We start from the raw sequence: 56,573 nt of genomic DNA, 5'->3' as shown, positions 1-56,573 counted from the left end.
TTCAGCGCTGCGTCGCGGGCGGAGTCCTGGTCGGACAGCACCACAACAGCAGCGGATCCGATGAAAGTGCCATGCGGCTGCAGCGTGTCGAAGTCGAGCGGAATGTCATTCATCGACGCAGGCAGCAGGCCGGAGGACGGGCCGCCCGGCTGATACGCTTTGAACGCGTGACCATCCAGCATGCCGCCGCAGGCTTCGATGATGTCGGTGATGGTGGAACCGGCGGGCAGCAGATGCACGCCCGGGTTCTTCACCCGGCCCGACACCGAGTAGCTGCGCAGGCCCTTGCGGCCGTTCTTCTCAACCGAGTTCAGGCATTCCGGGCCTTCACGGCAGATCTTGGCGACCCAGTACAGGGTCTCGACATTATGGACCAAAGTCGGACGACCGAAGACACCCACCTGCGCCACAAACGGCGGACGGTGGCGCGGCTCGCCGCGCTTGCCCTCGATCGACTCGATCATCGCGCTTTCTTCACCGCAGATATAGGCCCCTGCCCCGCGGCGCAGGTCGATGTAGCCTTCCTCGACGATGCCGGCGATTTCCAGCGCCTTGATCTCGCGGCGGAGGATCTCAAGCACTGCCGGGTATTCATCGCGCATGTAGATAAAGGCTTTCTCGGCCTCGACCGCCCAAGCGGCGATCAGCATGCCTTCGAGGAAGACGTGCGGGGTGCGCTCCAGATAGTAGCGGTCTTTGAAGGTGCCGGGCTCGCCTTCGTCGCCGTTGACGGCGAGGTAGCGCGGGCCTTCGTTGGCGCGCACAAAGCCCCATTTGGTGCCGGAGGGAAAACCAGCGCCGCCAAGGCCGCGCAGGCCGGCTTCTTTGACTTTCGCTTGAACCGCTTCCCAATCGCCACCCCCACGCAGGTCTTTCAGCGAGGCATAGCCGCCTTCTGCTTCATAAGAGGCGAAGGTCTCATACTCGGGGATATGGGCGTGGGTATCATCTGCCGCAATCGCTGCTTCCACCTTCTCGACGGTCGCATGGTCAATGTGGTTGTGGCCGATTTCCAGCACTGGTGCGGTGTCGCAGCGGCCCATGCACGGCGCGCGTAAAACGCGAACCTGGGAGGCATCCAGACCGTCTTCCAGCGCCTTCTGCAGCTGCTGGGCACCTGCCAGTTCGCAGGACAGCGAGTCGCAGACGCGGATGGTCAGGGCCGGCGGCGGGGTCTCGCCTTCTTTCACCACATCGAAATGGGCATAGAAGGTGGCCACCTCATAGATCTCCGCCTGACCGGTCCTCATTTCCTCGGCCAGCGCCCGGATATGCGCGGCGCTGAGGCAGCCGTATTTGTCCTGAATCAGGTGTAGGAACTCAATCAAGAGGTCGCGGTTGCGCGGGCGGTCCCCCAGCAATTCCTGAACCTCGCTCAGCGCGATGTCGTCGACCTGGCGGCCTTTGGGCGTCTTGCGGCCCTTGCCTTTGCCGGACTTCCATACGCCCTTGCTATCATCCAATGGTGCCATGGGGTCCTCCAGTCAGCACGTAACTCACTCCGAAATGCCATCAAGAATGAATATCGTCAAATCTGGAAATTGGATTGCACGATAAGCAACGCTTATCACGCCATTTGCGGCATCCCATCGTCCACAAACGTCGCAATTACCTCTTTCAAGGCCTGAACCGTGGTCAATTCCGGTGTCCGGTCCAGAGTCGCAATGCAAATCGGCCGAGATTGCTCCGGCTCGATCAGCGAGAGAACCCGGGTTCCCCCCAGCTCTCCCAAGGCCTGCATCAACGCCCGCGGCAGAATCGTCGCCGCGGAGCCTTCGCGCGCCAGAACCATCGACGCCATAAAGCCATTGGACTCCGACACGATATCCGGCCTCAGTTCCAGGTCGGCGAATATCCGGTCCAGAATACGGCGGTTCTGCATCTGCTGGTCCAGAAGGCTCAGCGGCAATTCAGCGGCCTCGGCCCAGCTGATCGTCCCGCCACGGTCCGCCACCATCTCTTCGGGCGCCAGCAGCACATAGCTCTCTTCATACAGCGGCTGCACTGACACCAGATCCCGCCCCATGCTCTCGGCGTAGGTAATACCGGCATCAATTGTACCATCATAGAGGCGCTGCTGGATAGCCAGTGATGTCGTCACCTCGACCTGGGCCAAAATCCGCGGATAAGCCTGGTGCACCTGGTCCACCAGCTGCGCGGCCCAAGCGGTGGCGGTCGGCACCACCCCCAGCACCAGCGTGCCGGTCACCTCGCCGCGCGATGCTGCGATCTCTTGTTCTAGGGCCTTGGCATCATCCAGGATAGAACGCGCCCGGCGCACGATCATCATGCCCTCTTCGGTCAGCCCCTGAAACCGGTTAGCGCGGCGCACAATGGACAGACCCAGCCGTTCCTCCAGATTGCGGATCCGCATGGAAAACGCCGGTTGCGACATACCGCAATCAGCCGCGGCCTTGGCAAAATGCTGGTGGCGGGCCAAAGCGGTCAGCAGCTGAAGATCCTTGAGCTCGATCATGCCAGCACCTTACGCCGCGGCCGCCGGCCCCTGCAATGGGCCCCGCTGAAATGTCAGCCCTTGCCGGACGTTTCTGCCTGCTGTGCGGCTTCTCCGTAGAGTTCCACCAGCTCTTCCAGCACTTCGGCCGCTCCTTGCAACCGCCCTGCCAGCTCAGTGCGCCCTTCGAGCGCCTGCATCAGCATGCGGTCTCGCAGTGAATTGAGCTCCTCCACCAGCACACGGCCCTCGTCAGTCAGGTCATAAGTAACACCCGAACGGCCAGCGCCCTGTTTGCGGGTCAGCCCCGCCGCCGCCAGCTTGCGCAGGGAATACTGAATGTTGGGTATATCGACACGGTTTGTCGAACGGGCCAGCTCCTTAATTGATTTGGACCGCCGGCCGCCGCCAATCAGACGCAACAAGGTGATCTCAGCTCCGGCCAGAGACACGTTTCCGGCCAGTTCCATACACCCGGCCTGCCACCGGATCAGGCCCTCACCGGCTCGCTGCACAGCGATTTCCAGCCGGTGGAGCCGGTCAGCAGCCGTTTCTTCAGTCAGGTATGAAAACGAGGATGAGTCCAATCTGTTATCCAAGAAACAGCTCCGATAAAAAGTTTTGGCGGCCCCAAGGGCACAGAAAACAGCAGATCAAAATTCAGGAGTTTCCAATACACCCCCACCCAGCACCAGAAAGCGCACGGTACAAGGAGGCGCAGGCTCCTTCTTGAAAATCCATCTCAAATTACCCTCAACTTATCCTGCCAATTCCTCCGGACTTCAATACCCGGAAACTCAATATGTTAACCAAACGGAAACCGTGCAACCGTCCGCCTGCTGCTCACCCGCTGCTCTGCAAACCGCTGAGTGGAATGGCGCGGTTCAGGATCGCTGCGCGGTAGCCGCAGAAAGAACTGCCTGCGCCCACCTGTCAGAAATGCTGCCGAAACAATCATGAATCGAGTCAGTGGCAATTGCGCTGCCCTGTGCCAGCCTGCCTGTCAGCGCGAGCCCTGCAACCGGTTCGCCGTCAGCTCCGGCCAGCGCTGCGTCCGGTGCACAGTTTGCCCCCAAACCGCTGCCAAGGGGGTTCAATGCCAAGTCTTGCCGCAGCCTTGCCACAAGCGGCTCCGTCACAGATTCCACCGCGGGCTGAGGCAGAACGGCGTCAATCATGACATCGGCGGTCACCGCGTGACCGCCGGATTGCAGCCGCCAGCCCTGCGGCGTGAGCGTGATATCAGGATCATCTGCCGCACGCGGATCTACCAGCCCGGTCTCAATGAGGATCTGCAGCTGACGGGCGGTTTCTACTGGCGCCCCGTAGGAATAACGCTTGAGACCGTCATCAAACTCAACAAAGTCCCGCGCAGTGCCGGCAGACACCGGGGAACTGTCAAAGACGCGGCGCAGCAACGGCTGCCACTTTCGCCAAAGCTGGCCGACTGTGTAGCCGATGGCGGGCGGCGCTTCCCCCTCGGCTTGGGCGATGCCTGCGCGCAGAGCGTCCAGCGTCCCCCGCTGTTCCTGGCTTCCCGGATGGTCCCGTTCCAGCTTCAGCCATTCCCGGACCTCGGCGGTCTGCGCTGCCCCTCCACTGGCGCGGATTATGCGCAGCGCTGCGGCCTCAAGAACGCGGCAAAGCGGTTTCAGACCGGTATCAGGCTGTTCAAACAGCCCGGCACGCATGGCTTTTTCAAATGCCGCGGTCTCTTCATCCAGCGGATCAAAGCGCGCGTCCAGCTTTGCATTCAGGGGTTTCGGGGCAGGCGCCTGACCATCCAGCGAAAAAGGCACGATCCGGGCCGGTTCCCGCCCGGACGCGATATAGCGGTCACCTTCGAACCGTCCGCCAAGACCCAATGTCAGCATGCGGACAACATCAAGCGCCGAAAGCGCCATGCCGCGAATACCAACAATCCGGCCCGCCCAGCCTTGGGCCGCACTTATCAAGTCTGTCCCAGGGTAGGCCGGCATTAGGGGCAATGAATTTCGGTCCGCATGATCTTGCCAGCGCGACAGCTGCTCGTCGCTCGCTGTTTCAGGCTGCCCTAGGGACAGCAGCACATTATCGTAGGGGCCGCGGGTCAAACCCTGCGCACGCAGTTGCCAGCCCGCCTTACCGCGCTCCGCCCTGGTGACCCGCGCCGCGCAATGTCGCACCGCAATCGAGTCTGGCAGATCAGCGAGCAGTGCATTGAACCGGGCGTTCAGGTAAGCACCGAGTTTGGCCCGCGGCAGAAACGCCTCTCCATCCCCGGCGGCCTGGCCCATCCATTCGGCGAAACTGCTTTCTGCCCCGCGCGCCAGCGGCGGCGGCGGCAGGTCGATGCTGCGCAACGGCAGGTTCAGCAGGCAAGTTTCACTTTCGCTTGGGTCGAAGCTTGGGCCCGCCGCTGGATAGCTGGAGGGGTCGAAAACATCCACCTCCAGTGCCCTGCCTTCTTCAGAGGCACGGCGCACCAGCGCCTCCAGCGCACCAAGGCCGCGCGGCCCGAACCCAACAATGGCAACCCGGCGCAAGTCTCGCCCCATTTATGCGCTCCCTTACCCAGCACAGCCCTGCCACCTTGGGCCGCTAGCGTCCCGCGGCGCAAGCCATTTCCGCGAAATGCCGCTGAGCCGGGTGCCCCACTGTAAGTTTACTTCTTTTTGCCCCTGCGCGGATTCTATCGCGTGCCACCTGCGGAGGTACGGATTTTGTTACCGTGCCGGTTTCCAAGCGAAAATTGCGGTTGGCCTTACCGATGGCATACCGGCAGGAGATACTCAGGACATGTGGTTCACCGTTAGAACGCCCGTGCCGGATTTCACCTATCCGGATTGCTCCTCGCGGCTCACACGTTTCAAAAACCGCTTGAGCCGGTCATCCCGTGGCGCATCGAAAATCTGCCGCGGCGGGCCGGATTCGACGATCTTGCCGCCATCCATGAACACGATCCGGTCCGCGATTTCACGTGCGAACTGCATCTCGTGGGTGACGATAATCATGGTCTGGCTTTTCTCGGCAACCCGCCGCATCAGGTCCAGCACCTCGCCCACCCACTCCGGGTCCAGCGCCGACGTCGGCTCGTCGAACAGCAAGACGTCTGCACCAAGCGCCATTGCACGGCCAATACCCACGCGCTGCTGTTGCCCCCCGGACAAGGCCGCCGGGTAGCTGTCCGCCTTCTCGGCCAGCCCGGTTTCCCGCAAAACCGACAGGGCGCGTTCCTCGGCCTCGGCGCGGGGCCGCTTCTGGACGGTGACAAGTGCTTCCATGATGTTCTCTTTCGCCGTCTTGTTGGCAAAGAGCGCATAATTCTGAAATACAAATCCCGTGCGGCGGCGCAGAGCCAGGATTTCGGATTTCGACGCCCGCGCGGCATCAATGGTCAGATCGCCAACCGTGATTTGCCCCGCATCGGGCACATCAAGGAAGTTGAGGCTCCGCAAGAGAGTCGATTTCCCTGTGCCGGACGGGCCGATCACAACGACCTTTTCGCCGTCTTCGATGTCAAGGTCGATCTCGCGCAGCACCGGTGCGCCGCGGAACGACTTGGTAAGTCCCCGGATAGAAATCATCGCGCAAAAGCCTTGTTCAAACGGGTTTCCAGCCGGCCCTGGACCTGGCTCAGCGCCTCGACCATCACCCAGTAGATGACCGCGACAACCAGAAACGCTTCGAAATAGAGGAAGCTGCCAGCCGCCTCCTTCTGCGCTGCGCCCATCATTTCGGTGACCCCAAGCGTAAAGGCCAGCGACGTGCCTTTAATCATATCGATGAAGTAATTCACCAGCGTCGGCGCCGCGATCCGCGTCGCTTGAGGGAGTATGATGCGGCGCATCATCTGGACCTGCGTCATACCGATGGACTGCGCCGCCTCCCATTGGCTGCGGTCGACCCCGGCGATTGCGGCGCGGATGCTCTCAGCCATGTAGGCGGCGAAATGAAGCGTAAGCCCCATGATCGCGGCGGTCACGCCGTTGATATTGGCAAGCGCGGGCAGCAGCTGCGGCAGGCCGAAATAGAATAGAAACAGCTGTACCAGCAGAGGGGTGCCGCGAAAAAAGCTGATGAACAGGACAACCAGATTGTCCAGCACCGGCACCTTGATGACCCGTTCCACAGCAAGGAAGGAAGCCAGGATCAGCGCCAGCACCATGGACGCGACGGCCATGGCCAGGGTAATCGGAACGTAGGACAGGATGACGGGCACCAGCCCGAGCATGTAATCGAAGTCAAGCGCCCGCATCGTCAATCCTATTGTGCAACAGTGATGTCAGAACCGAACCACTTCGTGGAGATTTCGGTCAAAGTACCATCAGCCCGCAGCGTGTCCAGTGCCGCATCGATACGGTCGCGCAGCTCGCGCCCTTCCTCGGTATCGGCAAAAGGCAGAGCATTGCGGATCTCAGAAAACGGCGCTCCTGCCAGCTGCAGCGGCAGCGGGCTTTCTTTGATGAGCTGGACCGAAGACACGCGGTCCATCACGAATGCATCGACGCGGCCAAGCGCAGTGTCCTGGGCGATATTGCTCTCGTAGGTGCGGATGTCGATCTCTGAGGCGTAAGGCAGCTCGTGCAGCAACTGCTCGAAATTCGACCCGAGGTTGACCGCGACCGACCGGCCGCGCAGATCTTCGACCGATCCAACCTCTTCGTTGCCCTTGCGCACAACAACCTGCGCTCCGTCGATCACATACGGCTGGCTGAAAGCGAACTTTTCCTCGCGCTCAGGCGTGATCGTGATCTGGTTTGCAATAGTGTCGATCCTTCCGGATTCCAGCGCCCCGACCAGCCCGGAAAAAGTCATGGTCTCATAAGTGATATCCAAACCGGCCACGTCTCCGACCGCGTCCATCACATCGACTTCGAACCCTTGCAGCTGGTCCTGCTTCACAAAGGTGAAGGGGAAATAGCCTCCCGACATGCCAACCCGCAGCTCTTCAGTCTCGGCAAAGGCGGCGGTACCCAGCACGGCGGCGGCAAACGCGCCAAGAGTAAGGGATTTTAGCATAAGTCTGCTCCTGTCTGATTGGTCCGCCCTAAAGTGAGGGCCCTAAAGAATGTTTCAACCGTTTGGTCAAATGAAAAACAGTTCTTGGACGCGGGAAGCAAACGGGAAACCAGCATTCCAAGGCAAGCCGAGAGCCGCAACAACTTTTTGGGCAGTATGCGCTTCAAGGAACATCCTCCTCCCAATGCAGCCGTTCTTCAGGGCCAGGTGCAGGAATCTGCAATGGCGTCACCACCCCGTCATGGTGACAGAGCCGGCAAGACTCCGCTTCAGGCGATCCCTAGCCGGTTAGCTGCGTGTGACCCGGGCCTCGGGCAGTTTTCCAATCCCGCGGCAGTAGTTCGGCCTTTCTATTTTTCGCGACTCAAGTGCCTGTGCTAAAGTGACGTATGGTAAAGGTAGAGTACTTTGCGGGAGGAAAACTGCGCGCAGGGAAACGTCTGAGAACAGCCATGGTTGTCCCCGTCGATCCCGAACGCGGCGCGGTGTCGCTGCCAGGGTGGCGCAATGTGCCGCTGGGCAGCAACCGGTTCCAATTGGTCGTCAACGGTGAACTTATCGATGAACGTGCCACAGAGCTGCGGCGGATCGAGGACCTGATCCCCGCCCTGCGCGAGGCAGAGGCTATACTCGGGGCAGAGGACGAAAACCGCGCAGAGCGCTCGCTTCGTGCCGCGTTCGGCGAACGTGCCTTCCCGGCGGTGCTGGACGAGTCAGGAGCGCTTTTGCTGCCTACCGGTGAGGTCGCGGTAGGGTTTGAAACGGACATCACCGAAGACACCGCCCTGGCTGTTCTGACCGGCTATGGCGCCAAGATACTGCGCCGGCTGCCGCTTTCGGCACCAAGCTGGCTCGTCACAGTACCCGAAGAGGACGGCATTGCGCTTGCTTTGAGTCTGGCCGGGGAGCCCGGTGTGCGCTTTGCGTCACCCAATTTCATCGAAGAGGTTCCCGAACGCCGTGCCGAAGCACCACCCAACGCCCTCTTCACCGAACAATGGCACCTTGAAAACACTGGCCAAGGTGGCGGTCTGCCTGGCGCCGACATAAATGCACGTGCCGCTTGGTGTATCACTCGCGGCTCGCCGGAAATCATCGTTTGCATAATCGACAGCGGTGTCGAGCTTGCTCATCCGTCGTTTTCGGCTCCGGGAAAAATCGTGGCGCCCTTTGACGCGGCCGATGGCGATGGTGTTCCAGCGCCCACGGTATCCTCCCACGGCACCTCCTGCGCGGGCGTGGCGGTGGCCGGATGGGGCACAGGCGACGTCGTCGGTGTCGCACCCAATTGCCGGCTGATGCCAATACGCCGGGCGGATATCAGCGAACACGTCAGGATGGCCGAGGCCTTTTCCTGGGCCTGGCAGCAGGGCGCAGATGTGATTTCTTGCAGTTTTGGCTACGATGGGCGGCCCTGGATCTTGCCCGACGTGGTCCGCGCGGCAATGGAAGAAGCCATCACACTCGGTCGGCAAGGGCGTGGCGCAGTGATCGTCTGGGCAGCGGGCAATGGCAATGAGGCCGTCTCGGACGATGAATGGGCGAGCCACCCCGAGACGCTTGCCGTTGCCGCCTCTACCGATAGCGACAGGCGCGCCGGTTACAGCGATTTCGGCCCCGAGATCGACGTCTGCGCCCCCAGCAGCGGAGGCTTCCGGTCGATCACCACCTCATCTAATGGGGGCTATACAAGCTTTTTTGGCGGAACCTCGTCGGCCGCGCCGCTGGTGGCGGGTGTCGCCGCGCTTATGCTGTCCGTCTGTCCGTCGCTGACCGGTGCCGAGGTGCGCGCCATCCTGAGGTCAACCGCCCTCCAGATCGATTTTGAAGAAGGAGAATACGACAATACCGGTCATAGCCGGTTCTACGGGTACGGACGGGTCGACGCGGCCCGGGCGCTTGAGGGTATTTCGCCTCTTATCGAAGCGCTGCGCGACAGCCCTGCCCTGGCCGACATCGAACAGATCGACGCCTTTAACGCCGCCTATCTTGCGTCCAGTTCCGCGGGTCAGGCCATCATCTCATTTCTCAGCACACGGCGTTTCATAATCCTGGCGCTGCTAAAAAGCGATATCGCGTTCCGGCAAAGGGCGCAGACCGTCCTCGAAACCATCATTCAATTCATGAAAGGAGGAGAACATCCTGGCGACATCACCGACGCCGCAGTGCTTGCTCTGACAGGTGCAGCGCAAGACCTCATCGATGCGTCCATACCTAGTTGAAGTTTTAAGTTCCTTAAAAAAGGAGGTCTATTCATGTCCCGCACATATTCTGACCCGCGCGGTAAGCGCAGTTCGAAAACCAAGACATCCTCAGGCGAAAGATCGCAATCGGGCGAACGCTCGGTCGAGGACGTTTTGTCAGAATTGGTCGCCATGCTGGAAAACTCCGGTGCTACTTCGGGCTCAGGCACAGGCAGCAACAGCGCGCCAGCTACGCCGGGAACCGGAAATGGCACGCCCTCGTCCGCGACTGCATCAGCAAACCGGTCCAGCCGGTCGCTGGGCGATACAAAGGCGCCGCCGCTTGATGCGTTCTCCATGATTGATCTCGACCGCGGGTGCATTCTTCTGCCCGATTGGCTGAAGAACCTTAAGAAGATGCCTTATGCACAAGGGCAGATCGACAAGGCCATCGCAGGTGCCGGCGAGCCCGGGAGCTCCACCAACGACGATGAGCGCGCGGTCTGGTTTCTGGCCCCCTGGGTGGTTGCCGGCGGTGTTTGGCTGGCCGGAGAACTGATCGAAGACGACGAGGACGACGATCGCGCCATCCTTCCGCCATTACCCATTATCCTGCCGATCATCATCCAGAATGCCATCATTGAAAAGCTGATCGACAAATTCTCTTCCGACGACGGCGAACGCTTCGTCCCTGCGTTCATCGCCGTCACCGGCCTTTTTGCGGCGGGCCTCGCCACGGGAAGCACCGGCAAGAAGCTGTGGAAAAAATACGTCGACTAATTCATTCCGATCCGGAGAAAAGCAATGTCTGCGAAACTCGATCCGACCAAGACAATCTTCTTCCCTCCTCCCACCTTTCCACCCGTTCCCGGCCCGTTCGATCCCTGGCCCGGCGGCCCATTCGGTCCGCCGCCGATCACGACCTCGCCGCGCACGACCCACGGCCCCGGTGAACGCACCGCCGGCGATCCTGCCGCACTCGACGCGCTGTTAGCCCGGCTCGTCGAACTGCTGTCCGATGCGCTTGAGCGGCAAGATTACGATGCCGTCATCAAGGCCTATGGCCCGGTGATTCAGAAGCAGCTCGAAAGCGACCCTGACGCCATGGCCGCTTTTCGCGCTCTGTTCGAACGCTACGGGATCGACCTCGATCAATTCAACCTGCCCGCCTCTGATGAGCGCGAACCCGTAACAATCGGGATTTCCGTGACTGTGGCGCTGATCGCATTTGGCAGCGGTGCAGTGATCGGCTGGTTAGCCGAAGACTGAGCACTGTCCAGATTGGGCCGCGGAACTTCCCGGCCCAATCTGCTACCGCAGAAACAACCAAGAGATAACGCAGCCTTGGTTGCTGAACAGGCCGAGTGATCCGGGCTGCGGTCAGTCAGGCCGCTAGGGAAAACTCACCAATACGCCAGGTGCCCAGCCCCCGGAAGGCTAATTGCTTCCAAGCACGCTCACTGCCTTGCCCGGCCCTGAATGCGGCCTGGCACCCTCGTGAGTTTCCGCTCACTCAACTGATACCCTTCCGGAGCAATCCGTTCACGGAACTCAGGATCATGGCTGACCAGAAGAACCGCCTGATCCAGCCCCTCCAGGATCTCTGCCAGCCGCGTGTAATTTTCCGGGTCCAGCGCGTTGGTCGGCTCATCAAGGATGAGAACGTCCGGCTCCATCGCCAGCACCGTGGCCAGTGTCACCAGCCGCTTCTCACCACCCGAAAGTTTGTGCGTGACCCGCTCGCGCAGATGCATCAGCCCCAGACGGTTCAGCACGCTGTCGACGATGGCCAGCGCCTCCTGTTTAGTTTTTCCCAGGTTGAGCGGGCCAAAGGCCACATCCTCGGCCACAGTCGGGCAAAAAAGCTGGTCGTCAGCGTCCTGGAAGACAAAGCCGACGCGGCGGCGCATTTCGTGGAAATCCGCTTCCTCAGCGCAGGTTTTGCCAAAGGCTTTGACCGTACCTCTGGTGGGGGTCAGCAGCCCCATGATAACTTTCAGGAGTGTCGACTTCCCGGCGCCGTTTGGCCCGACAATCGACAGACGTTCACCCGCGTTAAGCTGCATCGACGCGTCTTCCAGAACCGGATCAAGTCCGGGGTAGGAGAAGTGAATGTTATTCAAGTCAAGAAGCTGCATAGATGGCCTCAACCCAAATCAAGGCGGCAAGGGCGGCGGTAACGGCCGCGGCAAAAAACAGGTCGGCCCTGCTAAAGCGGAAGTCTTCCAGCAGGATAATGCGGCCGGAGAACCCCCGGCATTTCATCGCAGCCAGAATGCGTTCCGACCGTTCGATAGCACGCACCAGCATCATGCCGACCAGATAGCCATAGCTGCGGTAGGTGTGCCAATTGGTCCCGGGACGGAACCCGCGCAGCTTCATCGAGGTGCGCAGGCGCTGGTATTCCTCGCGCAGGACGTCGATGTAGCGGATTGTGAACATCATCAGATGCACCAGCCGTTCAGGGGTTTTGAGCGCAAACAGCGCGTGTCCCATCGTCACAGGTTCCATGGACCCAACCAGCGTCATGACCGCAAGAATGACTGCATTTGCGGTGAGGGCTATTTCCACCGCACGCCACAGTCCCTCCCAACTCGCCTCTAGGCCCCAAATGGAAAAGACAGGAGTTCCCGGGACAGTAAAGGGCAGCAGTACCAGCATGAAGACGATGAAACTGTCCATCATCGCCATTCTTTTCAGTGTTTTCCGGGGCGGCAAACCGGAAAACGCCAAGAGTGACATTGACAAGCCCAGCGCAACCGACAGCACCCAGAGATTGCTGAGAGAGACAACGACAACGGCATAAGCCGCGCTCATCACGATGCGCATCCGAGGATCAAGCGTGGTGACCTTGGCGCGGAAAACGCCGATGCCGCTGAGCGGTTTTTCAGCGCCGGTCAGAACATAGGTCATGAGCTGCCGCCAATCTTGCGCTGCGCGGCGATGTAGAAGCCCAGCCCGAACAAGCCAAAGATATAGCCGATGCCGCCAAGGATAGACTGAAAGTCCGACTTGTTCTTGAACGCGGTCAGTTCCTGCCGGAGCGGGCGCAGTTCGTTGCGAATCATGGCGGCCAGCTCAGCGCGGGCCTCACCGGACAGGCCGGCAGCCGCGGCGGACGAGGGGGCTTCAGTTGTGCCGCCGGCCGCAGGCATTAGCCTGCGCGGGTTTTGACCCAGGATCTGCGCGACCTCTGCCGCATCCATGATCACTTCCGCAACGTGGCCAGCGCCAAGGTCGCCGCGAAACACATGCGTTACCGGCTCCGACGGTGTGAACAGGAAAAAGCCGTCGGAGTCCGTATTGGTTTCACCCAGCTTGCTCCCAGCTTCGTCAAAGACTTCGATCAGCAAGTCCGGAGCCATTGCGCCATTGGAAAAGCCAACCTCGCCCTCGATATCCGAGCCGGAGGGGAATACCGCAGAGATCACATTGTGGGCCAATGCCGGCAGCGGTGCGAGAAGAGCAAGAATCAGAACACAGGACCGGATCACGTCAGGCTGCCTTTCGTGTCAAAGAACAGCTCAGGTTTAACCCGCCGGGCCAGGAAGATTGCGGCGCCTGACAGAAGCGCTTCGATAACCATCACAGGTATATGCGAGAAGAAGACAAGCTTGGCGGCTAGAATGAACTCATCGCCGGACAGCATTAGCGAGAAGGCTACGGCCAATGTCGTTGCCGCTATCGCAGCTCCGCCTCCGATACCGCCCCAGATCGCGCCGTGCAGCGGCGAGCCGCGAGCCACCAGCGGGCGGAAAGCCAGCCCCACCAGAACAGCGGGCAAGGCGATATTCACGGCATTCACACCCAGCACCGTCAGCCCGCCAAAGCCAAAGAACACCGCTTGCAACAACAACCCGACAAACAGTGCCGGAAACGCGGCCCATCCCAGAACCAGCCCGGCCAGCCCGTTCAGGATCAGGTGAACCGAACTGGGCCCGATCGGGACATGGATCAGCGAAGCCACAAAGAAACTGGCCGAAAGAACCCCTGCCGCCGGAATGCGCTCCAGCGGCAGGCTGCGCAGACCCATAGCGATACCGCCGGCTGCAGCAACAGCGCCGCCAATCACTACCGGGTTTGACAGAGCGCCGTCTACGATATGCATCGGTCTGCTTTCACTTCAGCTCTTCAGCGTGGATCCACAGCACAGCATCCTGGCTGAGTTCCTTGCCGTTGTGCTCGGTTGCCAGGCCGGACCCCAGAGCGGCAAAACCCCAGTAGCCTGCTTTCGGGATGCCGAAGGAAAACACGCCGTTCTGGTCCGCGATAGCAACGATCGCTCCGCCCGGCATCTCACCCACGGTGGGATCGGTGGCCGAAAACGCTTTGAGGTCAGGCTCGGCCGCCATGAACTCGATCTCGATTTCAGCACCGGGGACTGGCGCGCCGCCCGCCAGAACCTGACCGGAAAAGGTGGATCCGACGATCACATTGTAGGGTTTGTTCAACGGCAGAATCTCGGTGGCCAGCCCGACCGGCTTATCCCAGTCGGTCGGCAAAGTGTTTCGGTTCAGCACGACTTTTGAGATCTGTTGAATATAGATATCTTCGCTTTCCTCGTAGTAGGGTGAAGGCACGGTCACCACGACATAGTCGCCGGAGCGTTTCACCGGGACGGACGCCTTGTAGGCCGAAGCTTCGTTCTCAGCGCCCTTGAAAGTGGCGGGCTCAAGGCGATCCGAAAGGTCGGTCTTTTCGCCTTTGTGGATCATGAAGAATTCTTCCGGCGCGCCCATGTCCATAGCGTATCCGTTTGACATGGGATGCCAGAAAACCAGGCCCATCGGCACGTCACCGGGCTTCTCGATCAGCGCTCTTTCGGTGTAATTCAGCTGGAAATGCGCCGACGCGGCGGCAGGCAGGGAAACGGCCAGTGCTGCGGCCAGATAGTTCAGTTTCATTTCGTCCTCATTCGACGATGCAGGCGCACCTGCAATCAGGAATGAACAACGGGGAGTATTGGCACGGAGTCGCCGGAACGGCCGTCGCGCCAGACGCTCACCCCGGCGTCCGGTGGAAAAGGGCAGAAACTCCGCAAGCGGGGCCTCGGTCCTTGTGTCCGGCAGGTCTCCTGACTCGCGGGTCCTGGTTCGGCTGGCCTTCCCGGGGATGATCCCAGTGGCGTCTTCAGCGTCACTCACCGCTCACAGTTGCGGGGGCAGTCACGGATTTGGTCCCTTTTGGGTACGCCGCACCGTGTTCCCTATTTCTTCCGCTGCGCATTGAAACACTTGCGGAACCGGTCACACTGGTTGAATGGCAAAACCGAATTTCTGAGTCAAGCGTCTTGCCTTCTGCTCAGTCACGGGATTGACACTGCAGATGACTGTTACCGGACTGCAACGGCCAGTCGGCAGGCCTGCGTGATGCGCGCAAACGGTGGCCGGTTTCCAACGGTATTCCTTTCGTGTGACCCGGTTTCACGGTTTAAGACCGCCACCGGAATGACGATTGCCCGAGCCCGGCAGAGATAGTCCAAAGCACCGTACGTTCTGCCGGTATTGGGTTTTCCTTGCCCCTTGTTCGATCAGGATTTGGGGCTCTTCTGACCTGCAGAAGGCTTCCCGTTCAGAATCTCGCCTCGCAACCCGGCGTTAAAACCCTCGCGGCCCCGTTCCCCAGAGTGATACCAGTTCGCTTCAAGCGGCAACAACTGCGCTCCCCCCCCTGTTTTGCCCTCTCTGCGACACGAGGTCTTCCGAAAGTAAAATCAGGGAACGCTTGGCCACTGGCGGAACAGGAGGCGCGAGCGGGAATGTTGGAGACACGCAAAAGGAAAGGTTCTGTCGCAAATGGCAAAACTTTATGTCGCGCGACAAGGGAGGAAGTGGCGGACCGAGGAGGATTCGAACCCCCGACCCCTTGATTCGTAGTCAAGTACTCTATCCAGCTGAGCTATCGGTCCACTGCGGCGGGGTTTACTGATAGCATCGCAGAGTCGCAACCCTAAAAGACGGCTGTTTCCGTTTTTCTTCACCAGCAGCTTCCGTGCAAACCTCGGCGGACGGCCGAACCACAAGGGCGTGCCCCCGTTCGGCCGCGTTGACATCCGGCCGCTCTTCGCCCCAAGACCGGCCGGAATTGTGGTATAAGTCTGAAGCCATGTCTTCCCCGCCAGGTTTTGCGCCGGGGAAGACGCGTACCGCAAACCGAAAGGGGGCGGCGGATGCCGGACCGGAACTCAGCGTGTTTTCAGCTCAGGCCGCTTGAAACAGCGGACCTAGCCACAGCCGCAGGCTGGCTTCAGAACATTGCTGACATGGCATGTTTTGATCGCTCAAACCGCGTGCCGCTCAGCGCACAGGGGCTGGAGCAGTCATGGGAGCTATTGTCCGATACAAAGGCAAACGCGAATAAGTGCTGGTTCGCACTTACCACGGAGTCCAGTGAACTGTGCGGTATCACCGGGCTGGATAGCATCTCAGCGGTGAACCGTGATGCCGTCATTGCCATGTTTATCGAAGAATCCAAGCGCAGGCAGGGTGTGGGGATACGCGCCCTGGCGCTGCTTCTGGACTTTGCCTTCCGGCAGATCGGGCTAAATCGCGTTACATCATACTACCGTGCCGACAATACCCGCAGCAAGCACCTGACCGCGCGTGCCGGCTTTGCGACCGAAGGCAGAATGCGGGCCGCATGGTTTGCAGAAGGCCGGTTCTTTGACATGGTCACTGTCGGCCTCCTGCGCGAGGAATGGGACGCCAGCCGCAAAGCGCTGGCGCAGGAGCTTGGCGCGGGCCCGCGCGTAAGTTTCCGCGGCGCAGAAGCCGCCGGCTGGGTCTGGCCGCCCGGCCCGGACAACCCGCTAGAAGGATGAGCGCGCATACCAGCGGCCCCAGCCCGCACTCACAGGAGGAGGACAGCTTGTGAGCGGCCAAAAAAAGACAACAAGAGTCCGCCGCCAGCTTGGTGCGGTGCTGTTTGCCGATGTCGTCGGCTATGCCCGGCTTATGGGCAATGATGAAATCGATACCTACAGTGCCCTGAAATCCCTCTTGGAACAGCTGGAAGCGGCTTGCCAGGCACATGACGGGCAAGTGGTGGCGGTCCGCGGCGATGGGGTTCTGGCGCTGTTTGAGACAGCCACGCATGCTGTGGAGTTTGGCGTCGAGCTGCACCGTATTGCCGAGATAAACAACCGTGCGCGGCCGGACGATCAGCACCTCCGGTTTCGCGCCGGTGTGCATATGGGCGAAATTCTGGTCGATGACCGAGGTATCCATGGCGACAACGTCAACATTGCCGCCCGGCTGCAGGAGATCGCCGAACCGGGCCGGGTTTTTGTCAGTGCGTCCGTCTACGAGCAGATCCGCAACCGGCTGCGCTTTGGCTTCGAGTTCCTCGGCCCGCAGCAACTCAAGAACATCACCGAGCCTGTCGCGGCCTATTGTGTCCGCAGCGAAGTCGCAGGCGCAACTATGGCGGCAACCCGGCGCCCTGAGACGCGGCCCGCGCACCGGCCGCCGCCTGGGATCCCTTCGGTTGCCGTGCTGCCATTTGCCAGTCTGGGCGGCGAGCCGTCCGACAGCTGGTTTGCCGACGGGCTGACCGAGGACATCATCCTCAACCTGTCCAAGTTCAAAAACCTTTTTGTCATTGCCCGCAACTCCGCCTTCTTTTTCAAAGCCAGCACCATGCCGCCTCAGGATGCCGCGCGGGAACTGGGAGTACGTTACGTTGCGCGCGGCAGCGTCCGGAGAGCAGCCGCGCGGGTCCGGATTGCAATTGAGCTGATCGACGCGGAGACCGGCCGCACCATCTGGGGGGAACGGTACGACCGAAATATTGATGACATCTTTGCCATCCAGGACGAGGTAACTGACGCTATCGTGGCTTCTACGGCCGTTCTGATTGAGGCGCAGGAACGCAAGCGTATGGCGCAGACGGCACCCGCCGACCTTGCCGCATACGGTTATGTCCTGCGCGGGCAGCAGTATATCTTCCGCTACACAAGGCAGGACAACCACGAAGCGCAGACCCTTTATGAGCGCGCCCTCGCCCGCGACCAGGACTATGCCCGGGCCTCTGCCGCGATCTCCCGGACCATGAATATCGACTGGCGCTACTCCTGGGCCAAGGATGCCGAGCACGCGCTGGATACGGCGTTGTCTTATGCGCAACGGGCCGTGGAGCTGGATCCGACCGACGCCCGCGGCTTTGGCGAACTTGGTTTTGTGCATTTGTACCGGAAGGAGCACGATGCCGCGCTCGGCGCCTACCGCCGTGCTCTGGCGCTGAACCCCAACGATGCGGACCTCCTGTCGGACTATGCCGATGCGCTGGCCCATTCCGGCGATAACGAAGCCGCAATCGGAAACCTGCAGCAGGCCATGCGGCTAAACCCCTATTTTCCGGACCAGTACCTTTGGCACCTGGGCGGGGCCTATTACAATCTCAAGGAATATGATGCGGTGATCGGCACGCTGACGAAGATGAACAACCCGACTGAGGGCCAGCGTATGCTTGCCGCCAGCTATGCGCAGCTGGGCCAGATGGAACAGGCCCGCAGCATGGCAGACCGGCACCGCGAAGCGCATCCCAACTTTTCGTTGGAACGCTGGGCCAAGGTGCAGCCTGACCGGCTGGAAGAAGACACCCAGCACTTTGTCGAAGGGTTGAAGAAGGCAGGGTTCTGACCCCGTTGACCCGACCGGCGGTCAAGTTCGCGCCCGAGGCGCGGAGACCCTACGCTCTTTAGCGTGCAACCATTTACCGAAGACGTAATCAGTCGCCGGAACCGCGGGCCTTGGCACCGCTTACCTTGGCACCACTGACCTTCGCACCGCTGACTTTAGCTCCGCTCACCTTTGCACCGCTGACCTTGGCGCCGCTCACCTTGGCACCGCTTATGTCAGGACCGCCGCCGCCAAAGTAGACATCCAGCAGAACCTGTTCCAGCATACCGGTCATCACATCCATCCGGATTGTGTAATCGGCCTTATCATAGTCCCACACCCGGATATCGTTTGCGATCTGGTATTCAGCTGAGGCAACGCCGGTCTTGGAAGGATCAAGTGGAGCACGGGCAGCCTGATCCCCGGGTTTGTTACTGTCTGTCGCACTTTCGCCGTCACCATGCACCAGGAAGATCACTGGCTCTGGAAGCTCAAAATACGTGCCCTCGTATGAAAATCCGTAGATCCGCGCGAGATTGGCATCTTCACTCAGTTGATCAGCCAGCAAGTTATTACGGCCGCGGCCCTTTTTCTGCCGTTTTCCGGCCCGGGAAAACTCCTGCTCTCCGGCACTGAAATTGCCGACTTGTCTCCACAACCCTTGACGCGGGCCGTGGGCAATTTCGACAATAGCCCCTAAAGGGAATTGCTGCTGACCTTCCCATGGGTTGTTCTCTCCCGCTCCAACTTTGTAGAGGCCATTTTGCCCCTTGTTGGTCTGAGCCATCACCAGAACCTTGTCACCCGGCACGAGTGTTTCACCGTTGACTGCCGTACCTCTCAAGTTCTGCTCATTTTTGACCGTGCCAACAATGGCCCCCGCAAATTTGGGAACAATCTTGATGTCGTCGATCAAACGTCCAAATAACAGCACTTCGGAAAAACTCAGTAAAGACTCGGCCACCGTACACACTCCCGTGGCTATGGAACAACACCAGAAGACCTATTCGCGTTTCCACGGGCGCAATCAGCGCTAACCCCATTTTTCGGAAAAGTCCCCCTGCGGATGAAAGTAGCACAAAAACGATAGAAATTACAGACAATAGGAAATCATTCGTCCGGCACCCGTGTCCGCACCGAATGCGCGTGGCTGTCCTCATCCCCTTCTGAGACACGCGGCCCGGCCTCGAACAGCCCGACACCGCGCATCCTGAAGTTGCCTTCAATGATCGTTTGAAATGCGCCGCCGGTTGTTGCACGGTCAACTGCAAGCAGCGCCTCCCCCACCGCCGCATAGGTGAGGGTTTCCGCATCCAGCATACTCCAGGCTGCCGCCAGGTAGGCGCCCAGAAAGTCACGAGCCTCCAGCAGCGCGATACGAAACCCTTCAGGATCAGCCGCATAGCTCTCGTCAAACAGCGCCTGCATGACATCGCTGTAATAGGGCGACTCCTCCAGATGGTCGGACAGATCCTCCATTTCAGGCGTGATCAGCCGATGCACCAGTAGACGCTCATGAAAGATATCGACCAGTATATCAAACATCGCTCCAGTCAGCGGTTCCGAAAGCGCATGCTCGCTGCTCCAGCCGCGGGCGAATTCCTGCAATGTTCTGGTATTTGCTGCCATCCGGATTTGCTCATTTCCGGCAAGTTCCGCAAAGCGGTTCAACTGATTGAAGGTGTATAGATTGCCCCGGGTGTTCTCCAGCAGCTTCTCGACCACCGAACCAAAATGAAGCGAGGCGATCAGCGCCACCATGTCCGCCGCAGATTCGTGAAACCCGTAATATTCTCCCGGCACGTCCTCAGACACCGGCATCCCAACAACGCTATAGATGATGGCATGGCCGACCTCATGCGCGACGACGTCAAAATTCAAGCTGTAGGCACGGTACTCGCCTCCATGCTCGCTAGTGCCGCCGGTTTCCAGAAAGCCCCAGCCGATATGGGCGTTGTCCAGACTCGGCAGCAGGGACAATTCCAGCCGGTCATAGTCGCGCGCGAAATGCCAGGGGATCGGATGCCCAAAGTATTCCTCCCACACATCCAGGGTGAAATGGGCGGAGGCAAACAGATGCGCTGCCTCGAAACCGGGGTCCGATGGCGAGATATGGATAAAGTGCCCGTCTTCATCCGGTTCCGGCGGCGGATGCACCTCACCATGCCAAGGCGGCAGATACATGCCGGGCCCGTAAGGCCCCGGTACGATAGCGCCAAAAGGAATGGTCTTGCCTGCCGGGTTGACCACATACATCCGCGGACCCGACGGTCCCGGCCCAAGCGAGCCAGGAGGCGCGGATATTTCGACCAGCTCCAGCTGCGGTTCGGACATCCGGAAAGGCGACTGCGGAAACAGCAGAAAACGCGTTCCCGGCGCTTCCTCCACAAATTCCAAAGGGTCGTGCATGCGGTCCTCCCATCCTGCGGAGGCCTTGTCCTTTGCCCTGCCTACTTCCGGCCTTCTGCCGCTGGCCGTGTTTTGCACTTCTGATGATACATGAATTCGCGCCGGATCAGCTCAAAGAATTCATCCCGGCTGCGGCAGCCAATTGATTCCACGTATTCGCCGAGCTTGTCCGGAACGTCCCCCTGCAGCAGCGTCTCAAAATACCAAGCCGTCAGCTGCAAACGCTCTGCATCGCTCAAGGGGCCGGGCAGCGGCTCCTGCGTCTCCAGATACTGCTCCTTTGACCGCGCCCGCATTTTCAATCCTGCGTAGACGCCTGCCCGCCGCAATTCTGCCAAGAGGTGCGAGGCCAGCTTACCGTTCAGGCTGTCCGCCACGCTCCCGGCAAGGGCTGCTTCCCCCAGCCAATCTTCATAAGCCGACGCGGTCAGTCCATTGTCATCCAGCCACTTGCGCAGGCTTTTGCTGCTGTATAAGCCCAGCGCCTCGCGATGCGCTGCCATCTGCGCAGTCAGTGTTTCCCGCTTTACCGTGCGGCCGTTCTGTCTGGCGTCCTGCAGGGCCAATTGGCGCAGCAGGGCGCGGGCGCGGAAGTCCTCATAGCGGTCGGGTTCCAGCCGCAGTTCATCCAGAACCTGCCAGTCTTCCGCCTGCAAACGCTGCGCTTCCGCTTCGACACGCCGCGTCAGGGTTTGCCAGGCAAGCGTGCGTTCAACCTTTTGAGGCGGCGCTTGGCCGGGACCGCCCCCTTCTTCCAAGTACGCCGCCATGCGCACCAGCATCTCGCGCGCATCGTCCCGCTTGGCATCCACCCGCCCGGACTTTAGCCAGACCTTGAACCCATCGCACCAGGCCTCTCCCTGGAAATCCGCCAGAATCTGATCCCAGACCCGGTGCTGGTAAAACCGTGCCTTTGCGGCACCCAGCAAGGCCGCCGCCTGATCCGCGCCCAGCACCCCTTCGTTCCCGGCCCGCGCAACCGTGGCCCGGATGGAGACCATCGGCTCACTCAGCGGGGCAAAACCCAGCTCCGCCGGGCTGTGCAGCACCGCGACCTCATCATCGTCAATTATCGCGCCAACGGCGTAGGCCTCATAAATCCGGCCGACACCCACCATGCCGAAAGCGGACAGCTCAGCCGCTCTCAGCGCCCCCATGCTGGCACTGCCGAAGACAGCGATCCCCTGCTCCATCGCCCAAAGGATTTCTTTGTGCCAGACAGAGGGCACACCTTGGAAATACCCGTCTATCAGGCCAATGGCCTTGGCCCCTTGCCGGGCAGCCCTGTAAATGTCGCCTTGGCCGGCCGGAGGCAGGACCGTTGCCTCGAGATACGCCCCCACCTCTTCTGCCCCTATGGTAGGGCCAGCAAAAACCACTGCCGTCATAGCCCGACCTCCGAGGCTGCGAGCGCCCGCGGTCCCGCTAAAAAATCAGGATCGTCATGCGGTGCCTCCAACCCCGGGATCACTGCGCGCACCACGGCGATACCCAAGCCGGGACGTGACAGGTCGACTGTCAGAACCTGCCGCATACTTGCCGCAGCCAGCCTGTCCAGAAGCCAGGACAAATCCTCCTCGAAAGACGGTGATGAAAAGCCCGGGCACTCCTCAAATCGGGCGGTTTCCGAAGTCTGCTCCAGCAACCGCCGGACATATCGCGTTCGTTCGGCAGACGCCTGCGGCGTAAATTCCTCCGGCTCCAGGTCGTCGCGGGCACCGGAGATATAGGTCAGCCGCGTCTGCGCCGCCTCCGTCAGCGCCCGCAGCAGGGCAATGCCCCGGTCCGGGTGGCAGCCGCTGCCTATCCCGATGTGCCCGGGCCGGGCGCCGTCCTCGCAGATCATGCAGTGAAACGCTGGAACGCCAATGTCAGAAGTGATGTCCCAGATGCCTGCCTGCAAACCTGCATTCTCAAACCGCTCCAGCGCTTCGCGGCAGCGCGGGTCCCCGATTGCGGTGTGGTTGATCCGAGGGCCGGGCGTCGCGTGATGCCATAAAGTGATCGCATCCCGCTCGATCAATTCGCAGACGGCGTGGCACGTGGCCTCCGCTACGCTGTTACCTGAAGCAAGCCCATTAGTCGTGCGCGGAAAGGCCCCCTGCCCGCCGCAAGGCCGCGCGGTGTAGTCGGTGTCCACCATTTCAAAGGGCAGCCAATGCGGCTGCCCTGAGACTAGGTCTGTGCCCTCCACCCACAACATCGGGCCATAGGGATCAAAACTGCCGCCTGTCACCCGCGGCAGGCGCTCCGCATCAGCGACCAGGGCCTCCTGCTGCAGGTCAGCGTAACTCGCCACCCGCAGCGGCCGCGTGATCCGCTCGGCGTGCCAGGTTTCAACCGCCTCCATCACACCAGAGGCCTGCGCCGCATCCAGCGTAAGCCCCTTGCCCAGCGCCACCGCGACAGAGCGGGAGTTCGGCCTGGCCACCATCACCGTTGGCAGGCCAACCCGGTCCAGGCCAGTCAGATTTGCGATACGAGTGATGCCCATCCCGGCCAGGTGCGGCTTGACGGCTTCCAGCGTCTGCGCCGGGTCGCACAGCCGGTGAGTGTCCAGCACGTATCCTTTCTGCTGCGCCTTCGGCATGGGGCAGGCCTCATTTTTCATGACCGCCACGGATGATCTGCCGGCAGCAACCAGGCAGCCGGCACGCTTTGCCCAAGGATGCGGGATCACGCGCTGCTGGTCAACAAATCCGCACTTCCAGCCGCTTGGCGCCTCACAGCGAAGTCACTGCGGCGGCCGAAAATCAAAAACCGGCACAAAGCTTGCAGGGGCCAAGGACTGCTCCAGCAGATCAGCCCCGATCGTGCTCTGATCGAAAACCATGATCTCAGGCCCTGCATGTTGCACACGCAGCGTTCCCTCAATCGCCCGCACCGCCATTTCGACCGCCAGCCGCCCTTGCAGCACGGGAAAATCCGTCGGTGCCGCTATGATACGCTCACGCAGCACACCCCGGTAAACAGCGTGGGTCATGTAGTCCGAAACCACCTGCACCCTGCCTTGCAACCCCCGTGCACGCAGGACCGAGACAGCGGCTTGGGCTGCCGGTGCAGAACCGGCGATGTAATCAATGCCCTCGGCCTCATCCAGCGCCTCCTCAACCAGCCGCACCTGAATTTCCCGGCCTGTATCTCCGTATTTCGTCACCGCAACCACTGCCGAACTATCCTGCAGCGCCGTGCGAAACCCCTGTTCCACAAATTTCACCCAGCCCGCGTTTTCGGGCCCCGGAAACCAAGCGACTTTCACAGGCGCCCCGCCCTTGGGGTGGCGCGCGGCGATGACCCGCCCTGCCACGGCCCCCATCTCCGTCCAGGACACCCCCACCTTGGCGGTGATCCCCGTATCGGCAATGTCGTTGACCGCAGCAATCACCGGCACCGCCTCTGATATCCGCTGGACCGTGCTGGTGAGCCCGCCGTAGGACACCGTGCCAAGGATCAGCGCGTCCGCCCCAGCGGCCACGCAGTCTTCCACCTGACGGATCTGCCGCTGCAAATTGGGATAGCCGCCGGCCTCGACCAGCTGGAAGGAGACTCCCAGCCGGGCCGCCTCAGCCACCATGCCGTAATTGACGCTGAGCCAGTAAGCATCCTTAAGATGCGGATAGGCGACGCACAACCGCCACGCCCGAGAGGCCGTTTCCAATGGCTGGTAATCGGCCGCGGCATATCCGCTTTCGTAGTCAAATGGGATTCGGGGGACTTGAAGGCGCCAGGTTTCCGCCGCAGCGGGCGTGCAAAACACCGCAAGTAAAAACGACCAGACTGCGCGCATGAATTCCCCTTCCTGCCGCCGAAGATAGGCAGAGCTAGGAAAAAGGGAAATTCAAAATTGCGCCGCACTCAAATGCGCGCGACAGTTCAGGAATGTTAGGAAAGCTCGGTCTCGGCGGTAAATTGAGCCTCGCATTCATAGTCATTGCGGGTCTTCCGGCCCTTGCCGGCATCCTTGGCCTGGTCGAGCTTAGAACACTTGCACGCCGCCAGGCAGAGGTGATCAGCCAGACAATTCCCGCCATAGCAGAGGTGCGCGGCATGGCCGAAGAGAGCACCCGCATCATCGCAATTGCCCCCGAACTGGCCGCCGTAACCTCTCAATCCGAACGGAAGAACCGTGCCCGCTTTCTCGCGGACCAGGTAGACGCCCTGACCCGCCGGCTTGACGCGCTGGAGCAGGCTGGGGGAGTGGGGTCGGCGCGGCTGCGGGCGACTGTGACGGATGCGGCCCGCGTGCTCGCCCTGCTGGACGGCCTGGTTGAGGACCGTATTTCGTTGCGCAAGGAATTCAAACAGCTCGCCGAACGCAACCTGACGGCTGCAAGCAGTCTTCTGAGCATGGCGGATACTCTGGTGGCCAATGCCGAGATGGGTACCACCGCGGTGATCTCGAGCCTTTATGGCCCCGGTGCATCTCCAATAGAGGAACAAGCCCGCACCGACACACTCGACAAGCTGATTGAGGTTGACCTGTTCCAACTGGGCCTGATGTTCGAGCTGAGGTCGCAGACAGCGGAAATCGGGCTGCTGATCAACCGGATTGAAGACGCTGGCAACGAAATCGAGCTGGGGGAAATCGAAGCTTCGCTTATCAGCCGACTGCGGATCGTCTCGCGCCGGGTCAAAGCCATTCGCGACCCTGGGCGGCGCCAGCAGGCCGAAAGCTACGCTGCCCAGTTGCAGAGTGTTCCGGACCCTGATGCAGGTCTCTTTGTGCTGCGTGACCGGATCCTCGCCACCGAAAACCGCATAACCGCCCTCAAGCAGGAACTGCAGAACACCGCGCTGCGTCTTGGCGACGAAGCCGCCTCCGTGGCCGATCAGGCGCAGGCCCGGGCAATCCGGTCCGGCCATGACGCCGCATTGGACGTGCAGCAGGCGCAACTGCGCAACGGCTTCGCTGCGGCTGCCGGCTTTGTGCTGTCGCTGGCGGTGCTGTGGTTCTATGTGCGCGGCAGCATCACCCGCCGCCTCAACCGGCTCTCCGGCACTATGGCGGCGCTGATGCGCGGTCAGCTGGACCATCCGGTGCGGCCTAGGGGCAAGGATGAGATCGCCCGCATGGAGGGGGCCGTCGAAGTCTTCCGCCAGCAAGCCATCGAAAAGCTGGAACTGGAACGGATGCGGGACCGCAACGAACAAGAGCTTAGGGAGCACCGCAACAACCTGCAGAACCTGGTGAATGAGCAAACTGAACGGCTGCAGGAGGAGGTCGAAGCCCACGACGAGGCGCGGCAGAAGGCTGAAGCTGCTGATCAGGCGAAATCCGAATTCCTTGCCATGATGAGCCACGAAATCCGCACCCCGATGAATGGCGTGCTGGGGATGCTGCGCAGCCTGTCGGACGATGGCCTGCCGCCCCGGCAGATGGAGCGGCTGCGGGCAGCGCTGACTTCCGGCCAGAACCTGCTGAAGATCCTGAACGACATCCTGGACTATTCAAAAATTGAAAGCGGTGCTCTAAAGCCCGAGATTACAACCTTTTCGCTGCGCGAACTGGTGACTGACATCGTGGTTTTGTTGCGGCCCGGTGCCGATGCCAAGGGCGTCCACCTGTGGCTTGACGCACCGGAGGGAGGGGCCGACGTTGTACAGGGCGACGCCGCCAAGCTGCGGCAGATTCTGTTTAACCTCCTGTCCAACGCACTGAAATTCACCGATGAAGGCGAGGTGATCCTGCGGGTCAGGTCCAATGGGAAGACCGACGGACGGCACCGGGTGACGTTTGAAGTCAGCGACACCGGCCGGGGCATCTCAGACGAGGCTAAGCGCAGGGTTTTCGAGGCCTTCGAGCAGGAAGACACCGACACCGCCCGCAAATTCGGCGGCACCGGATTGGGGCTGGCGATCAGCAGGCATTTTGCCGACGCCATAGGTGCCCGGTTGTCGCTGGAAAGCACCAAAGGCGTAGGCTCGGTGTTCACGCTATCCCTTGAGATGGAGCCCGGCAATCCGGCTGACCTCTCACCAGAGGAGCCGCGAGCCCCGGTGGCGCGGGCGGAAACCGCTTTGTCCGTGCTGGTCGTGGAAGACAATGAGATCAACCAGATGGTCGCCCAAGGCTATTTGGAGCGCATGGGCCACCGGTGCCATTGCGTTGGCAGTGCGGAGGAGGCGCTGGAGCTGCTGCCGGGCTCCCGGTTCGACCTCGTTCTGATGGATGTGAACTTGCCTGGGATCAGCGGTACTGAGGCCACCCGCCGCTTGCGTTCGCTGCCGGATCCGCGGCTTGCCAAGCTGCCGGTCATCGGGATCTCAGCGCATGTTCAAGAGGAACAGATCGAAACCCACCTGCAGGCTGGCATGAACGGATTTGTCGCCAAACCAGTCTCGCCAGAACGCCTGGCTAGGGCGATGGAAAGCGTTATGCAGGGCCGCGACGGCGCGATTTATCTGTCTGCGCGGCACACGGACCCGGACCAAATGGACCGCCACGCCAGCCTGCGGCGGAAGATGCAGGAAAACATGCAGGACCTAGGCGCGGCGCAGGCCCTGGACATCGCGCGGATGTTCGAGCGCGAGCTGCCGCACAGCCTTACCCGCATGAGCGACGCGCTGGAAGCCAAGGACTTTGCGGCCCTGGCAAGAGACGCGCACCGTGCCAAGGGGGCTGCCGGTACATTCGGCCAGCAGGAACTGGCGGCGCTGCTGTCTGAACTCGAGAAAGAGGCCTCCAATGGAAATCTGTCCGGAGCAAGGGTTCAGCTGGACGCCCTGAACCGCCTGGCGCCGCGGCTCTTGAACGCGCTGGCAACGGTGCTGCGCGATTGCGAAGACGTCAGCTCAAAGGCGCCGTGAAGACATAACCCTCGCCGTGAACGGTGGTGATGACCCGCGGGTTGCCCGGATCCTCCTCCAGCTTGCCGCGCAGACGCCGGATCAGCACATCCACGGTACGGGGGTTGCCGCCGTACTGCCGGTGGGTGACCCGGCTCATCAGCGCATCGCGCGACGCTACCTCTCCCGCACGGCTGACCAGCATATCCAGCACTTCGAACTCGGCCCGGGTCAGCGGGATGCTGTTACCGTCAACGGTCTGCAAATGCCGGGCCGCCACGTCGAATTGGAACTTGCCGAACTTGTAGATCCGCCGGGACAGGCGGCGGATGTCCTCAGTCCGCCGCAGCAGGTTCTTGATCCGCGCCAGCAGCTCACGCCGGTTGAAAGGCTTACAGACATAATCATCCGCACCAAGCTCCAGCCCGACAATTCGGTCGATCTCATCATCCCGGCCGGTTACCAGAATGATCCCGATCTCTGACTTTGCCCGCTGCTCACGCGTGATCTGCAACCCATCCTTGCCCGGCAGGTTGATGTCGACCAGCAGCAGATCAACCTCCTGCTCCTCCAGAATTTTCTCCGCGTCTTCTGCAGTTTCGGCCTGCGAAACTTCATACCCTTGCGCATCCAGATAACTGGCGAGAGTGGCCCGGGTGACCGGCTCGTCCTCGATGATCAGAATATGCGCCATGAACGCGGTGCCCCACTGCGAAACTTTCCTATCGGTTAACAAATTTTAACAAAACAAGCCAGCCTGTTCATTCCATCGGGCTGACCTGTTCACATCCGCTGCCTAGCCTCCCCTCCCGAAAGCGAGGCTTTCACACCGCAAAAAAGGCTCAGGCCATCAGGACCCGGGCTGCGACAACAGGGAGACACACATGAACTACCGGCAATACCTTTTGGCCACTGCAGCGGCCATGACCATGGCAGCCCCGATGGCACTGGCGGAAGACTCCTCAGACCCGATCATTATTCCCGTCCACAACTGGTCAAGCCAGATCGTGATGAGCCACGTTGTCGGCCAGATTTTCGAATCAATGGGCAACAATGTCGAATATGTCTCGACCGACAGCCAGGCGGTCTATGAGTCCGTGCGCCTGGGCGATGTGACGCTGGAGCTGGAGGTTTGGGAAGGCGCCTTTGGCAAGTCTTTCAACGAGGCGCTGGCCAAGGGCGGCCTGCATGACGCAGGCGACCACAACGCCGTCACCCGCGAGGATTGGTGGTATCCGGCCTGGACCAAGGAAGCCTGCCCCGGCCTGCCGGACTGGCAAGCACTGAACGAATGCGCTGCCGTTTTTGCCACGCCTGAGACCGGCGACAAGGGCCGCTTCCTGGGCGGTCCCGTCGATTGGCTCAAACATGATGCAGAGCGGGTAGAAGCTCTGGACATGAACTTTACTGTGGTGAATGCGGGCTCAGCTTCTGCACTCTGGGCCGAAGTGGCCGCGGCGGAGAAGACCAAAAGGCCGGTGGTGATCTTCAACTGGACCCCGAACTTTGCCGAGGCCGTCTGGCCTGGCGAATTTGTTGAGTTCCCCCAATGGGTCGAAGGCTGTGACAAGGACCCCGCTGTCGGCCCGAACCCCGACGCCACTTATGACTGCGGCAACCCGGCGAACGGCTACCTGAAGAAGGCCGCCTGGGACGGCATGAAGGACAAGTGGCCTGCGGCATATGAAACCCTGACCCAGATCAGCTTCACTAACCCGCAGATCGCCGAGATGGCCAAGCTGGTCGACATTGACGAGATGGAACCCGAGGACGCAGCCGCCGAATGGCTGGAGGCCAACGAGGATCTCTGGAAACCCTGGACCGGTTCCTGATTTCCGCACCTTCCGCCAACCAGCCGGGGCGGTTCGCTGCCCCGGTGTCTTTGCTAAAGAAAGTTAAGCCATGACCGCCGCCACCCCCGTCATTTCCTGCAAGAACGTCTGGAAGCTGTTTGGCGCCAATCCGGAACAGTATCTGAAATCGCTGACCGGCAATCCGGACTTTGATGAAATCCGCCAGGCCGGCTACATCGCGGCGGTCCGGGACGTGTCGCTGGACATTGCCAAGGGCGAGATGCTGGTGATCATGGGGCTGTCAGGCTCCGGCAAATCGACCTTTGTCCGCTGCCTGTCCCGCCTCATTGATATCACCGGCGGCGAGGTCCGGGTCGAAGGCCAGAACATCGGCGAAATGTCCGAGAAAGAGCTGATTGATCTGCGACGTAACAAGATGGGCATGGTGTTCCAAAGCTTCGGCCTGCTGCCCCACCGCACCGTGCTGGACAACGTCGCCTTCCCGCTGGAAATGCGCGGCCAGGACCGCCACGAGCGCCGCGCCCGCGCGCTGGAAGTCATTGAGCTGGTCGGCCTCTCGGGCCGCGAGGATTATTTTCCGCGGGAACTGTCCGGTGGCCAGCAGCAACGTGTCGGTATCGCTCGCAGCCTGGCGATCGAACCTGACATCTGGTTCCTGGATGAGCCCTTCTCGGCGCTGGACCCGCTGATCCGCCGCGAAATGCAGGACGAATTCCTCCGCCTGCAGGAAATGCTGGGCAAGACCATCGTCTTCATCACCCACGACTTTGACGAAGCCCTTCGCCTAGCCGACCGCATCGCAATCATGAAGGACGGCGTGGTCGAGCAATGCGACACTCCCGACCAGATTGTGCTGAACCCGGCCACTGAATATGTCGCCAAATTCACTGAAGAAATCGAGAAGGCCCGCGTTGTCCACGCCGGCGTGCTGGCCCGCGAGGTGAACGGCCACAGCCTGACCGGAACGGCGATCGGAGAAAAACAAACCATCTCCGAACTGGCCCGCCTGCTGATCAATGACAACCGCGACTTTCTGCCTGTTGCCAACAGCGCCGGCAGCCTGGTCGGCGCCATGAGCCGCCAGGAAGCGCTCGACGTGCTGCTGGGAGAGGCATCATGACGGACCAGGCGATGATACTTTCCGATAGAAACCATGGTTGGACACGCGCCAAGACCGGCTGGGCGATCTTCGCCGCGGCTTGCCTGCTGGCCGCTGGCAACTCTGTGCTGCCTGCCGGGCTTGTGCGGCCGCCAGAATGGCTGGTGCTGCCCTTTGCCGACTGGATCAATGCGGTTTTCGCATTTCTTCGCGACGATCTAGGCCTCCTCTACCTGACACGTGCCTTTGCCGATGGTGTCGAATGGCTGCTCGATGTGACCGCCAATCTGCTCTATGGCAAAAACCGCTGGCCGCGCATCGGCCCCATGCCGTGGACTGTGATCGCCAGCATAGGCTTTGTCATCGGCTATGCCCTGCAAGGCTGGCGGCTGTCGCTTTTAACCGGCGGCACCTTTGTCTGGATCGCTGTTATGGGGCAGTGGAAATGGGCGATGGAGACCCTCTCGGTTATCGTCGTCGCCGCCCCCTTCTCTATCCTCTTCGGCCTCGTCATGGGCATCTTCGCCTGGCGTTCCAAAACCTTTGAACGGATCCTGAACCCGATTCTGAACATTGCGCAAAGCCTGCCGCATTTCGCCTATATGATCCCGGTCGTGGTGTTCATCGGCGTCGGCCCCAAGGCAGGCGCCATCGTCACCATCATCTTCTCGGTGCCGCCAATGATCCGCATGTCTCTGCTCGGCTTGCGCAAGGTGCCGCATGAGGTGATCGAAAGCGGTCATATGTGTGGCTCCACCCGCTGGCAACTGCTGCGCCACGTGCGCATTCCCACCGCCCGGACAGAGATCCTGGTCGGCGTGAACCAGGTGATCATGCAGTGTCTGGCCATGGTGGTTCTGGCCAGCTTCATCGGTATGCCGGGCTTGGGCCAGAAACTGCTGCAACTGTTGCAGGCGCTGAAGATCGGCCGCTCCGTTGAGATCGGCATCACCATCGTGCTGCTGGCGGTAATGCTGGACCGCTGCACCAAGGCCTGGGCCACGAAACAGCCCGAACACTTCGAGAAGGGCACCTCCTTTGCCGTCCGCAACAGGTTCCTGCTGCTGGGCCTTGGCCTGTCACTGGCCTGCCTCGTGCTGGCACAGTTCATCCCGCTGATGGACCAGATCGGCCGCCGCGACGCCTTCACCATCTCCAAACCGATTGACGCGGTTGCAGACTGGTTCATCGTGCTGATCGACCCGGTCACCCAATGGCTGCGCTGGTTCCTGATCACCTGGGTGCTGATCCCAATCCGCGATGCCTTTCTGTGGATGCCCTATGCCGCGGTGCTCGCACTGCTGGCCGCGGCCGGCTGGGCCATCGGCGGTTTGCGCTCGGCCCTGGTGTGCCTCGCCTTCTTTGGCCTCATCGCCATGTCCGGCTGGTGGGACCGCGCAATGATCACGGTCTATACCGTCGTGGTTGCCGTCTCGATTGCCGCCGTGATCGGCTTCCCGCTGGGCATCTGGGGATCGTTCCACGAAAAGCGCGCCGCCCTTGCCCTGCTGATTTGCGACACGCTGCAGACTTTCCCCAGCTTCATCTACCTTATCCCGGTGGTCATGCTGTTCGGCGTGAACGACGTGGCGGTAATCGGCGCGGTTGTCCTTTTCGCCGCCGTGCCGCTGGTGCGATACACCATCGAAGGGCTGCGCCAGGTGCCGGAAACCCTGATCGAGGCCGCCGACATGTCCGGCGCCACACGGTTGCAGACCTTGTGGAAGGTCCGCCTGCCGATGGCCCTGCCCACCATCATGGTCGGCGTGAACCAATCGGTCATGTTCTCTCTGTTCATGGTAATCATCGCCGCCTTCATCGGCACCCAGGACCTGGGCCAGGAGATGCAGCGCGCCCTGTCCTCCACCGATGTGGGCAAGGGGCTGGTTCTGGGTCTCGCCGTCGCCTTCATGGGGCTGATGGTAGACCACCTTGTCACCACTTGGGCCAAGTCCAGGAAAGACGCGCTGGGACTGGAGTAAGACCGTGACCATCCATTCAAACGACTTCGGCCCTGCGCCCCACACCCGCATAGGCTTCCTGCTGTTTCCAGGCTTTCCCATGGCCTGCCTGACCTCGGCAATGGAGCCGCTGCGTGCCGCCAATGAAATCGCCGGGCACCAGGTGTTTTCCTGGTCCCTGGTGACGGAAACCGGCGCGGATGCAGCGGCTTCTGCCGGGGTCCTTTTTCCAGCAGATACCAGCCTGGCAGAAGCCGAGGGGCTCGATTGCCTGTTCATCCTGTCAGGCCCCGAAGCGGAATTCGAAGACCCGGTCTCAGGCCCTGGACGGCTCCGCTACCTGGCCCGTCACGGGGTTGCCATGGGCGCGGTTTCCGGCGGCATATTTCCTCTGGCCCGCAGCGGCCTTCTGACCGGGCGGCGCTGCGCCGTGCACTGGTGCTACCGCAGCGCCTTTCAGGCGGCCTTTCCCGATTGCACCGGCCTGGACCGGCTGATCGTGCGCGACAGCAATGTCCACACGGTCTCCGGCGCCAGCGCCATGTTCGACTTGTCGCTGGACCTGATCGGCAGCGCCCTCGGTGCAGATGCCATGAATGAGGTCGCTTGCCTGTTCCAGCATCCCGTCATCCGCAACGGCAGCACGCGGCAAAAGATCCCGGTTCTGCAAAGCGACCGGACCGTTGACCAAATGCCGCCCGCCGTGAAGGAGGTGATGTCAATATTCTCAGAAAACTTCGAGACACCTGTCAGCATAAGGGATGCAGCGCGATTGGCCGGGATTTCCCCGCGCCAGCTTGAGCGCAGCTTCCGCGCCGCCACCGGCCTCAGCCCCGGAGAGTACTACCGGCGCCAGCGCCTGAAAGCCGCCCGGCAGATGGTGCTCTATTCGTGGGATTCTGTCTCCGAAATCGCCCACGCGGTCGGATATGCCAGCTCCTCAACCTTAACCCTGCACTACCGCAAATTCTACGGCGTCACACCTGTTCAGGACCGCAAGCAGTGCTTTGCCTCCTAAAGCCTGAACCGTTTGAAGGGGGCGTCTTCCGCTAAGTGGAGCTCCCCTTTTCCGGGCCGGCTTCATGCGACCGCTCGGGCTTCTTTCAATTGGCCCGCAAATACCCTTGGCATCATGTTTCCGGGCGAAGAATGCCGCCTGATTTCGATCCAGCGGGCTTTCCAATCGTTGATCCGTATGCGGACGTCATCCATGGGCAGCAACCGTGATACACGAAGGCATTTCTGACGCAGCCCGCTGTTGACGGCTTTTGTATCAGCATTAGGTCTGGCGTTTACAAGTTCCGCCTACAAGCACGGCCCGGAAGGTGAACGCGCACTGGTGGAGCGTCTGCGCCCCCGTCTGCGGGGGATCCCGGTTGTCACCACTTGCCTCGCTGCCGAAACTGCTCTGCGCAGCCTTGGCGTTAAACGGCTGGCGATCGTCAACCCGGCCTGGTTTGACGAAGACCTTGCTGCGCTCGGCGCCCGCTACTTCGAGGCTGCGGGCTTTGATGTGGTTCACCACGCGCCTTGCGGGCTGAAAAGCGGTCAGAAGTACGTGTCCCCGCCTGCGCTCTCCGATTGAATCAAGACAACAGTCGCACCTTCCGGCGCGGACGCGGTTTTTGTGGGCAGCAACGGTCAGCGGGCCATTGGCGTCATTGATGCCGTCGAAAGCCAGTTGGGCATGAAAAATGATAACCGCAAACCAGGTTTTGTTCTGGGGCGCCCTGCAAGCAGCCGGTGTTCAGCCCTCCATTGAAGGATATGGGACGCTTTTTCCAACAATGTAACGCCCATGTGACTTCTAAGTCTGGCAAGTGGCGCGCAGAAGCCATATCGTTGTTTGCAAAAGCAAACGAGTACTGCGCACCACTTGCAGGACCAAGGAGCCACGCAATGAAGCTAGATGTTTGGGATCAGATTTCTGCCTTGTTCTACGGAATCGAAAACCAGCTGACGGAAGAGCTGCGCAGATCCAGCGACCTGGGCCTCAGCGAGTTCCGGACCCTCAAACATCTTTCAGAACAGCCCGACCTGGAACTGCGCATGCAGGAACTGGCGGAAACCCTGATGCTGACCCAGAGCTCGACCACGCGTGTGGTCGAGCGTCTGGAGAAAAGGGGGTTTGTATTCCGGGACAGCTGCCCCAGCGACAAGCGGGGCAAGTACTGCGTCTTGAACGAGCAAGGCAAGAAGTACATCAAGGAGGCCGCCCCGGTTTTCCAAGACTGCCTGGCGCGCGTTCTGAAGAAAACCTTTGAACAAAAGAAAGCGCGCGACGCTGCCCGCGCGCTTTGCGTCCTGACAGAGGTTTGAAGAAACCTGGGCGGAGGGCTGCCTCCGCCGGCGCACAACCTGAGAAGCCACTCAACCAAAATAGGTGCATGCACAAATAAGTTAATTGACAGACACGAAACCCTATCACTATGTTGCATGTGCAAGTAAATAATTAAACCTCCCGTTCGCGGAGGGCCGATCAAAACTTCCCGTGCCTCGCAAGAACGGGTTCAACCTGAAAGGAACAGTAATGCACTGGATTTACCTGATGATCGCAGTTGCTTTTGAAATTTCCGTGGCCATCGCGGCCGGGAAATCGGAAGGCTTCAAGAACGTCAAATGGACCACGATCACGCTTCTCAGCGGTGTGATTGCGACCATCTTCCTCAGCCTCGCCCTGCTGACCTTTGACGTCGGCGTCGGCTACTCGATGTGGACCGCGCTCGCCGGGGTCGGGATCGTGGCGCTTGGCGCGATGTTTTTTAACCAGCGCCTGAGCTTTTCCAAAGGCATCGGCATCCTGATCGTCATCGGCGGCGTCGTCGGCTTGCGGATGAGCGGAGCGGCCTGACCCAATCCGCTTCCCAATTCCCTGTTTCAGACAGAAAGGAATACACAATGACTGACACACGAACTTCTGCGTTTTCTCCATCAGAGGCCGGCAGCAAGGGCGCTTGGGGCGCCCTGCTTCTGGCTGGTGCCTTCGAAGTCGGCTACGCCCTGAGCGTCGGCGGCAGCCAGGCCTTCACCGTCCTGACCTGGTCTGCCTCGGCCATCGTATTTTTCTTGCTGACCCTCTTTTTCCTCAGCGTCGCGCTCAAGTCTATCGACGTAGGCATTGGATACGCCGTCTGGGCCGGCATCGGGTCGATCGGAGCGGCCATTCTGGGTGCCGTGCTGCTGGACCAGCCGTTGACCCTCGCGCAATCCATCTGGCTGGCAGTCATTATCGCCGGCGTGATTTGGCTGAAACTGGCGGACAGTCCGAAGCTCAATTAGCGCTGTGCCCCCGCCCGTGGTGGGGCGACACTGTGCATTGGCTTCTGCAGCCCTGCAGCAGCCGCAGGTCAATGCACCCACCACCCGCCGCAGCCTGGTATTCCGTCAAGGTTGGTCATTGACCCCATGCGGCCCTTTCAGGATGCAGGTGCCAGAGGCCGGCTGAAAAACTCCGCAGTAATCCCCGGGGCGGGGCCTCAACCGCTTTCACTACGGGTGGGGGGCACTCGTCCCCACCTTAGCGTTAAGGGATCTTCGGCGGCACCCGGCCCTCCTGCAGTCGCTGGAGCAGCCGGGAAAGGCCATGACGGAGAGGGTGCTTGCCGGGGAGTTCGGCGCCCTGGGTCCGCTGGTGTATCGTTATTCATCCAGCTTTAAGCCTGTACTGGCCGCGCTCGCTGCGGCTTCCGGGTATAATCTGGTTCTCTACCAGTAGGAGGTTCTGGCAGTTGGAGAATGCTTCCGAAGATCTGCCGGGACTCGCCGATTTAAGCCATAGATGCCCTATTTCACGCAGACATGCTGGGAGGACTTGCACTTAAAAATGTACTACGCCTCGCCTTGCTCGTTGCAAAAGCTGATGCGGCACAATGGCTTAGGCTTGGGAAGTGGTGCCCGGGGGCGGAATCGAACCACCGACACGAGGATTTTCAATCCACTGCTCTACCCCTGAGCTACCCGGGCACGGGAAGGCTGTTCGCCTTGGGTGGGGGCCTTCTATGCTCTGGGCGCGGCGGTGTCCAGAGGGTTTTTTCAAGAAAATCACTAATGGCGGGTCTGAGGCTGTTTTTCTTTCTCAGCCAGCGAAAGCTCTGCTTCTTCCAAAGCGTTTTCAATGTCTTCCGGGTCCTGGCTGGGCACCGCATAAGAGCCGTTCAACCACTTGCCGAGGTCAATATCCGCGCAGCGCTTAGAACAGAAAGGCCGGTAACTCTTTTGCGGGTCCCCGCCGCAGATCGGACAACTCATTTCAGAACCTCCCGCAGCGCAATACGGCCGCGCTTGCGCTGCAGCTCGTAATGGCCAAGGTTGGTCCAGCCGGCCAGAACCGTCTCCTCGGAATCGGCACGGAAGGCGGCCCTCAGCGCGCTCTCGAACCCGCGCCGGTCCTTTTTCGGCATCGGTGCAAGGTCCAGCACAATCTGCCCGCCCAGCCCGCGAACACGCAAGGCGCGCGGCAGGGCTTTGGCCGCAGCCATATTGGCTTTGATACCTGCCGCCAGCGAGGTGTCGGAACCGGTGTTCACATCCACAGCCACCAGGGCGCGGGTCGGTTCGATGAACAGAAACCCGCCGCCAGGCAGCGATTCGCGGATACCTTGTGCTGTATCCAGCGCATCCAGCACCCCCAGACGCTCGAACCCGCCGGGATCGCGTTCCACATCCGCAGGCTCCACCCAGTCGCGCCAGGCCAGCAAATGCGGGCCGTCGCCTTCGGCCAGGACCTCGGCTTCGCCGCCTTCGTCCTGCATCACCTGCGCCGCCAAGGCCGCCATCGCCGCCACATCCTCGGCGATCTCCTCACTGTCCGCACCGGCGCAGGCAGAGCGCAGAATCAGACCGTAACCTGACTCTCCCATCTCTTCATGCGCAATCTCCAGCAGCCGGTCGCGCTCGTCCTCGTCACGGATGCTGCGGGAAATGTTCAGCCCCGGCGCCTCTGGTGTCACAATGGCGTAGCGGCTTTTGAATAAGAGCTTCTGGGTCACCGGGATGGCCTTGCCCGGCTCGGCATAACCGGAGACCTGAACCAGGATCATCTGCCCCGGCGCCAGCCCCTTGACCTGGCGCAAAAAGGCCGGGCCGTCAGGCGTGGTCAGGAACATGCCGCCCTGCCCTTTTACCGGGCGGTCGGCGCGGGCGCGGTAGATGGTGCCGGGCGCCGGCGCATCGCTTTCGATCAGGAAATCTTCCAATTTACCGTCGGCCATCAGCGCGGCGGCTTCACGACCCTGGATGTGGTCGAGGATGATTGTGCGGCCCTTCATGCGGCGGCCTCCTGATACAGCGGCAGCCCGGCGGCGCGCAAAAGATTGGCAGTTTCGGACAGCGGCAGCCCGACAATTCCGGTGAAGGAGCCGCTGATCCAGGGAATGAACGCCCCAGCGGGCCCCTGGATGGCATAGGCGCCGGCCTTGCCCTCCCAATCGCCCGTGGCGAGGTAGGCATTCAGTTCCTCGTCCGACAGGTTTTTCATTTTCACCTGGCTTACCACATCCTTCTCCCAGATGCGGTCGCCGCGGCGCACGGCAACTGCCGTAATCACCCGGTGGCGGCGGCCGGACAGGGCCAGCAGGAACTCCGCCGCCTCGCCCGCGTCGCGCGGCTTGCCGAGGATGCGGCGGCCCAGAGCAACTGTGGTGTCGGCACACAGAACAATATCGTCTGTCCCCGCGGGGACAGCCTGGGTTTTTTCCCGCGTCACCCGGGTGCAATAATCCCGCGGCAGCTCGCCTTTGCGCGGCGTCTCGTCGGTTTCCGGCGGCCGCACCGCGTCGGGATGCACCCCAAGCTGCGCCAAAAGCTGCAGCCGCCGCGGACTGCCCGATCCCAGAATGAATGCCATGCCTTGGCCCTCTCTTTCCGTTCAAGCCGTCTTAATGGCTTTTCCCAGCCTGTGGAAGCCGCCCCCGCCTCTTCATCTTTCGGAAAATACTCCCGCCGGAGGCAGCGGCTGCAAAGCCGCAGAAAAACAAAAGCCCGGCACGATGCCGGGCTTTGTTTGTCTTGGCAGATCAACAGCTTACTTAAAGCGGTAGTTGATCCGGCCCTTGGTGAGGTCGTAAGGTGTCATTTCCACCTGGACCCTGTCGCCAGCCAGAACACGGATGCGGTTCTTGCGCATCTTGCCTGCCGTATGAGCGATGATTTCATGGCCGTTTTCCAGCTCGACCCGAAACGTCGCGTTAGGCAGGAGTTCCTTCACGACACCGGGAAATTCGAGCGTATCTTCCTTGGCCATGTTGTCTCCATCATTGGGTTTACCCGCAAACTGCGGGACGTGCGCTTAAATGGGGGCATTTTCCCAATATTTCAAGGCCTCAATCAGGATAACACGGCTTTTGTGACCGATTTCACCCGCGGCATTTGCTCCTCCCAATGAAGGCGGTTCAGCACCCCGCCATCGGCGCGCACATGGGCAATTGTGTCCAGATCAGCCTCCCCATAGGTCCAGCCCGGCTGGTTCAGCACACCTTCGGCCAGCACACCGGTTCCGGGGAAGCCCTTGTCCGGCGGGCCGAAAATGCCGCCCATGCCGGTGTTCGTGTCCACCGCTTCGGACCATGCATTGTTGCCCACAATGGAGGCCATGGCCGTGACGCACTGGTTCTCCAGTGCCCGCGACATCGCGCCGATGCGCACCCGCCAGTAGCCGGCCAGCGCCTCGGTGCAGGAGGGGACGAGAATCACATCCGCCTCCGCCAGGGAGCGGCCCAGCAGCGGGAACTCGCTGTCATAGCAGATCAGCACACCGATTCTGCCCAAGCTGGTCTCGAAGATCTTGAGCGGCCCGCCCCCGGTGATGCCCCAGGGGTCGCGCTCGAACCGGGTCATGATCTGCTTATCCTGGTGATCGCGGCCGCCGCCGGGCGTGTAGAGCTCCGCCCGGTTCACCGGCCGGTCCAGCCCGCTGTTCACTGGTGCGGATGCTCCCAGAATATGCACCCCGTATTCAGCGGCCAGCCTCAGGTGAAGCGCCGCCGCATCCTCCATTTTTTCGGAAACCGAATGGATCGACTGCGCCAGATCCCCGGCCACTGCCGCCCCGTCCAGGGTGGACAGCTCCATCGCGCCGTATTCCGGGAACACCAGCAGCTCTGCCCCGTTGCCGGCAGCTTCTGCCACCCAGGCGGCCAGCTTGTCTTCATACTGCGCCCAGCTGTCGAGCCAGTCGAGCGGATAGGCGGCGGTGGCGATTTTCATCCTGTATTCCCCTTGTTTAGATGCGGCTCACAGATACCTCCGGTTGCAATCCGCGGCCGCCGGAAACGGGGGGTGGCATCTGTGCACCCCCTGTGCACCACCTGTACACCCCTCGTGCAGCGGCTTGGCAGAAAGCGCTTCGGCCAAACCGTTCTGGCATTACTACAGGTCCCGGACCCAGAACTGCAGAGGCTTCTTTGTCTCTTCCGCCTGATCCACGTCTTTCCAGGAAAAATGCGCGACGGCACCCTCCAGCGGCTGGTAACCGCGTTTGCGCCAGAACGGATCGAGCGGGGCATAATCCGCAGGCCGTAGCGGATGGTCCGCCGGACGCTGCACGCCGCAGAACGCGCATTTGCTGAAGCCGTGCTTGCGGGCATGCGTTTCGCGCGCATCAAAGAAGCCGTGACCCACGCCGTGGCCGCGGTATTCCGGCAGCAGCACGGATTCGGCACAGTAGAAGACGTCTTGCAGATCAATGCCGGTGCCGTCAAAGGCCGCCGCGAAATCATCCGCGTGATCGGCCAGCGGCGCACCGGTGGAGGCACCGACCAGCACATCACCGTCAAAAGCGCCAACCACCACAGCCCGCTCGCTGTCGCGGTAGCTTTGCAGGTACTCCCGCTCATACCCCAGATCACCGTCATAGAGATACGGCCAGGCGCGGAACACCTTGATCCGCAGGCGCGCCACATCGTCCAGCGCGGCCTCCAGCGCCGCGCCGGTCATCGCTTCGACCCGGATCGTCATCCGGCAGACACCTGAGCGATCCAGTCCGCCAGGTTGTAATAGGTGGTGACGCGGGAAATCTTGCCGTCCTTCAGCTCAAAGAACGACCCGCCCGGCAGGCGGTAGGTCTGCCCCTTGGCTTCGGGCAGGCCCTCATCGGTGGCCAGGTAAGTGCCGTTCACAATGAACTCCGCCGCGGCGCGGGAGCCGTCCTCGCTGGAAAAGATCACCATATCGGTCAGCTCTTCCTTGTAGCAGCGGCTCATGTGGGCGCAGAATTCCGCGAATTTCTCCTTGCCCACGCGGATTTTTCCCTCGTTCACGTGGTGGGCAATCTGGTCGTCCAGGCAGTCCAGCATGGTGTCCGTGTCGCCGGCGTTGAAGGCTGCAAAGTAGCGCGCGATGGTGTCGGTCATGTTCTCTCCGTCGGTTCGCCCCAGCGGTTTTTCAGGTGCTGGATGATTTGGTCCCGTGTTTGCCGGTACACGTCTAGCTTGGCAGCGCGCGTCTCGCCGAGCCCGGTTGGGTCCATAATCGGCCAATATTCGACATCAAGGTGAAAAAAACGGGTGAGTTCGAGCGCCCGGCGCTGGCTGGCTGGCGACAGCGCCACAACCAGATCGAACGACGACAGATCATCCCCCCAACGCTCCATCTCGTCAAAGGAACGCGAGCGGTGGCGCGACAGCTCGACGTCGATTTCCTGGCAGACCGCGATCGAGAAGCCGTCGATTTCCATGTCGTTCTTGACACCGGCGGACTGCACATAGGTGCCGGTGCCATAGAATTTCTTCATGATGCCCTCCGCCATCGGAGAGCGGACCGAATTGTGGTCGCAACAGAACAGAACGGACTGCGGCAGCTCCTCCACCCGTCAGCCTCCGAAATGCAGGACGCAGATCAGGGTGAACAGGCGGCGGGCGGTGTCGGTGTCGACCTCGGCTTTGCCTTCCAGCCGCTCCTGCAGCACCCGGCTGCCCTCGTTGTGGATGCCGCGCCGGGCCATGTCGATGGTCTCAATCTGGCTTGGCGGCATGGTCTTCACGGCGGTGAAATAGCTCTCGCAGATCTGGTAATAATCCTTCACCACCTGCCGGAACGGCGACAGCGACAGGTGAAACTCCGCGGCCTTCTCGCCGGCTTCGGTGTTGATGTCGAAGACCAGCCGCTTGTCGCGGATCGCCAGCCCCAGGTGGTAGGGGCCGTCCGGCAGATCGCGGTCCTCGCGGGACGGCAGGGTAAAGCTGTTATCTTCGATCAGGTCATAGATCGCCACCTTGCGCTCCTGCTCGATCTCAGGTGTCGGAGGCGGCAGGTTGCGGTCGTCCAGTTCAATGTGGCTGATGCGGCTCATGGGTCTTTGTCTCTATATGCGCTAAGGCGTCCGGCCATGAGTATCGCACCGGCGCGGCTGGGGCAATGCAGCAGCAGGCGTCACGGCACAGGCGGTTTGCGGCAGCGCTTGACAGACAACGCCCTCCTGCCCAGCCTGTCCCCGGCAGGAGGCAGGATGATGACAGGGCTGGAACAGTTTTCCCTCGCAGGACAGCGCGCGCTGGTGACCGGATCCACGGACGGGCTGGGGTTCGCCGCCGCCCGGCTGCTGGCTGAGGCCGGGGCCGAAGTCTGGATCAACGGCCGCAGCGAAGCGCGGGTGGCGGCGGCAGTGGCCCGGATGCCGGGAACCGCCCGTTCTATGGTTCTGGATGTGGCAAATGAAGAGGCTTGCGTTGCGGCGATGGAGGAGATCGCGGCAGCAGGCGGGCTGGACATTCTGGTCAACAACGTTGGCCAGCGCGACCGCCGCAGCCTGCCGGAATTTTCCCGCGCCGATCTGCAGGCGCTGTGGGAGGTCGATCTGGTCTCCCCCTTCCGCCTGAGCCAGCTGGCGGCGGCGCAAATGGCGGCCAAGGGCAATGGCCGCATTATCAATATCTCCTCAATTGCGGGCCTTATCGCGCAGGCGGGCGACGCCGCCTATACCACTGCCAAGGCAGGTATCAACGGCATGACCAGGGCGCTGGCGGCAGAGCTTGGCGCCAAGGGCATCACCGTGAATGCAATCGCCCCGGGGTTCTTCAAGACCGCCCCCAACATGGCCGCCGCCGCAGATCCGGCGATTGCGGAAAAGCTAAAAGCTGCTACCTCCCTCGGCCGCTGGGGCGAGCCTGAGGAGCTGGCACCGGCCATCCTGTTCCTCGCCTCCCCGGCCGCGTCCTACATCACCGGGCAGGTGCTGGCGGTGGATGGCGGCTATACCGCACACTATTGAGTGCTGCGTCATTTTTCCGGGAAAAATGACTTGCGGCCTCCGGCGGGGATATTTGGGGCCAGATGAAGCAACGGATCCTTAACCAAACCTGGCAACCCTCGTCCCGCGGTACAGGCGGGGACGCCGATGACCGCGCCAGGTGAAGCGCCCCGGCGGGCCGGGGCGCGGATCCCCTTTCATCTGGCTGAAAATATCCCGGGGTGAATGCGCGCCCCGCGCGCAGAGGGGCGGAGCCCCTCCGCCGCTTACTTGTTCAGCGCATCCAGCCGCGCCGTGACGGACAGCCCGTGCGCCTCCAGGCTTTCGCTTTCCGCCAGCACCTCCGCCGCCGGGCCAATGGCGCGCAGCGCATCCGGGGTCATCTGGCTGAGCGTCGTGCGCTTGAGGAAGTCCATCACCGACAGGCCGGAGGAGAACCGGGCCGAGCGCGCGGTCGGCAGCACGTGGTTCGGGCCTCCGACATAGTCGCCGATGGCTTCGGGCGTGTACTGCCCCAGGAAAATGGCACCCGCGTGAACTGTCTGTTCGCTGAGCGCCGCCGGATCGGCGACACACAGCTCAAGGTGTTCCGGCGCGATGCGGTTGGACAGAGCCGCGGCCTCATCCAGATCGCGCACGGTGATCACGGCGCCGAAATCGCGCCAGGAGGCGCCAGCAATGGCGCGGCGCTCCAGCGTTTCCAGGCGTTTGTCCACCGCCTCAGCCACCGCGCGGCCAAAGCCCTCGTCGTCAGTGATCAGGATCGACTGGGCGCTTTCGTCGTGTTCGGCCTGGCTCATCAGGTCCAGCGCGATCCAGTCCGGGTTATTGTCCTTGTCCGCAATCACCAGGATTTCGGACGGGCCCGCAATCATGTCGATGCCGACCTTGCCGAACACCCGCCGCTTGGCTGCGGCGACAAAGGCGTTTCCGGGGCCGGTGATCTTGTCCACCGGCGCGATGGTTTCGGTGCCATAGGCCAGTGCCGCCACCGCCTGCGCGCCTCCGACCCGGTAGATTTCATCCACGCCAGCGATCCTGGCGGCCAGCAGCACCAGCGGGTTGATCTGGCCGTCCGGCGTTGGCACGGTGACCGCCAGCCGCCCTACCCCTGCGACCTTGGCGGGTATGGCATTCATCAGCACCGAGGACGGGTAGGAGGCCAGGCCGCCCGGCACATAAAGCCCTGCCGCCGAGACCGCCGACCAGCGCCAGCCCAGCGTTGCGCCGGTCTCATCCGTCCAATGCGCATCCTCCGGCATCTGGCGGGCGTGGTAGGCGCGGATCCGTTCCGCTGCCAGCTCCAGTGCGGCGCGTTCTTCGGCGGAAACATCGGCGATGGCCGCATCCACCTCCGCATCGGTGATGCGCAGCTGCGCAGGCGTCAGCTCCAGCCGGTCGAATTTGGCAGTCAGCTCCACCAGCGCCGCGTCGCCGCGGGCGCGGACGTCAGCAATGATCCCGGCCACGATGGCGTCCACGTCCGGGCTGTCCTCTCGTTTGGCACCCAAGAGCGCCGTGAAGGATTGCTCGAAATCGGAATCGGCGGTGTTCAGAAACTGCGGCATCGGGATCTCCTTTGGCCTCCGCATAACCGCATGGGGAGACAGCCTCAAGATTTATGCGGCAAGCGGAGCAATTGGACGCAACAGCAGCGGTGTGATTTCAGCCGGCCTGTGCCGCCCCCGTCAGACCAGCGGCTTGCGCATCGGGATGCAAGGAAAACCGCAGCAGGCCGCTGGAGCCTCTTCCTGCCGCCAGCCATGTTTCCGGTAGAAGCCCAGCGCGGTGCGGGTTGCGTTCAAACGCCCCTCGCCATGGCCAGCGCTGCGCAGCTCCGTCTCTAGATGCGTCAGCATTGCGGTGCCTGTGCCCTGCCCTGAAGCGCTGGGGGCCGCATAGAGCAATGTCACCGTGCCATCCGGATGCAGCCCGCCCACAGCCTCGGCCCGGCCGCTGCGCTCGGCCAGCCAGTAGCGCCCGGCGTCTCCGAACCAGGCCCGGATTTGCCCGGGCGACTTACCGGCGGTCCAGGCGGCAATCCGCTGCGGATCGCCGCAGTGATCGGCGTGGCACAGATCGCGGATCGAATCCGTGAGAACCCGGCTCATGGCAAATACGTCAAAAACAGACGCGGGACGGATCTCCAGGCGGCCGGATGAGCGGGCAAAGACCTGAGAGATACCGCGCTTGTTCTGCAAGATCAGGCGCCATGATCCGGCGCTTTGCCCGACGGAGCGCGGTACGGGCGGGTCACATCGCGCAAGGACACCTCCAGCGCTTCGACCGACAGGCGGATGGCACCATCGCCCGCCAGGGTCAGCAGCACATGGCCGGTGCCGTCCTCACCGGGTTCGAAATCGACGGCCAGCAGGGACAGCACAAGATCCTTATCCCTGCGGTCCACCCCTTGCGAGGCCACACGCAGCACATTGTCCACCACCAGCAGCGACCGCACCCGCTCGTAATCACGGCCGCGGCGCTCGGCAGCGTCGCGGTCTTCCCAGCGGAAACGGTTCAGCAGCAAGGCAAAGCGGCGCTCGGATGCGCGCCAGCTCATTTCGGTTGCCGGAAAGACCGCATCCTGGACCAGGGAGGAGATGACCTTGAGGTCCTCCTCCTCCAGTGCGCCCAGGTTCAGCGGAACCTCGCGGCCATCTTCGAAACTAGCATCAGCCATTACTGCTCCTTGATCCGCTCGATTCTGGCGCCGACACCGGACAGCTTGCGCACCACATGCTCGTAGCCGCGGTCCAGGTGGTAGACCCGGCTCACTTTGGTTTCACCTTCCGCCGCCATGCCGGCGAGAATCAGCGAGACCGAGGCGCGCAGGTCGGTGGCCATGACGGGCGCGCCTTTCAGCTTTTCGACACCGGTCACCGTGGCATGGCCGCCGTGCACCTCGATCTGCGCGCCCATCCGCACCAGCTCCGGCGCGTGCATGAAGCGGTTTTCAAAGATCTTCTCTTCCAGCACCGAGGTGCCTTCGGCGGTGCACATCAGCGCCATCATCTGCGCCTGCAGGTCGGTCGGGAAGCCCGGGAAGGGTTCGGTCACCACATCCACAGCCCGCACACGGCCGTTCTTGCGGCTGACGGTCAGGCTGTTTTCGTTTTCGGCAATCTCAATGCCCGCCGCTTCCAGCTTGCCGCAGAAGCTTTCCAGCAGGCTGCGGCGCCCGCCCAGCAGTTCCACTTCGCCGCCGCAGATGGCCGGGGCCAGCATATAGGTGCCAAGCTCGATCCGGTCGGTGACCACCTGGTGAGTCGCGCCATGCAAACGGTCAACGCCCTGGATAGTAATGTCCGGGCTGCCGTCGCCCTCGATCTGGGCGCCCATCTTGCGCAGGCAGTCCGCCAGGTCGACAATCTCAGGCTCGCGCGCGGCGTTCTTGATGACGGTGGTGCCCTTGGCGAGCGTTGCCGCCATCATGATGTTCTCGGTCGCCCCGACCGAAGCGAAGCTCAGCTCCACCACGGCACCTTTCAGGCCCTTGGGCGCCTTGGCGTGCAGATAGCCGTCTTTCAGCTCAATCTCGGCACCCAGCGCCTCAAGACCATGGATGTGCAGATCCATCGGCCGCGCGCCGATGGCGCAGCCGCCCGGCAGCGACACCACCGCCTGGCCCAGGCGGGCCAGCATCGGACCCAGCACCAGGTTGGAGGCGCGCATCTTGCGCACGATGTCATAGTCGGCAACGTGGCTGGTGAGGTCATGGCTGGACATCGCCAGCACCTGGCCATCCTGCAGGCTGGAGACCTCGGCACCCAGCGACTGCAGCAGCAGCGTCATCGTCTTGATGTCGCTGAGCCGAGGCGCATTGGTGAGCGTCAGCGGCTCTTCGCTCAGGAGCGTCGCCGGCATCAGCGTCAGGCAGGCGTTCTTGGCGCCGGCGATCGGGATCTGCCCGTGCAGCGGGCCATTGCCCGTAACCAGAATCGAATCCATCTGCTCTTACTCTCCGCTTTTGCCCGTATCCTGGTCCTGCTTGTCCGCCCGCGCCTTGGCCTGCGCCTTGCGCCGGGCCATGTTAGCCTTGAGCGCAGCCTTCAGCCGGTCTTCGCGGGAGGCCGCAGATCCGTCGTTTTTCGGTGTTTTCTTCTCTGCCATAGAACTTCTGTAACTTAGTGCGAAAAAACCGTCCAGAATGCTCTTGCGCCCCTCCGCGTTTATGCCTAAAAGCCCCCTCACCGGCGCTGCTGTAGCTCAGAGGTAGAGCACTCCCTTGGTAAGGGAGAGGTCGAGAGTTCAATTCTCTCCAGCAGCACCATCTTCCAAAACATCACTGTTTTCAGAGGCTTGGCTAACTGCGTCGCGCCGTTGATGCAGCTTTGCAAGGCTAACTGCCGCTGCAGGCAGGCAATATCTGCAAAGAATAAGAGGTTTTCGCGCTGCTGTCGGCATTGGCGGCCTGCCGCTCGCTTTCCGGCCGGAACTGTCCCGTCAGCGGAACGGTGCGCACGCTCCAACAGATTCGCAGGCGCCGGAACGCCTGACGGCGGTAATTGGCTCAGCACCGGCGATTCGCCGCATTCGCGCAGGCCGCATATAACAATGAATCGGTACTTTTGCGGCTTATCACCCGCCAGCCGCCGCAAATCGGGGGCATTGAAGCAGAAGTTAACGCTGCGGAAATGAATCCCCCTGAGTGTTCTTCCATCAAGCGCCACCCGGCTGGCACAGCCCGCCGCCGCACCTAGGCGGCCGGGCAGACCGAAATGTTGATGGGAACCACGCTCAAATGACCCGACTGTCCAAATTCTGGGGCAATATGCGGCTGGGCCGCAAGCTGCCGCTGTCCATCGCCGCTCCGACCATCCTGCTGACCCTCGCCTCAGGCTTCTTTTTTGCCTGGGAGGCCGGGCAGGCGCTGAAGGCCAACCGCGAAGCCGCTTATGCGACGCTGCTGGAGGAACGGAAGGAAGCGCTCGAATCCTGGGTGGCGGATCTGCGCTCGCAGACCCGGACCCTGGTTGCCAGCAAGGCCGTCGAAACGGCGCTGCGCGATTTCTCTAATGGCTTTTACTCGCTGGGCGATGATCCCGCCGGACACCTGCGTGCCACCTACGCCGACGGCAACCCCAACCCTGTCGGCGAGCGCTACAAACTGCTGGACGCCAAGGACAAATCAGCCTGGTCCATCCGCCACAAGATGAACCACGCCGGCTTTGTCACTTTTCTGGAAGAACAGGGTTTCCTGGATGCCTACCTTTTGGATGTGCAGGGCAACATGGTCTACTCGGTCCAGAAGAACGACGATTTCGCGCTGAATTATCTGGACGGACCGTATAAGGACAGCGGGCTGGGCCAGGCATTCCGGACCGCGCTGGAGCTGGAGCAGGGCGATGTGTTCCTGTCGCAGATGGCCGCCTATGAAGCGGGCGGCGGGGCCGCGGCCATGTTCATTTCCTCGCCGGTCTTCAAAAAAGGCGCGCTCATGGGGGCGTTGGTCCTGCGCGTGCCCGTGGGGGAGATCGCCGGGATCCTGTCACACTCCGCGCTGCTGGGGGAGACGGGCCAGGCCTATCTGGTACGCGGTGATGGCGTTGCTCTGACCGCATCGAGCCGTGAGGGCGGCCACCGGATCCTGTCGCAGCTGCCGCAACTGCAGCAGATCGATGCCGCGATCAGCGGCGAGGAAAGCACGTTCTCCGGCACCCCGGGCCTGTCGGGTCAGCCGGTTGAGGCGATGGCCGGGCGCGTCGGACTGGACGACCGGACCTGGGGCATCGTGCTGGAAGTCGACAGCGCCGAGGCGCTGGCCGCGCAGAAGAGCCTGGTCAATGCTGCCATGCTGCAGGCGGTTGGCGTTGCGCTTGCGGTGGCGCTGCTGTCCTGGGTGGCCGCCCGCAGCATCGCCCGCAAGGTGTCAGCGCTGTCCGACAGCGTCGAGCATATTGCGGCCAAGGATTACGGCCATCCGGTTGCGGGCAACGGAACCGGCGACGAATTCGGCAACATCGCAGGCATCCTGGAAGGGTTCAAAACCGATCTTCAGAATGCCCAGACCGCCGAGGAGGAACGGGCCGAGTTGCAGCGCCAGCAGGACCATGTGGTCAGCGAGCTGCGCAGCGGCCTGAAGCATCTGGCGGCCGGTGACTTCTCAAGCACGATCACACAGCCTTTCCCCGAAGCCTATCAAGGCCTGCGATCCGACTTCAACCAGACGGTCGACACGCTGAATGCAACGGTGCGTGAAGTGGTCGAAGCCACCACCAGCATCCGCAGCGGCACGCATGAGATCAGCCAGGCATCAGACGACCTGTCGCAGCGCACCGAAAGCCAGGCGGCCACGCTTGAACAGACCGCGGCGGCGCTGGACCAGATGACCGCCAGCGTCAAGGCGGCTGCCGACGGCGCCCGCGGGGTGGAAACCGCGATGAACAACGCCCGGGACGAGGCCGAAACCAGCGGCGAGGTGGTTCAGAACGCGGTGGCCGCAATGACCGAGATTGAGCAGTCCTCGGCCCATATCTCGCAGATTATCACCGTGATCGACGACATCGCCTTCCAGACCAACCTGCTGGCGCTGAACGCCGGGGTCGAGGCCGCGCGGGCGGGCGAAGCCGGGCGCGGATTCGCGGTTGTCGCCTCCGAAGTGCGGGCGCTGGCGCAGCGCTCCTCTGATGCGGCGATGGAGATCAAGGCGCTGATTTCCAACTCCGGGGAACAGGTGGCCAAGGGCGTCGACCTGGTCGGCAAAGCCGGTGAGGCGCTGAACAGCATCGTTTCGCAGGTTACCCATATTTCAGGGCTGGTGTCCGGCATTGCAGAAGGTGCTGCAGAGCAATCTACCGGTATCGGCGAGATCAACACCGGCGTGATGCAGCTGGATCAGGTGACCCAGCAGAATGCCGCTATGGTGGAGGAGATGACCGCGGCTGGTCAGCTGCTCAACGGCGACGCCTCCAAGCTGGCGGGGCTGGTGGCCAGATTCGATGTCGGGCTTGAGATGCCGCCGCCGCGCCAGCCTGCCGAACCGGCCCTGCCCTCGGCGCATGGGTCCGGCTGGGACGATCTGCCGGACAGCCTGGCTTCAGCGCCAGCCGCAGATGGATCTGAAGCCTTGGCGAAATGGCAGGATTTCTGAAGCCGCGGGCTGCGTGCCCGCAAAACCGGAAAGGGTCATCTGCTGCGGACACGCATCGGGGCGCGAAGCCAGGCTGTTACGGCCTGGCTGCGCGCTGTGCCGCAACACGACCGGCCCGCGCCAGTCAAGGCCGGCGCAGCTTCGCCGCTGCAAGAGCCGGTGTTGTGCAAACCTGATTTTCAGACTTTAAGGAGATGTTGAAGCAGAACCGGACACCTGACGAGCAGAGCCCTGGCGGCTGTCAGAGGAGATTCGCGCAAATGCAAAAGGTGGCTAGATGGCCCTGAAAAAGACGTCCCCAGGCTGGCTGCGCGTGCTCAGCAACCGAACCTATCTTCCTGCCCTGCTGGCCTTGGCGGTTGTTTGCGCCGCCGGGTATTTTGCCGAGCGTCAGAACGATACGATCCATCATCAGTCCGAGCGCGCCCGGATCCAGCAGCAGGCCGGGCTGATCAAGTCCCGCCTGGAAGGCCAGCTGAACGGCGACTATCAGCGGCTGCGCGGGCTCGCCGCCATGCTGGCAACAGAGCCGGACATGCCGCAAGCGCGGTTCAGCCAGATTGCAGAGCAGGTTCTGATGGGACAGACCGCGATCCGGCATATCGGCGGCGCCCCGGGGCTCGTGGTCTCGCTGATGCACCCGCTTGAGGGCAACGAATCGGCGATCGGGCTGGATTACACCAAAAACGCTGCCCAGCGGGCGGCGGCGCACCGGGTGCGCGACAGCGGCCAGATGGTGCTGGCCGGGCCGGTGAACCTGGTGCAAGGCGGCACCGGCTTTATCTACCGGCTGCCCATCTTCACAGGCCCGGAAGACCAGCAGCAGTTCTGGGGAATCCTGTCCGCCGTGGTTGAAACCGGGAAACTCTATGCTGAAACCGGCGTTACCGGCGGGGACACGGGGCTGGAAATTGCCCTTGCCGGCAAGGACGGCACCGGCGCAGGCGGCCAGCAGTTCTTTGGCTCTGCAGATGTTCTTGCCGGCGATCCGGTCGTGATGGAAATCAACCTGCCGAACGGCTCCTGGCAGCTGACAGCCCGGCCTGAGGGCGGCTGGCAAAGCCGGCCGGGCAATCTGTGGCAATTGCGGCTGGTGCTGCTGGCGGCCGGGACCCTGATTGTGTTTCCGACTTTCCTGGCCGGCAGGCTGTCTGCCGCGCGGCAAACTGTGATCGGCCAATTGCGGCGCCGGGAAGCAGAGCTGGAAGCGGTCTCGCGGCGGCTGGAGATTGCGGTCAAGACCTCCCGGGTTGGCATCTGGGAATGCGATGCCGAAAACAAGCGTGTCAGCTGGGACAGCCGGATGCATGAACTGTACGGTGTTCCCCGGGAAGACGGGCCGCTGGCGGGCAGCGCCTGGAACGCCAGGCTGCACCCGCAGGACAGGGACCGGGTTGTCAGATCCCTGGAGGCGTCCGAGCACGCCAAGACGAACTTTGCGTCAGAGTTCCGCATCGTGCTGGATGATGGCACAGTCAAGCATATACGCGCGTTGGCCAGCCCGTTCACAGATGCGCAGGGCCGCGACTGGATGATCGGCGTCAACTGGAATGTGTCCGAAGACGTGCGCCTGCGCGAGGAGCTGATTCATGCCAACCAGGCCCTGTCCGAACGGAATACCGAGCTGAAAGAAGGCAAGCGGGCGCTGGAAGACGCCCATGCCGAGCTGCAGAAACAGCAGGCGGAACTGCACCGGCTGTCGCTGGTCGCCAAACACGCCTCCGACAGTATCATCCTGACAGATGCCAGCCGAAACATCCTTTGGGTTAATGACGCCTTTTCGCGGGCCACCGGTTACACTGCTGCCGAAGCGATTGGCCGGACACCCTCCGATCTGCTGGACGGGCCCAAAACCGACATAGAAGTGATCCGGGAAATGAACCGCCACAAGGAGCGCGGGGTTCGGTACCACAACGAGATTCTCAACTACACCAAGGACGGCGAGGAGGTTTGGTTCGACACCAACATCGTGCCCGTGACCGGAGCCGATGGCGAGGTTGACCTGATCATCGGCATTGAGCGGGACATCACCCGCAGCAAGCAGCGCGAACGGGAACTGGCCGAAGCCAAGCTGGCAGCCGAGCACGCGGACCGGGCCAAGTCGGAGTTTCTGGCCAACATGAGCCACGAAATCCGCACCCCAATGAATGGGATCATCGGCATGGCAGACCTTTTGGCGGAGGCCGACCTGACGGCCGACGATGAGCAGAACGTGGAGACAATCCGCAGCTCGGCGCAGGCGCTGCTGAAAATCATCAACGACATCCTCGACCTGTCGCGGCTGGAAGCCGGGAAATTCGCAATTACCAATGAGGATTTCAATCTTCGGGACTGCGTCAATGGCGCCGCCGACCTGTTCCGCCCGAAAGCGCTGGAAAAAGGCCTGTCGATGCGGGTCAGCTATGCGGATGGCCTGCCGGAATGGCTGCACGGGGATGACGGGCGGTTGCGCCAGATCCTGGTCAATCTGATTGGCAATGCGGTGAAATTCACATCGGACGGCAAGATCGCGGTGCGGGTCTTTCATGCGGACGGCGATCCCTGCCGCCTTGTGGTTGAGGTTGAGGACAGCGGCATCGGGATCTCCGGCACCCAGGCCAGCCACATCTTTGACCGTTTCACCCAGGCCGATGCCGCGACCACCAAGGTCTTTGGCGGCACCGGGCTGGGGCTGACGATTTCCAGCATGCTGGCCAAGCGGATGGGCGGCGGCATATCGGTGCAATCGAAGCTGGGCAAAGGCTCCTGCTTCCGGCTGGAGCTGCAAATGGCGCCGGCCCGCCAAGCGCTGAGCCCGGCGGCGGCGCCGCTGCCGGACGCACCGCCGCAGCTTGCTCCTTGCCGGGTTCTGCTGGCCGAGGACAATCAGACCAACAGGCTGCTGATCCGCAAATTCCTGCGCGGGCAGCCGGCTGAACTGGCAGAGGCCGGGAACGGCCGCGCCGCGGTTGAGATGTGCAAGGAACTGCAGCCCGACATCATCCTGATGGACATGTCGATGCCGGAACTCGATGGCATCGCCGCCACGCGGGAAATCCGCAGCCTGCCCATTCCGCAGCCGATCATTGTGGCCCTCACGGCCAATGCCTTCTCCAGCGACCGGCAGGCCTGCCTGGACGCCGGCATGGATCACTTTCTGGCCAAGCCGGTGAAAAAGGCGGTGCTGCTGCATACTCTCGCCGCCGCTTTGGCCGAAGCGAAAGATGCTCAGCAACGGCCCCGCGCCAGCGCCTGACGCCCGCAAGGCAGCCCTCGCAGGCAATGCGCGGCCGCGAGGCGCCGGCGCTAGACGGCTGTTCCGATCAGCGAAACGCCTGCGGCCATCAGCACCGCTGCTCCCAGGCGCCGGATCCAATTGCCCTCCTTTAGAAAGACAAAGCCGATGAGTGCCGCAAAGATCACCGAGGTTTCCCGCAGCGCGGATACCGCTCCCAGCGGGGCGAAGTTTTTAGCATATAGCACCAGACCGTAGGCTGTCATCGACACCAGCCCGCCTGCGAAGCCCAAGGCCCAGGTCCGTACCGGCAGACCCGCCAGGGTGTTGCGCTTGCGCACGGCGACAAAGCCCGCGATGAAGATATGCAGGAACGCCCCCCAGGCCCAATAGCTGAGCGTGTTGCCAGAGAGGCGCACCCCTATGCCGTCGACCAGAGAATAGACGGAAATGCAAAAACCGGTCCCCGCGGCAAATCCCAGCGCGGCACGCCCCACGCCGGAGCGCAGCGCTTTCCAGCTGCTGAGCTGGATGCCCAAGGCAATCACACCAATCCCGATCCAGGCCTGCAGCGGCAGCACCTCCCCGGCAAAGATCATCGCCCAGATCCCCACCAGCGCCGGGACGATCCCGCGGGCGATCGGGTAGACAACGCTGAGGTCGCCATGCTGATAGGCCCGCCCCAGCATGTAGTAGTACCCGAAATGCACGGCCGTGGAGAGCAGGATGTAGACAAAGCTTTCTGCCGACGGCAACGGCAACACCGCGATCATCACGGACGCGGGGATGACATGGCCAAAGGCAACCAGCCCCAGCGTGGTGGTGCGGTCGGCGGCGGTTTTCACGATGGCGTTCCAAACCGCGTGCAGCAGCGCCGCCGACAAGATGATCGCAATGATTACGGGAGTCATGTTGAATACAGGTCTTTAAATCAGGGGCCGGATTATGCCTTAGTCGGCTTCTTCCGGCCTCATTTCCTCAATCAGCCGGGTCTCCAGCAACTGGCCGTTGCGGTAGAGCACGGGATAGGCCACCGCCGCGATGTGGCTGTTGAATTCGCGTAACGCTCTTAACGTCTCCAAGTGGATGTCCGACGTGTCAAAGCTGTCGCGGGCGCCGTTCTGCAACCGCCGCAGGTGGCGTTTACGGCTGTCGCGCTCCATCCGTTTCAGCTCGGTCTTTTCCAGGCTCAACAGCCGCGCGCTTTCCAGATCATCGGAAATCAGCACGTTGGAGGCCAGCTGCATATTGGCCAGGATCGCCTCATGCATACGGGTGATCTCCAGCCAGCCATCGCGGGAAAACCGCAGATCCTTTTTTCGCATCTCGCCGGCCAGCACCGTCAGGCGGCGGGCCACCACGTCGCCGGCGGTCTCCAGGCGGATGGCGTATTCCATCAGGCTTCGGGCCGTCTTCAGCTGCTCCTCGCTGAACGCCTCCTCCGGGACCGCGGCCACATACTGGCGGATGCCTGACAGGCAGGCGTTGACCTCAACGTCCATCTGCTGCACCGCGCGGATCTGCTCCTTGGTGCCTGCCTGATACAGCTCCAGCACCGGGCGGAACATGGCGTTGACCTGGTCGGACATCCGCAAAAGTTCACGCGTAAGGTTGGCCACGGCTTGCGCCGGCGAGCCGTAGCTGCCCTGCTCCAGCGCGCTGACCGGCCGGCCCGGCGGCTGCGTTTGAGGCGCCGCCGGGTCCGGGAACAGCCGGGTAAAGACGCCGCCAAGCGGCGTGCAGGCCGGCAGCGCCAGCAGCAGCAGTGCCGCGTTGAACAGAAGGTGCGCGCTGACCAGCATCTGGCCGCCCTGGGGATCGCCAAGCCAGCCCTGGCGCAGCGCCAGATTGGCGCCGAACAGGCAGATCACCGCCCAGGTTCCGCGCAGGGCGAGGTTGGCATAGGGAATGCGCCGTGCCTTCAGATCCATACCGCGGCTAAGCCAGACCGGGATGAAGGCGGAGCCGAAATTCGCCCCCAGCACCAGCGACAGCCCCGCGGCAAAGGGGATGGCACCGATCTGCACCAGCGTCACGCACATCAGGATCGCGGCGACGGAGGAATGCATCACAAAGGCCAGCGCGCCGCCGACCAGGAAGGCGGTGATATAATCGCGTGCCAGGTAGCCCGCGATGGCGGGCAGAAAGGCACTGTCGCGGATCGGATCCATCGCCTCACGCAGAAACCTGAGCGATATCAGGATGAAAGCCACTCCCATCAGGATCCGCCCCAGCTGGCGGGCCTTCTTGGCCTCAGTCTTGACGAACAGGTAGCCGCCGACAGCCAGCAGCACCGGCACCAGCCAGTCGAGCTTGAACGACAGGATCTGAATGATCAGCGCCGACCCCAGATCACCGCCCAGCACGATCGCGAGCCCGGTCGGAAAAGCCAGATAGCCGCTGGCGGCAAAACCGGACGTGAGCAGCGCCACCGCCGCCGAGCTTTGCAGCACAATTGCCAGGATCAGCCCCATCAGGCCCGCCTGCAGGTGGCTCTGCCGCCCGGTCAGCAGCCGCTGGAATGAGGCGCCATAGCTGCGCTCGATGCCCGTCCGCACCATACGCACCGCATACAGCAGCAGCATCGTGGCGCCCGCGAGGCTCAGAAGGAAGGTCAGTATCGCCATATCAGGCTCCGGTTACCCCTCCCGGCAAGGAGGTGTTGTTCGTATGATAATTGACGCTGTATCAGCACAGCCGGTCTGCAGGGGCAACCGGGGAGAGGCAAAGCCTCGGGATACGGCCTCCGCAGCAGCCAGTTCGCTCACCCGCTTTTTCCGGGCGCAATCTCGGTCTTCACCCCCCAGCCGGACAGCGCAGCAGCCAGCTTCTTGCCCGGCGCCCGGTCAGTGAACAGAAAGTCGATCCGGCGCGGCGACGGGCCGCAATGCGGCGCGGTTTCGTCGAACTTGGGGTGGGCGATGACGACGGCAAGCTGCTCGGTGCACTCCGCGACGACTCGCGCAAGCTGCGCCTCAGCTGCGCTGTGGTAAAGGATCCCCTGCTTTGCGGAGAAGCCGTCCGCCGACAGGATAGCCAGATCCAGCGCGAAGCGGCGCACCTGCTGTTCGGTGACAAAGCCAAAGGTGCCGCGCTCATTGCTTTGCAGTTCGCCGCCCAGAAAATGCACCCGGTTGCCATTGTGGTTTGCCAGCGTCTGCGCCGCCCCGATGGAATTGGTCACAACGGTCAGGCTGGATTTCTGCCGCAGCTCCTCGGCGGCGAAGGCGGTGGTGGACCCAACATCCAGAAACAGCGCCATGCCATCGCGGACATGCGCGGCGACCCGGGCTGCAATCTGTGCCTTTTCCTTCTGGTGTTCGGAGATGCGCCGGGCGAAGCTTGTGGCGCTTTGCGGCCCCGCCAGGAAGGCGCCGCCATGCACACGCTGCACCGCACCTGCCTTGTCCAGCGCCTTTATGGTGCGGCGCACGGTTTCCTCAGAGACATCGAGCATTCTGGCAAGTTCCGCACTGCGGGCTGAACCGCCCAGGCGGCGCAATGCGTCGACAAGCTCCAGTTCGCGGTGGGAAAGGGAAAGAGAGTCCGGCAAGAGGGAACCTGTTTGCAAATGCGATCTTGATGCGATTAGGCATCGCTTGGCGCCGCATTACAACATGAACCCACAGTTTCCCACAAATTTTTGGACTTTCTGGCCATTTCGCTGAGATTTCACCTAAGCAAGCCTGCCGCCCGCCCAGCCGTCAGACACTCCCGCCCCTTTCCGGCCTGCCTGAGGCCGTCCCGAAAGCGTTGGGCA

The 56,573-nt window shown here is 62.0% G+C and carries 52 protein-coding genes, 3 tRNA genes and 1 riboswitch (1 of these 56 running past the window's edge); of the genes, 18 read left to right on the top strand and 37 right to left on the bottom strand.

Annotated elements, in window-relative coordinates; genetic code table 11:
• From AC4HIX_RS17895 to AC4HIX_RS17865, 7 genes are all read right to left on the bottom strand, one after another.
• Positions 1 to 1,472, bottom strand: partial view of an NAD(P)H-dependent oxidoreductase subunit E gene (locus AC4HIX_RS17895; protein WP_490399970.1) — the 5' portion only. It extends 217 nt beyond the left edge of the window; the window shows 1,472 of its 1,689 coding nt (coding positions 1-1,472); its start codon is at positions 1,470 to 1,472; its stop codon lies beyond the left edge, outside the window.
• Between the two features lie 95 nt (positions 1,473 to 1,567).
• Complete coding sequence (locus tag AC4HIX_RS17890; RefSeq protein WP_490399969.1) at positions 1,568 to 2,476, bottom strand: LysR family transcriptional regulator; 909 nt, start codon at positions 2,474 to 2,476, stop codon at positions 1,568 to 1,570.
• 53 nt (positions 2,477 to 2,529) lie between these two features.
• On the bottom strand, positions 2,530 to 2,925 hold the full coding sequence (locus AC4HIX_RS17885) for a winged helix DNA-binding protein (protein ID WP_475047702.1): 396 nt from the start codon (positions 2,923 to 2,925) through the stop codon (positions 2,530 to 2,532).
• A gap of 414 nt (positions 2,926 to 3,339) precedes the next feature.
• Positions 3,340 to 4,992 (bottom strand): FAD/NAD(P)-binding protein, encoded by a 1,653-nt coding sequence (locus tag AC4HIX_RS17880; protein WP_490399968.1) that lies wholly within the window; start codon positions 4,990 to 4,992, stop codon positions 3,340 to 3,342.
• Positions 4,993 to 5,271: 279 nt separating this feature from the next.
• Positions 5,272 to 6,021 carry an amino acid ABC transporter ATP-binding protein gene (locus AC4HIX_RS17875; protein ID WP_490399967.1) on the bottom strand — a complete coding sequence of 250 codons (750 nt, stop codon included), beginning with the start codon at positions 6,019 to 6,021 and terminating at the stop codon, positions 5,272 to 5,274.
• Positions 6,018 to 6,692 (bottom strand): amino acid ABC transporter permease, encoded by a 675-nt coding sequence (locus AC4HIX_RS17870; protein WP_490399966.1) that lies wholly within the window; start codon positions 6,690 to 6,692, stop codon positions 6,018 to 6,020. Before AC4HIX_RS17870 ends, AC4HIX_RS17875 begins: the two co-directional genes overlap by 4 nt.
• Positions 6,693 to 6,700: 8 nt before the next feature.
• Complete coding sequence (locus AC4HIX_RS17865) at positions 6,701 to 7,456, bottom strand: amino acid ABC transporter substrate-binding protein (protein WP_490399965.1); 756 nt, start codon at positions 7,454 to 7,456, stop codon at positions 6,701 to 6,703.
• Between the two features lie 452 nt (positions 7,457 to 7,908).
• On the opposite strand from AC4HIX_RS17865, the gene AC4HIX_RS17860 reads away from it, so the two are divergent.
• Genes AC4HIX_RS17860 through AC4HIX_RS17850 form a run of 3 tightly spaced genes read left to right on the top strand, consistent with a single transcriptional unit; the run spans position 7,909 to position 10,908 of the window.
• Positions 7,909 to 9,678 carry a S8 family peptidase gene (locus AC4HIX_RS17860; RefSeq protein ID WP_490399964.1) on the top strand — a complete coding sequence of 590 codons (1,770 nt, stop codon included), beginning with the start codon at positions 7,909 to 7,911 and terminating at the stop codon, positions 9,676 to 9,678.
• 33 nt (positions 9,679 to 9,711) lie between these two features.
• Positions 9,712 to 10,419, top strand: a complete 708-nt coding sequence (locus AC4HIX_RS17855) for a hypothetical protein (RefSeq protein ID WP_475047718.1) — start codon at positions 9,712 to 9,714, stop codon at positions 10,417 to 10,419.
• Between the two features lie 24 nt (positions 10,420 to 10,443).
• A complete protein-coding gene (locus AC4HIX_RS17850) occupies positions 10,444 to 10,908 on the top strand; it encodes a hypothetical protein (RefSeq protein ID WP_490399963.1) in 465 nt (154 codons plus the stop codon).
• A gap of 188 nt (positions 10,909 to 11,096) precedes the next feature.
• Here AC4HIX_RS17850 and AC4HIX_RS17845 read toward each other — a convergent pair whose 3' ends face one another.
• The 6 genes from AC4HIX_RS17845 to AC4HIX_RS17820 all read right to left on the bottom strand — a co-directional run bounded on the left by AC4HIX_RS17845 (position 11,097) and on the right by AC4HIX_RS17820 (position 15,547).
• A complete protein-coding gene (locus tag AC4HIX_RS17845; protein WP_490399962.1) occupies positions 11,097 to 11,777 on the bottom strand; it encodes an energy-coupling factor ABC transporter ATP-binding protein in 681 nt (226 codons plus the stop codon).
• Positions 11,764 to 12,552, bottom strand: coding sequence for a cobalt ECF transporter T component CbiQ (gene cbiQ, locus AC4HIX_RS17840; RefSeq protein WP_490399961.1), 789 nt, complete (start codon positions 12,550 to 12,552; stop codon positions 11,764 to 11,766). Before cbiQ ends, AC4HIX_RS17845 begins: the two co-directional genes overlap by 14 nt.
• Positions 12,549 to 13,133, bottom strand: a complete 585-nt coding sequence (locus AC4HIX_RS17835) for a cobalt ABC transporter permease (RefSeq protein WP_490399960.1) — start codon at positions 13,131 to 13,133, stop codon at positions 12,549 to 12,551. Before AC4HIX_RS17835 ends, cbiQ begins: the two co-directional genes overlap by 4 nt.
• Positions 13,130 to 13,747, bottom strand: coding sequence for a cobalt transporter CbiM (gene cbiM, locus AC4HIX_RS17830; protein ID WP_475047730.1), 618 nt, complete (start codon positions 13,745 to 13,747; stop codon positions 13,130 to 13,132). The genes AC4HIX_RS17835 and cbiM overlap by 4 nt, the downstream gene beginning before the upstream one ends.
• A gap of 10 nt (positions 13,748 to 13,757) precedes the next feature.
• On the bottom strand, positions 13,758 to 14,543 hold the full coding sequence (locus AC4HIX_RS17825; RefSeq protein ID WP_490399959.1) for a DUF4198 domain-containing protein: 786 nt from the start codon (positions 14,541 to 14,543) through the stop codon (positions 13,758 to 13,760).
• A gap of 143 nt (positions 14,544 to 14,686) precedes the next feature.
• Positions 14,687 to 14,901, bottom strand: a riboswitch (cobalamin riboswitch).
• Positions 14,902 to 15,470: 569 nt separating this feature from the next.
• Positions 15,471 to 15,547, bottom strand: a tRNA-Arg gene (locus tag AC4HIX_RS17820).
• Between the two features lie 261 nt (positions 15,548 to 15,808).
• Here AC4HIX_RS17820 and AC4HIX_RS17815 point away from each other — a divergent pair.
• Both AC4HIX_RS17815 and AC4HIX_RS17810 read left to right on the top strand, forming a co-directional pair.
• Positions 15,809 to 16,459 carry a GNAT family N-acetyltransferase gene (locus tag AC4HIX_RS17815; RefSeq protein ID WP_490399958.1) on the top strand — a complete coding sequence of 217 codons (651 nt, stop codon included), beginning with the start codon at positions 15,809 to 15,811 and terminating at the stop codon, positions 16,457 to 16,459.
• A gap of 49 nt (positions 16,460 to 16,508) precedes the next feature.
• Positions 16,509 to 18,278, top strand: a complete 1,770-nt coding sequence (locus tag AC4HIX_RS17810; protein WP_490399957.1) for an adenylate/guanylate cyclase domain-containing protein — start codon at positions 16,509 to 16,511, stop codon at positions 18,276 to 18,278.
• An 88-nt stretch (positions 18,279 to 18,366) separates the two neighbouring features.
• Here the strand turns inward: AC4HIX_RS17810 and AC4HIX_RS17805 are convergent, their stop codons facing one another.
• The 5 genes from AC4HIX_RS17805 to torT form a co-directional block, all read right to left on the bottom strand.
• Complete coding sequence (locus AC4HIX_RS17805; protein WP_490399956.1) at positions 18,367 to 19,221, bottom strand: hypothetical protein; 855 nt, start codon at positions 19,219 to 19,221, stop codon at positions 18,367 to 18,369.
• Positions 19,222 to 19,367: 146 nt separating this feature from the next.
• A complete protein-coding gene (locus tag AC4HIX_RS17800) occupies positions 19,368 to 20,666 on the bottom strand; it encodes a gluzincin family metallopeptidase (protein ID WP_490399955.1) in 1,299 nt (432 codons plus the stop codon).
• A 41-nt stretch (positions 20,667 to 20,707) separates the two neighbouring features.
• Complete coding sequence (locus AC4HIX_RS17795) at positions 20,708 to 22,054, bottom strand: TfuA-like protein (protein ID WP_490399954.1); 1,347 nt, start codon at positions 22,052 to 22,054, stop codon at positions 20,708 to 20,710.
• A complete protein-coding gene (locus tag AC4HIX_RS17790; protein WP_490399953.1) occupies positions 22,051 to 23,256 on the bottom strand; it encodes a YcaO-like family protein in 1,206 nt (401 codons plus the stop codon). Before AC4HIX_RS17790 ends, AC4HIX_RS17795 begins: the two co-directional genes overlap by 4 nt.
• A 144-nt stretch (positions 23,257 to 23,400) precedes the next feature.
• Positions 23,401 to 24,453, bottom strand: a complete 1,053-nt coding sequence (torT, locus tag AC4HIX_RS17785) for a TMAO reductase system periplasmic protein TorT (RefSeq protein ID WP_490399952.1) — start codon at positions 24,451 to 24,453, stop codon at positions 23,401 to 23,403.
• Positions 24,454 to 24,575: 122 nt separating this feature from the next.
• Here torT and torS point away from each other — a divergent pair, with 122 nt between their 5' ends.
• Entirely contained in the window at positions 24,576 to 27,473 is a 2,898-nt protein-coding gene (torS, locus tag AC4HIX_RS17780; protein WP_490399951.1) for a TMAO reductase system sensor histidine kinase/response regulator TorS, read from the top strand.
• Here torS and AC4HIX_RS17775 read toward each other — a convergent pair.
• A complete protein-coding gene (locus AC4HIX_RS17775) occupies positions 27,454 to 28,146 on the bottom strand; it encodes a response regulator (RefSeq protein WP_490399950.1) in 693 nt (230 codons plus the stop codon). The two genes, torS and AC4HIX_RS17775, sit on opposite strands and share 20 nt — an antisense overlap.
• Before the next feature lie 190 nt (positions 28,147 to 28,336).
• Between AC4HIX_RS17775 and AC4HIX_RS17770 the strand changes: the two genes are divergently transcribed.
• From AC4HIX_RS17770 to AC4HIX_RS17735, 8 genes are all read left to right on the top strand, one after another.
• Positions 28,337 to 29,284, top strand: a complete 948-nt coding sequence (locus AC4HIX_RS17770) for an ABC transporter substrate-binding protein (protein ID WP_475047760.1) — start codon at positions 28,337 to 28,339, stop codon at positions 29,282 to 29,284.
• A 70-nt stretch (positions 29,285 to 29,354) separates the two neighbouring features.
• Positions 29,355 to 30,386: a quaternary amine ABC transporter ATP-binding protein gene (locus tag AC4HIX_RS17765; protein ID WP_490399949.1), complete on the top strand. Its 1,032-nt coding sequence runs from the start codon at positions 29,355 to 29,357 to the stop codon at positions 30,384 to 30,386.
• Positions 30,383 to 32,347 (top strand): ABC transporter permease, encoded by a 1,965-nt coding sequence (locus AC4HIX_RS17760; RefSeq protein ID WP_490399948.1) that lies wholly within the window; start codon positions 30,383 to 30,385, stop codon positions 32,345 to 32,347. Before AC4HIX_RS17765 ends, AC4HIX_RS17760 begins: the two co-directional genes overlap by 4 nt.
• 4 nt (positions 32,348 to 32,351) lie before the next feature.
• Positions 32,352 to 33,344 carry a GlxA family transcriptional regulator gene (locus tag AC4HIX_RS17755; protein ID WP_475047768.1) on the top strand — a complete coding sequence of 331 codons (993 nt, stop codon included), beginning with the start codon at positions 32,352 to 32,354 and terminating at the stop codon, positions 33,342 to 33,344.
• Positions 33,345 to 33,584: 240 nt separating this feature from the next.
• Positions 33,585 to 33,911 (top strand): hypothetical protein, encoded by a 327-nt coding sequence (locus AC4HIX_RS17750; RefSeq protein WP_490399947.1) that lies wholly within the window; start codon positions 33,585 to 33,587, stop codon positions 33,909 to 33,911.
• Positions 33,912 to 34,225: 314 nt separating this feature from the next.
• Entirely contained in the window at positions 34,226 to 34,645 is a 420-nt protein-coding gene (locus AC4HIX_RS17745) for a MarR family winged helix-turn-helix transcriptional regulator (RefSeq protein ID WP_490399946.1), read from the top strand.
• 211 nt (positions 34,646 to 34,856) lie between these two features.
• Positions 34,857 to 35,177 (top strand): DMT family transporter, encoded by a 321-nt coding sequence (locus AC4HIX_RS17740; RefSeq protein ID WP_475047777.1) that lies wholly within the window; start codon positions 34,857 to 34,859, stop codon positions 35,175 to 35,177.
• A 47-nt stretch (positions 35,178 to 35,224) separates the two neighbouring features.
• Complete coding sequence (locus tag AC4HIX_RS17735; RefSeq protein WP_490399945.1) at positions 35,225 to 35,605, top strand: DMT family transporter; 381 nt, start codon at positions 35,225 to 35,227, stop codon at positions 35,603 to 35,605.
• A 609-nt stretch (positions 35,606 to 36,214) separates the two neighbouring features.
• On the opposite strand, the gene AC4HIX_RS17730 is transcribed toward AC4HIX_RS17735, so the two are convergent.
• The 10 genes from AC4HIX_RS17730 to AC4HIX_RS17685 form a co-directional block, all read right to left on the bottom strand.
• Positions 36,215 to 36,289: transfer RNA gene (locus AC4HIX_RS17730), tRNA-Phe, on the bottom strand.
• A gap of 81 nt (positions 36,290 to 36,370) precedes the next feature.
• Entirely contained in the window at positions 36,371 to 36,574 is a 204-nt protein-coding gene (locus tag AC4HIX_RS17725) for a DNA gyrase inhibitor YacG (RefSeq protein ID WP_475047804.1), read from the bottom strand.
• The gene (locus AC4HIX_RS17720) at positions 36,571 to 37,593 is read right to left on the bottom strand and encodes a ribonuclease E/G (protein ID WP_490399944.1); all 1,023 of its coding nucleotides are present in this window, start codon (positions 37,591 to 37,593) and stop codon (positions 36,571 to 36,573) included. Before AC4HIX_RS17720 ends, AC4HIX_RS17725 begins: the two co-directional genes overlap by 4 nt.
• Positions 37,590 to 38,171 (bottom strand): Maf family protein, encoded by a 582-nt coding sequence (locus AC4HIX_RS17715; protein ID WP_475047810.1) that lies wholly within the window; start codon positions 38,169 to 38,171, stop codon positions 37,590 to 37,592. Before AC4HIX_RS17715 ends, AC4HIX_RS17720 begins: the two co-directional genes overlap by 4 nt.
• A 177-nt stretch (positions 38,172 to 38,348) precedes the next feature.
• Complete coding sequence (gene infA, locus AC4HIX_RS17710; protein ID WP_005620785.1) at positions 38,349 to 38,567, bottom strand: translation initiation factor IF-1; 219 nt, start codon at positions 38,565 to 38,567, stop codon at positions 38,349 to 38,351.
• Between the two features lie 83 nt (positions 38,568 to 38,650).
• Positions 38,651 to 39,529: a carbon-nitrogen hydrolase family protein gene (locus AC4HIX_RS17705; protein ID WP_490399943.1), complete on the bottom strand. Its 879-nt coding sequence runs from the start codon at positions 39,527 to 39,529 to the stop codon at positions 38,651 to 38,653.
• 162 nt (positions 39,530 to 39,691) lie between these two features.
• Positions 39,692 to 40,279: a GNAT family N-acetyltransferase gene (locus AC4HIX_RS17700; protein ID WP_490399942.1), complete on the bottom strand. Its 588-nt coding sequence runs from the start codon at positions 40,277 to 40,279 to the stop codon at positions 39,692 to 39,694.
• A complete protein-coding gene (locus tag AC4HIX_RS17695) occupies positions 40,276 to 40,674 on the bottom strand; it encodes a ketosteroid isomerase-related protein (RefSeq protein ID WP_490399941.1) in 399 nt (132 codons plus the stop codon). Before AC4HIX_RS17695 ends, AC4HIX_RS17700 begins: the two co-directional genes overlap by 4 nt.
• A complete protein-coding gene (locus AC4HIX_RS17690) occupies positions 40,671 to 41,129 on the bottom strand; it encodes an arsenate-mycothiol transferase ArsC (protein ID WP_475047821.1) in 459 nt (152 codons plus the stop codon). Before AC4HIX_RS17690 ends, AC4HIX_RS17695 begins: the two co-directional genes overlap by 4 nt.
• A gap of 3 nt (positions 41,130 to 41,132) precedes the next feature.
• Positions 41,133 to 41,612, bottom strand: a complete 480-nt coding sequence (locus AC4HIX_RS17685) for a UPF0262 family protein (RefSeq protein WP_475047824.1) — start codon at positions 41,610 to 41,612, stop codon at positions 41,133 to 41,135.
• A gap of 159 nt (positions 41,613 to 41,771) precedes the next feature.
• Between AC4HIX_RS17685 and AC4HIX_RS17680 the strand changes: the two genes are divergently transcribed.
• A complete protein-coding gene (locus AC4HIX_RS17680; RefSeq protein ID WP_490399940.1) occupies positions 41,772 to 42,530 on the top strand; it encodes an SDR family oxidoreductase in 759 nt (252 codons plus the stop codon).
• A gap of 245 nt (positions 42,531 to 42,775) precedes the next feature.
• Here the strand turns inward: AC4HIX_RS17680 and hisD are convergent, their stop codons facing one another.
• The 5 genes from hisD to AC4HIX_RS17655 all read right to left on the bottom strand — a co-directional run bounded on the left by hisD (position 42,776) and on the right by AC4HIX_RS17655 (position 46,619).
• Complete coding sequence (hisD, locus tag AC4HIX_RS17675; protein ID WP_490399939.1) at positions 42,776 to 44,077, bottom strand: histidinol dehydrogenase; 1,302 nt, start codon at positions 44,075 to 44,077, stop codon at positions 42,776 to 42,778.
• 120 nt (positions 44,078 to 44,197) lie between these two features.
• Positions 44,198 to 44,620: a GNAT family N-acetyltransferase gene (locus AC4HIX_RS17670; RefSeq protein ID WP_490399938.1), complete on the bottom strand. Its 423-nt coding sequence runs from the start codon at positions 44,618 to 44,620 to the stop codon at positions 44,198 to 44,200.
• A 92-nt stretch (positions 44,621 to 44,712) separates the two neighbouring features.
• On the bottom strand, positions 44,713 to 45,189 hold the full coding sequence (locus tag AC4HIX_RS17665; RefSeq protein WP_490399937.1) for a DUF2948 family protein: 477 nt from the start codon (positions 45,187 to 45,189) through the stop codon (positions 44,713 to 44,715).
• Positions 45,189 to 46,457, bottom strand: a complete 1,269-nt coding sequence (murA, locus tag AC4HIX_RS17660) for a UDP-N-acetylglucosamine 1-carboxyvinyltransferase (RefSeq protein WP_490399936.1) — start codon at positions 46,455 to 46,457, stop codon at positions 45,189 to 45,191. The genes AC4HIX_RS17665 and murA overlap by 1 nt, the downstream gene beginning before the upstream one ends.
• A 6-nt stretch (positions 46,458 to 46,463) precedes the next feature.
• On the bottom strand, positions 46,464 to 46,619 hold the full coding sequence (locus AC4HIX_RS17655; RefSeq protein ID WP_008556790.1) for a hypothetical protein: 156 nt from the start codon (positions 46,617 to 46,619) through the stop codon (positions 46,464 to 46,466).
• An 85-nt stretch (positions 46,620 to 46,704) separates the two neighbouring features.
• Between AC4HIX_RS17655 and AC4HIX_RS17650 the strand changes: the two genes are divergently transcribed.
• From AC4HIX_RS17650 to AC4HIX_RS17640, 3 genes are all read left to right on the top strand, one after another.
• Positions 46,705 to 46,779, top strand: a tRNA-Thr gene (locus AC4HIX_RS17650).
• Positions 46,780 to 47,250: 471 nt separating this feature from the next.
• The gene (locus AC4HIX_RS17645; protein WP_490399935.1) at positions 47,251 to 49,599 is read left to right on the top strand and encodes a methyl-accepting chemotaxis protein; all 2,349 of its coding nucleotides are present in this window, start codon (positions 47,251 to 47,253) and stop codon (positions 49,597 to 49,599) included.
• A 277-nt stretch (positions 49,600 to 49,876) separates the two neighbouring features.
• Positions 49,877 to 52,834, top strand: a complete 2,958-nt coding sequence (locus AC4HIX_RS17640; RefSeq protein ID WP_490399934.1) for a PAS domain S-box protein — start codon at positions 49,877 to 49,879, stop codon at positions 52,832 to 52,834.
• 50 nt (positions 52,835 to 52,884) lie between these two features.
• Here the strand turns inward: AC4HIX_RS17640 and AC4HIX_RS17635 are convergent, their stop codons facing one another.
• The 3 genes from AC4HIX_RS17635 to AC4HIX_RS17625 form a co-directional block, all read right to left on the bottom strand.
• On the bottom strand, positions 52,885 to 53,724 hold the full coding sequence (locus AC4HIX_RS17635) for an EamA family transporter (protein WP_490399933.1): 840 nt from the start codon (positions 53,722 to 53,724) through the stop codon (positions 52,885 to 52,887).
• 39 nt (positions 53,725 to 53,763) lie between these two features.
• A complete protein-coding gene (locus AC4HIX_RS17630) occupies positions 53,764 to 55,440 on the bottom strand; it encodes a Na/Pi cotransporter family protein (protein ID WP_490399932.1) in 1,677 nt (558 codons plus the stop codon).
• A 137-nt stretch (positions 55,441 to 55,577) separates the two neighbouring features.
• Positions 55,578 to 56,366, bottom strand: a complete 789-nt coding sequence (locus AC4HIX_RS17625; protein WP_490399931.1) for a DeoR/GlpR family DNA-binding transcription regulator — start codon at positions 56,364 to 56,366, stop codon at positions 55,578 to 55,580.
• Positions 56,367 to 56,573 lie beyond the last annotated feature (207 nt).

The organism is Leisingera sp. (assembly GCF_982940295.1).
This window is presented reverse-complemented; position numbering and strand designations above follow the sequence as displayed.

Bases quoted from the DNA above. Each gene is read 5' to 3' on its own strand.
- murA (WP_490399936.1), bottom strand. From the start codon at position 46,457: ATGGATTCGATTCTGGTTACGGGCAATGGCCCGCTGCACGGGCAGATC.
- torT (WP_490399952.1), bottom strand. From the start codon at position 24,453: ATGCGCGCAGTCTGGTCGTTTTTACTTGCGGTGTTTTGCACGCCCGCT.
- AC4HIX_RS17735 (WP_490399945.1), top strand. From the start codon at position 35,225: ATGACTGACACACGAACTTCTGCGTTTTCTCCATCAGAGGCCGGCAGC.
- AC4HIX_RS17795 (WP_490399954.1), bottom strand. From the start codon at position 22,054: ATGACGGCAGTGGTTTTTGCTGGCCCTACCATAGGGGCAGAAGAGGTG.
- AC4HIX_RS17655 (WP_008556790.1), bottom strand. From the start codon at position 46,619: ATGGCAGAGAAGAAAACACCGAAAAACGACGGATCTGCGGCCTCCCGC.
- AC4HIX_RS17870 (WP_490399966.1), bottom strand. From the start codon at position 6,692: ATGCGGGCGCTTGACTTCGATTACATGCTCGGGCTGGTGCCCGTCATC.
- AC4HIX_RS17745 (WP_490399946.1), top strand. From the start codon at position 34,226: ATGAAGCTAGATGTTTGGGATCAGATTTCTGCCTTGTTCTACGGAATC.
- AC4HIX_RS17885 (WP_475047702.1), bottom strand. From the start codon at position 2,925: ATGGAACTGGCCGGAAACGTGTCTCTGGCCGGAGCTGAGATCACCTTG.
- AC4HIX_RS17640 (WP_490399934.1), top strand. From the start codon at position 49,877: ATGGCCCTGAAAAAGACGTCCCCAGGCTGGCTGCGCGTGCTCAGCAAC.
- AC4HIX_RS17875 (WP_490399967.1), bottom strand. From the start codon at position 6,021: ATGATTTCTATCCGGGGACTTACCAAGTCGTTCCGCGGCGCACCGGTG.
- AC4HIX_RS17635 (WP_490399933.1), bottom strand. From the start codon at position 53,724: ATGACTCCCGTAATCATTGCGATCATCTTGTCGGCGGCGCTGCTGCAC.
- infA (WP_005620785.1), bottom strand. From the start codon at position 38,567: ATGGCCAAGGAAGATACGCTCGAATTTCCCGGTGTCGTGAAGGAACTC.
- AC4HIX_RS17865 (WP_490399965.1), bottom strand. From the start codon at position 7,456: ATGCTAAAATCCCTTACTCTTGGCGCGTTTGCCGCCGCCGTGCTGGGT.
- cbiM (WP_475047730.1), bottom strand. From the start codon at position 13,747: ATGCATATCGTAGACGGCGCTCTGTCAAACCCGGTAGTGATTGGCGGC.
- AC4HIX_RS17770 (WP_475047760.1), top strand. From the start codon at position 28,337: ATGAACTACCGGCAATACCTTTTGGCCACTGCAGCGGCCATGACCATG.
- AC4HIX_RS17630 (WP_490399932.1), bottom strand. From the start codon at position 55,440: ATGGCGATACTGACCTTCCTTCTGAGCCTCGCGGGCGCCACGATGCTG.
- AC4HIX_RS17825 (WP_490399959.1), bottom strand. From the start codon at position 14,543: ATGAAACTGAACTATCTGGCCGCAGCACTGGCCGTTTCCCTGCCTGCC.
- AC4HIX_RS17860 (WP_490399964.1), top strand. From the start codon at position 7,909: ATGGTTGTCCCCGTCGATCCCGAACGCGGCGCGGTGTCGCTGCCAGGG.
- AC4HIX_RS17775 (WP_490399950.1), bottom strand. From the start codon at position 28,146: ATGGCGCATATTCTGATCATCGAGGACGAGCCGGTCACCCGGGCCACT.
- AC4HIX_RS17845 (WP_490399962.1), bottom strand. From the start codon at position 11,777: ATGCAGCTTCTTGACTTGAATAACATTCACTTCTCCTACCCCGGACTT.
- AC4HIX_RS17665 (WP_490399937.1), bottom strand. From the start codon at position 45,189: ATGGCTGATGCTAGTTTCGAAGATGGCCGCGAGGTTCCGCTGAACCTG.
- AC4HIX_RS17670 (WP_490399938.1), bottom strand. From the start codon at position 44,620: ATGAGCCGGGTTCTCACGGATTCGATCCGCGATCTGTGCCACGCCGAT.
- AC4HIX_RS17800 (WP_490399955.1), bottom strand. From the start codon at position 20,666: ATGCACGACCCTTTGGAATTTGTGGAGGAAGCGCCGGGAACGCGTTTT.
- AC4HIX_RS17645 (WP_490399935.1), top strand. From the start codon at position 47,251: ATGACCCGACTGTCCAAATTCTGGGGCAATATGCGGCTGGGCCGCAAG.
- AC4HIX_RS17725 (WP_475047804.1), bottom strand. From the start codon at position 36,574: ATGAGTTGTCCGATCTGCGGCGGGGACCCGCAAAAGAGTTACCGGCCT.
- AC4HIX_RS17705 (WP_490399943.1), bottom strand. From the start codon at position 39,529: ATGAAAATCGCCACCGCCGCCTATCCGCTCGACTGGCTCGACAGCTGG.
- AC4HIX_RS17695 (WP_490399941.1), bottom strand. From the start codon at position 40,674: ATGACCGACACCATCGCGCGCTACTTTGCAGCCTTCAACGCCGGCGAC.
- AC4HIX_RS17850 (WP_490399963.1), top strand. From the start codon at position 10,444: ATGTCTGCGAAACTCGATCCGACCAAGACAATCTTCTTCCCTCCTCCC.
- AC4HIX_RS17890 (WP_490399969.1), bottom strand. From the start codon at position 2,476: ATGATCGAGCTCAAGGATCTTCAGCTGCTGACCGCTTTGGCCCGCCAC.
- AC4HIX_RS17740 (WP_475047777.1), top strand. From the start codon at position 34,857: ATGCACTGGATTTACCTGATGATCGCAGTTGCTTTTGAAATTTCCGTG.
- AC4HIX_RS17715 (WP_475047810.1), bottom strand. From the start codon at position 38,171: ATGGCATTCATTCTGGGATCGGGCAGTCCGCGGCGGCTGCAGCTTTTG.
- AC4HIX_RS17700 (WP_490399942.1), bottom strand. From the start codon at position 40,279: ATGACGATCCGGGTCGAAGCGATGACCGGCGCGGCGCTGGAGGCCGCG.
- AC4HIX_RS17680 (WP_490399940.1), top strand. From the start codon at position 41,772: ATGACAGGGCTGGAACAGTTTTCCCTCGCAGGACAGCGCGCGCTGGTG.
- AC4HIX_RS17790 (WP_490399953.1), bottom strand. From the start codon at position 23,256: ATGCCGAAGGCGCAGCAGAAAGGATACGTGCTGGACACTCACCGGCTG.
- AC4HIX_RS17880 (WP_490399968.1), bottom strand. From the start codon at position 4,992: ATGGGGCGAGACTTGCGCCGGGTTGCCATTGTTGGGTTCGGGCCGCGC.
- AC4HIX_RS17765 (WP_490399949.1), top strand. From the start codon at position 29,355: ATGACCGCCGCCACCCCCGTCATTTCCTGCAAGAACGTCTGGAAGCTG.
- AC4HIX_RS17855 (WP_475047718.1), top strand. From the start codon at position 9,712: ATGTCCCGCACATATTCTGACCCGCGCGGTAAGCGCAGTTCGAAAACC.
- AC4HIX_RS17720 (WP_490399944.1), bottom strand. From the start codon at position 37,593: ATGAAGGGCCGCACAATCATCCTCGACCACATCCAGGGTCGTGAAGCC.
- AC4HIX_RS17685 (WP_475047824.1), bottom strand. From the start codon at position 41,612: ATGAGCCGCATCAGCCACATTGAACTGGACGACCGCAACCTGCCGCCT.
- AC4HIX_RS17815 (WP_490399958.1), top strand. From the start codon at position 15,809: ATGCCGGACCGGAACTCAGCGTGTTTTCAGCTCAGGCCGCTTGAAACA.
- cbiQ (WP_490399961.1), bottom strand. From the start codon at position 12,552: ATGACCTATGTTCTGACCGGCGCTGAAAAACCGCTCAGCGGCATCGGC.
- AC4HIX_RS17760 (WP_490399948.1), top strand. From the start codon at position 30,383: ATGACGGACCAGGCGATGATACTTTCCGATAGAAACCATGGTTGGACA.
- hisD (WP_490399939.1), bottom strand. From the start codon at position 44,077: ATGCCGCAGTTTCTGAACACCGCCGATTCCGATTTCGAGCAATCCTTC.